The organism is Sessilibacter sp. MAH1 (assembly GCF_054658315.1).
Window position 1 is genome coordinate 288,357 of record NZ_BAAGIC010000004.1, and the last position, 56,585, is coordinate 344,941.

50 protein-coding genes (1 of these 50 only partly in view) are annotated in these 56,585 nt (G+C 40.9%); 18 read left to right on the forward strand and 32 right to left on the reverse strand.

From position 1 onward, the window contains the following. The 3 genes from aptA to ACYQ28_RS06255 form a co-directional block, all read right to left on the reverse strand. Positions 1-297: the 5' portion of an omega-aminotransferase AptA gene (gene aptA / locus ACYQ28_RS06245; protein WP_460048858.1), read on the reverse strand. It extends 1,032 nt beyond the left edge of the window; the window shows 297 of its 1,329 coding nt (coding positions 1-297); it begins with the start codon at positions 295-297; its stop codon lies beyond the left edge, outside the window. A 247-nt stretch (positions 298-544) separates the two neighbouring features. After that, positions 545-1,873 carry a hypothetical protein gene (locus ACYQ28_RS06250; RefSeq protein ID WP_460048860.1) on the reverse strand — a complete coding sequence of 443 codons (1,329 nt, stop codon included), beginning with the start codon at positions 1,871-1,873 and terminating at the stop codon, positions 545-547. 73 nt (positions 1,874-1,946) lie between these two features. Further along, on the reverse strand, positions 1,947-3,869 hold the full coding sequence (locus tag ACYQ28_RS06255; protein ID WP_460048861.1) for a hypothetical protein: 1,923 nt from the start codon (positions 3,867-3,869) through the stop codon (positions 1,947-1,949). An 822-nt stretch (positions 3,870-4,691) separates the two neighbouring features. Here ACYQ28_RS06255 and ACYQ28_RS06260 point away from each other — a divergent pair. Together ACYQ28_RS06260 and ACYQ28_RS06265 are read left to right on the forward strand one after the other, a co-directional pair. After that, the gene (locus ACYQ28_RS06260; protein WP_460048862.1) at positions 4,692-5,048 is read left to right on the forward strand and encodes a hypothetical protein; all 357 of its coding nucleotides are present in this window, start codon (positions 4,692-4,694) and stop codon (positions 5,046-5,048) included. Positions 5,049-5,185: 137 nt separating this feature from the next. Then, positions 5,186-7,261, forward strand: a complete 2,076-nt coding sequence (locus ACYQ28_RS06265; protein ID WP_460048863.1) for a S8 family peptidase — start codon at positions 5,186-5,188, stop codon at positions 7,259-7,261. 347 nt (positions 7,262-7,608) lie between these two features. Here the strand turns inward: ACYQ28_RS06265 and ACYQ28_RS06270 are convergent, their stop codons facing one another. The 3 genes from ACYQ28_RS06270 to ACYQ28_RS06280 all read right to left on the reverse strand — a co-directional run bounded on the left by ACYQ28_RS06270 (position 7,609) and on the right by ACYQ28_RS06280 (position 12,879). Continuing rightward, positions 7,609-7,665: a hypothetical protein gene (locus tag ACYQ28_RS06270; RefSeq protein ID WP_460048938.1), complete on the reverse strand. Its 57-nt coding sequence runs from the start codon at positions 7,663-7,665 to the stop codon at positions 7,609-7,611. A 37-nt stretch (positions 7,666-7,702) separates the two neighbouring features. Then, positions 7,703-7,993 (reverse strand): L,D-transpeptidase family protein, encoded by a 291-nt coding sequence (locus ACYQ28_RS06275; protein WP_460048865.1) that lies wholly within the window; start codon positions 7,991-7,993, stop codon positions 7,703-7,705. 536 nt (positions 7,994-8,529) lie between these two features. Further along, positions 8,530-12,879: an Ig-like domain-containing protein gene (locus tag ACYQ28_RS06280; RefSeq protein WP_460048867.1), complete on the reverse strand. Its 4,350-nt coding sequence runs from the start codon at positions 12,877-12,879 to the stop codon at positions 8,530-8,532. Positions 12,880-14,136: 1,257 nt separating this feature from the next. On the opposite strand from ACYQ28_RS06280, the gene ACYQ28_RS06285 reads away from it, so the two are divergent. Continuing rightward, on the forward strand, positions 14,137-14,583 hold the full coding sequence (locus tag ACYQ28_RS06285; protein ID WP_460048868.1) for a CBS domain-containing protein: 447 nt from the start codon (positions 14,137-14,139) through the stop codon (positions 14,581-14,583). Between the two features lie 565 nt (positions 14,584-15,148). Continuing rightward, positions 15,149-15,922: a DNA/RNA non-specific endonuclease gene (locus ACYQ28_RS06290; protein WP_460048869.1), complete on the forward strand. Its 774-nt coding sequence runs from the start codon at positions 15,149-15,151 to the stop codon at positions 15,920-15,922. A gap of 101 nt (positions 15,923-16,023) precedes the next feature. Here ACYQ28_RS06290 and ACYQ28_RS06295 read toward each other — a convergent pair whose 3' ends face one another. Continuing rightward, a complete protein-coding gene (locus ACYQ28_RS06295) occupies positions 16,024-18,396 on the reverse strand; it encodes a pentapeptide repeat-containing protein (protein ID WP_460048871.1) in 2,373 nt (790 codons plus the stop codon). A 952-nt stretch (positions 18,397-19,348) separates the two neighbouring features. Between ACYQ28_RS06295 and ACYQ28_RS06300 the strand changes: the two genes are divergently transcribed. Then, positions 19,349-19,855 carry a hypothetical protein gene (locus tag ACYQ28_RS06300; RefSeq protein ID WP_460048873.1) on the forward strand — a complete coding sequence of 169 codons (507 nt, stop codon included), beginning with the start codon at positions 19,349-19,351 and terminating at the stop codon, positions 19,853-19,855. Positions 19,856-20,593: 738 nt separating this feature from the next. On the opposite strand, the gene ACYQ28_RS06305 is transcribed toward ACYQ28_RS06300, so the two are convergent. From ACYQ28_RS06305 to ACYQ28_RS06340, 8 genes are all read right to left on the reverse strand, one after another. Further along, positions 20,594-20,845, reverse strand: a complete 252-nt coding sequence (locus ACYQ28_RS06305) for a hypothetical protein (RefSeq protein WP_460048874.1) — start codon at positions 20,843-20,845, stop codon at positions 20,594-20,596. A 60-nt stretch (positions 20,846-20,905) separates the two neighbouring features. Then, positions 20,906-21,532: an urease accessory protein UreG gene (gene ureG / locus ACYQ28_RS06310; protein WP_460048876.1), complete on the reverse strand. Its 627-nt coding sequence runs from the start codon at positions 21,530-21,532 to the stop codon at positions 20,906-20,908. A 95-nt stretch (positions 21,533-21,627) separates the two neighbouring features. After that, complete coding sequence (locus ACYQ28_RS06315) at positions 21,628-22,302, reverse strand: urease accessory protein UreF (protein WP_460048877.1); 675 nt, start codon at positions 22,300-22,302, stop codon at positions 21,628-21,630. Further along, positions 22,283-22,726 carry an urease accessory protein UreE gene (gene ureE / locus ACYQ28_RS06320; protein ID WP_460048878.1) on the reverse strand — a complete coding sequence of 148 codons (444 nt, stop codon included), beginning with the start codon at positions 22,724-22,726 and terminating at the stop codon, positions 22,283-22,285. The genes ACYQ28_RS06315 and ureE overlap by 20 nt, the downstream gene beginning before the upstream one ends. 24 nt (positions 22,727-22,750) lie before the next feature. Next, positions 22,751-24,454 (reverse strand): urease subunit alpha, encoded by a 1,704-nt coding sequence (ureC, locus tag ACYQ28_RS06325; RefSeq protein WP_460048879.1) that lies wholly within the window; start codon positions 24,452-24,454, stop codon positions 22,751-22,753. Between the two features lie 104 nt (positions 24,455-24,558). Continuing rightward, positions 24,559-24,870 carry an urease subunit beta gene (locus ACYQ28_RS06330; protein ID WP_460048881.1) on the reverse strand — a complete coding sequence of 104 codons (312 nt, stop codon included), beginning with the start codon at positions 24,868-24,870 and terminating at the stop codon, positions 24,559-24,561. A gap of 238 nt (positions 24,871-25,108) precedes the next feature. After that, positions 25,109-25,411, reverse strand: coding sequence for an urease subunit gamma (locus tag ACYQ28_RS06335; protein ID WP_460048882.1), 303 nt, complete (start codon positions 25,409-25,411; stop codon positions 25,109-25,111). A 306-nt stretch (positions 25,412-25,717) separates the two neighbouring features. Beyond that, positions 25,718-26,644 carry an urease accessory protein UreD gene (locus tag ACYQ28_RS06340; RefSeq protein WP_460048883.1) on the reverse strand — a complete coding sequence of 309 codons (927 nt, stop codon included), beginning with the start codon at positions 26,642-26,644 and terminating at the stop codon, positions 25,718-25,720. 375 nt (positions 26,645-27,019) lie between these two features. On the opposite strand from ACYQ28_RS06340, the gene ACYQ28_RS06345 reads away from it, so the two are divergent. From ACYQ28_RS06345 to ACYQ28_RS06365, 5 genes are all read left to right on the forward strand, one after another. After that, positions 27,020-27,838, forward strand: coding sequence for an HDOD domain-containing protein (locus ACYQ28_RS06345; protein ID WP_460048884.1), 819 nt, complete (start codon positions 27,020-27,022; stop codon positions 27,836-27,838). Positions 27,839-28,191: 353 nt separating this feature from the next. Next, positions 28,192-29,469, forward strand: a complete 1,278-nt coding sequence (locus ACYQ28_RS06350) for an aminotransferase class I/II-fold pyridoxal phosphate-dependent enzyme (RefSeq protein ID WP_460048885.1) — start codon at positions 28,192-28,194, stop codon at positions 29,467-29,469. A 217-nt stretch (positions 29,470-29,686) separates the two neighbouring features. Continuing rightward, a complete protein-coding gene (locus tag ACYQ28_RS06355; protein ID WP_460048890.1) occupies positions 29,687-30,202 on the forward strand; it encodes a TrmH family RNA methyltransferase in 516 nt (171 codons plus the stop codon). Between the two features lie 406 nt (positions 30,203-30,608). Beyond that, the gene (locus ACYQ28_RS06360; protein ID WP_460048891.1) at positions 30,609-30,962 is read left to right on the forward strand and encodes a hypothetical protein; all 354 of its coding nucleotides are present in this window, start codon (positions 30,609-30,611) and stop codon (positions 30,960-30,962) included. 421 nt (positions 30,963-31,383) lie between these two features. After that, positions 31,384-31,890, forward strand: coding sequence for a DUF2059 domain-containing protein (locus tag ACYQ28_RS06365; protein ID WP_460048892.1), 507 nt, complete (start codon positions 31,384-31,386; stop codon positions 31,888-31,890). 72 nt (positions 31,891-31,962) lie between these two features. On the opposite strand, the gene ACYQ28_RS06370 is transcribed toward ACYQ28_RS06365, so the two are convergent. The 3 genes from ACYQ28_RS06370 to ACYQ28_RS06380 are packed head-to-tail and all read right to left on the reverse strand — an operon-like array spanning position 31,963 to position 34,529. Then, on the reverse strand, positions 31,963-33,150 hold the full coding sequence (locus ACYQ28_RS06370; RefSeq protein WP_460048894.1) for an MFS transporter: 1,188 nt from the start codon (positions 33,148-33,150) through the stop codon (positions 31,963-31,965). Further along, positions 33,140-33,556 (reverse strand): carboxymuconolactone decarboxylase family protein, encoded by a 417-nt coding sequence (locus ACYQ28_RS06375; RefSeq protein WP_460048895.1) that lies wholly within the window; start codon positions 33,554-33,556, stop codon positions 33,140-33,142. Before ACYQ28_RS06375 ends, ACYQ28_RS06370 begins: the two co-directional genes overlap by 11 nt. After that, the gene (locus ACYQ28_RS06380; RefSeq protein ID WP_460048897.1) at positions 33,543-34,529 is read right to left on the reverse strand and encodes an aldo/keto reductase; all 987 of its coding nucleotides are present in this window, start codon (positions 34,527-34,529) and stop codon (positions 33,543-33,545) included. The genes ACYQ28_RS06375 and ACYQ28_RS06380 overlap by 14 nt, the downstream gene beginning before the upstream one ends. Before the next feature lie 61 nt (positions 34,530-34,590). Between ACYQ28_RS06380 and ACYQ28_RS06385 the strand changes: the two genes are divergently transcribed. Next, positions 34,591-35,523 (forward strand): LysR family transcriptional regulator, encoded by a 933-nt coding sequence (locus tag ACYQ28_RS06385; RefSeq protein ID WP_460048898.1) that lies wholly within the window; start codon positions 34,591-34,593, stop codon positions 35,521-35,523. A 9-nt stretch (positions 35,524-35,532) separates the two neighbouring features. Here the strand turns inward: ACYQ28_RS06385 and ACYQ28_RS06390 are convergent, their stop codons facing one another. The 10 genes from ACYQ28_RS06390 to ACYQ28_RS06435 all read right to left on the reverse strand — a co-directional run bounded on the left by ACYQ28_RS06390 (position 35,533) and on the right by ACYQ28_RS06435 (position 46,070). Next, on the reverse strand, positions 35,533-36,204 hold the full coding sequence (locus ACYQ28_RS06390) for an HAD family hydrolase (RefSeq protein WP_460048900.1): 672 nt from the start codon (positions 36,202-36,204) through the stop codon (positions 35,533-35,535). 15 nt (positions 36,205-36,219) lie between these two features. Continuing rightward, complete coding sequence (locus ACYQ28_RS06395) at positions 36,220-36,438, reverse strand: tautomerase family protein (protein WP_460048901.1); 219 nt, start codon at positions 36,436-36,438, stop codon at positions 36,220-36,222. Between the two features lie 15 nt (positions 36,439-36,453). Next, positions 36,454-37,293, reverse strand: coding sequence for a hypothetical protein (locus ACYQ28_RS06400; protein WP_460048903.1), 840 nt, complete (start codon positions 37,291-37,293; stop codon positions 36,454-36,456). A gap of 36 nt (positions 37,294-37,329) precedes the next feature. Further along, on the reverse strand, positions 37,330-38,112 hold the full coding sequence (locus ACYQ28_RS06405; protein WP_460048904.1) for an AfsA-related hotdog domain-containing protein: 783 nt from the start codon (positions 38,110-38,112) through the stop codon (positions 37,330-37,332). Between the two features lie 18 nt (positions 38,113-38,130). After that, the gene (locus ACYQ28_RS06410; protein ID WP_460048905.1) at positions 38,131-38,748 is read right to left on the reverse strand and encodes a hypothetical protein; all 618 of its coding nucleotides are present in this window, start codon (positions 38,746-38,748) and stop codon (positions 38,131-38,133) included. Between the two features lie 414 nt (positions 38,749-39,162). Next, complete coding sequence (locus ACYQ28_RS06415; protein WP_460048906.1) at positions 39,163-41,067, reverse strand: haloalkane dehalogenase; 1,905 nt, start codon at positions 41,065-41,067, stop codon at positions 39,163-39,165. 12 nt (positions 41,068-41,079) lie between these two features. Continuing rightward, entirely contained in the window at positions 41,080-42,117 is a 1,038-nt protein-coding gene (locus ACYQ28_RS06420; RefSeq protein ID WP_460048907.1) for an MBL fold metallo-hydrolase, read from the reverse strand. 15 nt (positions 42,118-42,132) lie between these two features. Continuing rightward, entirely contained in the window at positions 42,133-43,314 is a 1,182-nt protein-coding gene (locus ACYQ28_RS06425; protein WP_460048909.1) for a hypothetical protein, read from the reverse strand. A 1,463-nt stretch (positions 43,315-44,777) separates the two neighbouring features. Next, positions 44,778-45,548, reverse strand: a complete 771-nt coding sequence (locus ACYQ28_RS06430) for an alpha/beta fold hydrolase (RefSeq protein WP_460048910.1) — start codon at positions 45,546-45,548, stop codon at positions 44,778-44,780. A 189-nt stretch (positions 45,549-45,737) separates the two neighbouring features. Further along, the gene (locus ACYQ28_RS06435; RefSeq protein ID WP_460048912.1) at positions 45,738-46,070 is read right to left on the reverse strand and encodes a DUF1820 family protein; all 333 of its coding nucleotides are present in this window, start codon (positions 46,068-46,070) and stop codon (positions 45,738-45,740) included. Positions 46,071-46,302: 232 nt separating this feature from the next. Between ACYQ28_RS06435 and miaB the strand changes: the two genes are divergently transcribed. The 6 genes from miaB to ACYQ28_RS06465 all read left to right on the forward strand — a co-directional run bounded on the left by miaB (position 46,303) and on the right by ACYQ28_RS06465 (position 53,432). Further along, complete coding sequence (miaB, locus tag ACYQ28_RS06440; RefSeq protein ID WP_460048913.1) at positions 46,303-47,718, forward strand: tRNA (N6-isopentenyl adenosine(37)-C2)-methylthiotransferase MiaB; 1,416 nt, start codon at positions 46,303-46,305, stop codon at positions 47,716-47,718. 300 nt (positions 47,719-48,018) lie between these two features. Continuing rightward, positions 48,019-49,041: a PhoH family protein gene (locus tag ACYQ28_RS06445; RefSeq protein ID WP_460048939.1), complete on the forward strand. Its 1,023-nt coding sequence runs from the start codon at positions 48,019-48,021 to the stop codon at positions 49,039-49,041. Then, complete coding sequence (gene ybeY / locus ACYQ28_RS06450) at positions 49,038-49,496, forward strand: rRNA maturation RNase YbeY (protein WP_460048915.1); 459 nt, start codon at positions 49,038-49,040, stop codon at positions 49,494-49,496. The genes ACYQ28_RS06445 and ybeY overlap by 4 nt, the downstream gene beginning before the upstream one ends. Positions 49,497-49,558: 62 nt before the next feature. Continuing rightward, positions 49,559-50,413 (forward strand): HlyC/CorC family transporter, encoded by an 855-nt coding sequence (locus ACYQ28_RS06455; protein WP_460048917.1) that lies wholly within the window; start codon positions 49,559-49,561, stop codon positions 50,411-50,413. Positions 50,414-50,465: 52 nt separating this feature from the next. Then, positions 50,466-52,049, forward strand: coding sequence for an apolipoprotein N-acyltransferase (gene lnt, locus ACYQ28_RS06460; protein WP_460048919.1), 1,584 nt, complete (start codon positions 50,466-50,468; stop codon positions 52,047-52,049). A gap of 471 nt (positions 52,050-52,520) precedes the next feature. Further along, positions 52,521-53,432 carry a DUF6279 family lipoprotein gene (locus ACYQ28_RS06465; RefSeq protein ID WP_460048921.1) on the forward strand — a complete coding sequence of 304 codons (912 nt, stop codon included), beginning with the start codon at positions 52,521-52,523 and terminating at the stop codon, positions 53,430-53,432. On the opposite strand, the gene ACYQ28_RS06470 is transcribed toward ACYQ28_RS06465, so the two are convergent. From ACYQ28_RS06470 to ACYQ28_RS06485, 4 genes are all read right to left on the reverse strand, one after another. Further along, the gene (locus ACYQ28_RS06470) at positions 53,433-54,200 is read right to left on the reverse strand and encodes a hypothetical protein (protein ID WP_460048923.1); all 768 of its coding nucleotides are present in this window, start codon (positions 54,198-54,200) and stop codon (positions 53,433-53,435) included. A gap of 66 nt (positions 54,201-54,266) precedes the next feature. Beyond that, on the reverse strand, positions 54,267-54,656 hold the full coding sequence (locus ACYQ28_RS06475; protein WP_460048925.1) for a hypothetical protein: 390 nt from the start codon (positions 54,654-54,656) through the stop codon (positions 54,267-54,269). A gap of 229 nt (positions 54,657-54,885) precedes the next feature. Beyond that, positions 54,886-55,290, reverse strand: coding sequence for a GFA family protein (locus ACYQ28_RS06480; protein WP_460048927.1), 405 nt, complete (start codon positions 55,288-55,290; stop codon positions 54,886-54,888). A 10-nt stretch (positions 55,291-55,300) separates the two neighbouring features. Continuing rightward, complete coding sequence (locus tag ACYQ28_RS06485) at positions 55,301-55,723, reverse strand: MarR family winged helix-turn-helix transcriptional regulator (RefSeq protein WP_460048929.1); 423 nt, start codon at positions 55,721-55,723, stop codon at positions 55,301-55,303. 320 nt (positions 55,724-56,043) lie between these two features. On the opposite strand from ACYQ28_RS06485, the gene ACYQ28_RS06490 reads away from it, so the two are divergent. Further along, positions 56,044-56,448: a hypothetical protein gene (locus tag ACYQ28_RS06490; RefSeq protein WP_460048931.1), complete on the forward strand. Its 405-nt coding sequence runs from the start codon at positions 56,044-56,046 to the stop codon at positions 56,446-56,448. The last annotated feature ends 137 nt before the right edge of the window (positions 56,449-56,585 follow it).

Sequence of the window (56,585 nt, forward strand, 5' to 3'; positions counted from 1 at the left end):
AATTCGGTGTGCGTATTCAAACGCTTTAGGATGCCCAAATTGAAACGCTGGCGAATAATCCAGACGAGCAACTTGGTCGGCTACAGCTTGATTGATTTCTTTTCTGGAATGGCCCGCGCCGGTTGTCCATAAGCCAGAAAGTCCATCAAATACTTTGCGGCCATCAGCGCTGGTGTAGTAACACCCTTCTGCTGCAACAACGATACGTGGGTCTTTTTTGAAATGACGGTTGCCTGTAAAAGGCATCCAGTAAGAGTCTATTTGTTCTTGGGAAAGATTAACAACGTTGCCACTCATAAAATCCTCTAAATAGATGACAAATCATCTAAGGAGTCTACTGCAAGAATGGCGGTTTAAAAATACTTGAGCCGTTTTTTTTAAACGCAGCAAAAAACTGCCCCAATTCGGTTTGTTTTTTATCGCGAATAAAAAGCTGACGCTCTACTTTGACGCCTTTTAGATTCAAAATTATCCGATCGATTTTGCTCAATATTTCTCACACTTACCTTTAGTTTTAATACACAGTTATTTTGTTCGATTTGAGCTAATCGTGATTGGCTTCTTTCGGTGGTGCATTTTCTTTCGAAGGTACATTTTCTTTCGTTCGAAAAATATAACGCTCCATAAATTCATAGGTTTTACAGGCCGGTTCTAGTGTTCGCTGTAACCGATTTAATTCACTGTCGTGTACTGATAACGCATCTAGGAAAAACGCACCGCCTTGTGTATTAATATCAAGAGTGGCCTGTTGTTCTTTCGAACTGTATTTTTCCAGTTGTTCTGAAAGCTCGAAAGCTCTATTAATATGTACTGTCTCGAAGAATTCCGAAGCTCTTGCATTACATATTATTTCGCTGCCTAACACCAACAAATGATAAATGGACCTATGCCAAGATTCTGATAAATTCCCGCAAATATTTTCATCGCAATTGGTATTTAACGGCTCCACCGGTTGACTATTGGAGTATCGATTTACTTCTAAGCGCTGCCCACTTCTGGGTGGCACCCATGATTCCCCGCGACCTAAATGAATGGATGAAGGAACGTATCCCGAACTGTACATATACGTTGTACACGGAAAACACGAAGCCATTTTTGTGGTTTGTAAACCTGTAGCCATTTCATAGGGAGTACACCAAGGCCCTTGCTGTTCACAGTGGGTAATTGCGGTGCACATGCCATGCATATAACCAACTTTTACGTCACGAGGAGTATTTTGCGGCATGGGGCCCATTCCTTTGGCGGGATTGGGATCTAAGTTAATTTGCTCGTTGCCAGTTGGAGCAATCAATCCCCAATATTCGTCGTGTTTTCCCGGCCAAGGGCGTTCTGTTTTATTAACTTCAACGCGCATGGTTGGATACAAATTATTATCCGCTTTTTCTGGATTATCGACTAAACCGGTGTAGGCACCACGTCCACTATAAACAGAGTCTTTATTTCGCTCGGCATTATTTAACATTGCCGCTTTACTGTAGGTTAATGGGCTTTCACGTTCAGTGGGATTTTGTCGATGTCCACCACTTCTACCAGTAATTAATTCGCCTTCGGCACCCTTGGGTGATTGTCCATCTTTTAACCAATCGCCACTACCCTCGCAATACCGATCAAGCGCGGCAGACATGGCACTTAATACGGTTTCAAACTTGTGCCAATCTTGGATAATCTTATCTTCTTTTTCAGGTGAACCTACATCGCTTGCGTTGGGATGTTCTATATCGAACTGACAGTGTTGTTGTTGATAAAATCGAGTCATCGAAAAGCCGAGAATTACCGCAGAAACAATAACGTCCGATTCTATTTGTACTTCTTTATCGTATAAGTTGGGGGAATCGTCATTATACTGTTTACCGAAAATAGTTACCTTAGTCATAATTTATTCCGTGAAACTCATTAATACTTAAAATTACTTTTTAGAAACCAATTCTCCGGGCTATAGGTGCAAGCTAGGTTACATCTACAAGCTTTTTAATGGCCTCGTATTGCCGGCTGAGTGATGTACGAATGAGATAATCGTCGATAAGGGATGCAGCCACTTTACGTTGCCGACCAATATCTTCGAGGGCGGCAACTTGTTTTTTAAGATTATTGGGCGCCTGTGCAGCTGAAATTTGCACGTCATCGCCGGTTGTTAATGTAATAAAACTATCGGCCTTATCTTTATTAAACACAATAAATATGCATTCGTAAAAATAGCGGCCCAGTTTTTCTACTTGATAATTACGAAAACTAAGAGTCAAAGAGGTATTATCAAATTTTTGTTCGAACAGTGAGCGAAAATTTGCCGTTACCAGTTTTAAATCGATTAAATTTTTTACACGAAAAATCGCAGCTTTATCCACACCCGAAAAACCAACACTGCGAATTTGCAAAACATTATTTTCGGCAACAAAATCTAACAACGTTAAATCATCACTGGCAATGCCAATTGCACCACGAAGTATTTCTGAGTTAAGAAAAGCCTGATTTAAAAGCGCCAATACCGGTCCGTTCACAAATTCACGATAATTGTTTCTTGCCTGCTCAACTCGCTGTGCATTAATGGTATTAGCATCGTCAAAACCAGAGCTACTTTCAAAGGCTTGTTCTGCAACGTAAGCCATCATTTTTTTGACCAGTAAATACGGGCTGTCTGGATCACTATCGTCGTCAAGCTCTGCAATCATATTTTGCCAAGCATTGGTACCGAGAATGTAGTCGTTTATCAGTTTAGCTATAACGCCATCACCAACCTGATAATTTTGATCGATGATGTCATCTTTTGAATCAACACCTACGCGTTTTAACACTAATGAAATGATTTTCGGTCGCGACTGTGGAAAAGCATCCCAAATACCAACAAAGCGTTTAATTCTTTTTGGAAACTTATCTTTATGATTAGAAGAACCATCAGCAATTTCACACATCATTTCGACGACTTCTGAAAGATGATAAAAGAAATTCGGGAGAGGTAATGTTACGGAGGTTAATAGTTGTTGCTTGTCGGTAACTGAAACTTTAACGTGTTCTACTTGAATGTGTTGATTCTCTAACGCCGACCATACCTCAATGGCTTCAATGGTGTTTGACCGCGGAATAGTAACGTCGATAAGCTCCATTAATATAGGCTTTTTTAAAGCGTCGCTTTGATTTGGTACGGAAATACTCGTTTTAACTTCTGCATGCCACGTGTAACCTAGTCGCCACAAGACAAAGGGTTTGATTGCGTCATTAAATGTTATGCCCGATATCCACTGACGTTTAATATTGGCAGAGGCAGGTAAGCTTTGATTGTTGTTTATCCATAAACCTGTTTTATCGTGATCGAATATTTTTCTAAAGCTTTGTGGCGAATCTAAACTTAAAGAATAATTATTTTTTAAGCTATTTGTGCTGTTATTCCAATCATCCACTATTTGTTCGACAAAGTCGTGAGGAAACGAGTTGGCTTTATATTCTGGTAGTTGCTCTTGTTGGACAATATATATGGCTGTAGATTGAAAAATCTCCTGCACCAAATCTTCAACAGTTGCGTAGATTTTATTCTGAATATTTTCCGGCAACCAAGGATCAATCACTATCTGTGTGTCCCAGTCGGAGGTTCCTCCGCCATCTTGGGTTGCTTTATCGCCTGTTGGATCTAAAACACAATCAAAAGCGTTTCCGCCTTTTCCATAAAACAGCACATAGTTTCTGCCGGGAACTAAGCCTTCTTTTTCAATCAGTTCAGCATTGAGTTTTTTCATCTCAACGTTAATTTTTTGTAAAGCATTCAGAACACACATTCTAATATGGGCACCTAAACCATCGCGGAAATTCCTATCGTTAATTTCTGCGGTTAGCCATCCGGAAATTACACGTCGGTTATGCCTCTGGGTTTCGGTTTCCATTGCCAAGCCTATGATTAATAAATTCGACGAGATAAAACTGGTGATCTGAAGAATCACCCTACCTAGGAAGGATTGGTGTTAGTGTTTATGAAATGGTTGAAAAAAACTTGGTAATAACCACGGTGGTTTGGGTGAATTTTACGATTGCGGTCGCGCTATTTTGAAAACTAATAAAAAATCTATTTTATAGAGAACGAAGTTCTGTTCCAAAAAAAATAAGAATAAATAGCAATAATAGTCAAAAATTTGAGCGTTTAAGACGAATTACCAACAACGACGATTAGGTCTCAAATCGGTAATTAATTTCAGTAATTTGAAACTAAATTTAATCCTGAAATATTTAACAGGTAATGAAATTAGCTCGCTATTAATTTGGCTATTTCACGTTAAAAGTCGAAATTTATGAAGATACTTGACCATTACTTGCAAACACTGGTCAAAATTATTCTTTAAAAATCTGGGCTGTATACTAATTCTCTAAAATTTCAACTTCATACACCTCAATTTTTGTATTTAGCTGGCTTACTAACAGGACTGTTAAACTTAAGAATTAAGGCATAGGATGAGGAAGTTATTCGGTTCAACGTTTCACTAGATAATCAATTTAAGCGTTTACCGAAGCTGGATTTATTGTTTCTGAAAGACTCTTGGCCTATTTGAGAAGATGTTTTTTGATCACAGAACATCGCAGGTATTTAAGACTCAAACAAGTTGGGCCAATAAATTGTCGCACCGGTTGGCATACTGACTGTGAGCGAGGTTTATTTTTCAGAATTGTTTTGCTGATACTAATAATTAGCAAAAACTACACAGATTGACATTATGAAGATGACCGCACGAAACATTGCTTCTATTTTTTTGGGTTTATTAATTTTTGGGCTATCCGCGATATCTATGGCACAACCTGCTCAACGCGTGATTATTATGTTTGATACGCCGCTTAGCGATACAGAAAGTGAAACTATGCTTTCTGAAATTTCTGATTTAAAGCCGTGTGATACGAGTTTCGAAAAAGCCGAACACAGCTCGGCAAGTCGCTGGGTTTTAATTATGAAACCCACTTTAAGTGAAGCTGCGCTGAATAAATTTATAGAGTCTGTAAAAACGTTAGACAATATTCGCTGGGTTGAAGAAGACAAATTTATGCATCTTCAAAAACCCGGTAAATCATTAAATTAATTCTTTGATTTCTTCCGCTCATGCTTCTTTGAATGAGGCAGGATTTTCTCGTGCTTTGAATAGGGCGGAGTTAGCTGTTGGCCAACGGCAATCTTAATTTACATTCGACAATGTTAGACCATGTTATGAGGACAGTTATGTTACCCGTCATTAAAAAATCATGGCAAAAGTCATCTAAGCGCCTTGCATTTGCAATCAGCGCCGTGGCTTTGTCTGCTGCATCAAGCCTAAGCTTCGCAGCTATGCCTGAATTCGAACAAGCTTTTGCTACTCCTGCTCAATCACAATCTGTTACTAACCGCATTATTGTTAAGTACAAAGACTCGTCTGAGCTTGCCAGTGCAGAAACCATGAGCACTGTTCAAGTCAACCGTATGGGTCGCGCCACAGGCACTACCTTTGAGCATATGCGTCGTTTATCGACCGGTGGCCAATTGTTAAAAATGGACGGTTTCAAATCGCAAAAAGAAATCGATTCAATCATCAGCGAAATCATGACCGATCCAAATGTTGAATACGCTGAACCAGACTTACTAATGCATCCTTTGGCAACGCCAAATGATCCTCGTTACAACGAACAATGGCACTACTTTGAGTCTACCGGTGGTCTAAACCTACCAGCGGCTTGGGATGTAACTACCGGTACTGGCGCTGTGGTTGGTGTTATCGATACGGGTTACCGCCCTCACGCCGACCTTGCTCCTAACATTCTTCCAGGTTATGACATGATTTCTGACGCGACTACCGCCCAAGACGGTAATGGTCGTGACAGTGATGCTCGCGACCAAGGCGACTGGGAACCAGCGGGTGCTTGTGGTGCCGGTAGCCCAGCCAGCAACAGTTCTTGGCACGGTACTCACGTAGCAGGTACGGTTGCGGCAGTTGGTAACAACGGCGTTGGTGTTTCTGGTGTTGCTTATACCGCCAAGGTTGTGCCTATTCGTGTACTAGGCCGTTGTGGTGGTTTCACCTCCGATATCGCTGACGGTATCATCTGGGGTGCAGGTGGTACCGTTAGTGGTCTACCAGCCAACGCTAACCCGGCAAACGTACTTAACATGAGTCTAGGTGGCAGCGGTGCTTGTAGCGCAACCACTCAAGCTGCGATCAACACAGCTCGCTCTTTGGGTACTACTGTTGTTGTTGCTGCTGGTAACTCTAACGTTAACGTCTCTAACGCTAACCCTGCAAACTGTAACGGCGTTATTGCTGTAGCTGCAACTAACCGCAACGGTAGCAAAGCGTTCTACTCAAACTTCGGTAACCTAGTTGATGTGGCTGCTCCTGGTGGCGAGACCACTACAACCAGTAATGGTGTGCTTTCTACGCTAAACACTGGTACTACTACTCCTGGCTCTGATACCTATGCGTTTTACCAAGGTACCAGTATGGCAACGCCTCACGTTGCTGGTGCAGCAGCGTTACTTTACGCGGTTGATCCAGGTATCACTCCAGACGAAGTAGAATCTATCCTGAAAGCAACTGCACGTCCTTTCCCAGGCACTTGTAGCGGTTGTGGTGTTGGTATCGTAAACGCAGCGGCGGCAGTTGCTATGGCTTCCGGCGGCGGTAGCGGTGGCGGCACCGGCGGTTCTACTCTAACCAACGGCGTTGCAGTTACTGGTCTTTCTGGTGCAACTGGCACTGAAATTCGTTACACACTTGAAGTTCCTGCTGGCGCAACTGGCCTAAGCTTCAATATCGCTGGCGGTACAGGCGACGCTGACCTTTACGTTCGTTTCGGCTCTGCTCCAACGACTAGCACATTTGATTGTCGTCCGTTCCTAAACGGTAACAACGAGACTTGTAACATCACCAATGTTCAAGCCGGTACTTACCATGTTTTAGTTCGCGCATTCAGCACGTTCTCTGGTGTATCTCTGACCGGTAGCTTCACTGCTCCAGCTGGAGGCTCGGCGAGCATCAGTCAATCAAACCTTTCAGGTAACACCAACACTTGGCGCCACTACACCATTCAAGTTCCTGCTGGTACCTCAAGCCTGAACGCGTCTATGTTTGGCGGCACAGGCGATGCTGACTTGTACGTAAGATTTGGTAGCCAACCAACCACATCTACCTTTAATTGTCGCCCATTCCTAAATGGCAACAACGAAAGCTGTACAATCAATAGCCCAGCTGCTGGTACTTGGTATGTAAGTATCCATGCATTCTCCACGTACTCTGGAGTTAGCTTGGAAGCTGATCTTAACTAAGACAGTGTGATATTGCGTTGACTGAAAAACCGCTCGAAAGAGCGGTTTTTTTATGGATGACCATAAATTCAAAACTCATTATTTTTCTACGAGGCAGAAAAAACACATCCAATTTGTGGATTGGTAATAGTTAATAAAAGGAAATTAAAAAATATTTTGAAGCTCCTGATCGCCAGTCAATATTTTTAGGCGATTTGTACGCTTTAAATTGCACGCCAATGCGAGCAGATATTACGCAGATCTTTCTCAATGCATTACTTATTATGCTAGGGTTTAGCATAATTAACTTATCAATTGGCAAGATAGCTGTGCTCGGGTAATAGCCGAATGTGGATTTACAAGAAGCGTCACCAATCAATTTGAATATCTGTACCCTCTTCAACCAATTCCAAAAATTGATCCATCTCTGAATTTGTAAGAGCTATACAGCCGTTGGTCCAATCAAAAATTTTGACTTAAGAAACTTAGCCAACCAAAACCGTTTTTCTGCCCGTGAATCATAATAAATCCGCCCGGCGAAACACCGTTGGCTTTTGCGTTGCTCATATCGTTTTTATTGGGATAGCTAATGTGCATTGCTCTGTAAAAAGCAGAATCCTCTTTAATGTAATCTAAAACGTAATTACCTTCGGGAGTTCGCTCGTCACCTTCCTGCTGTTTGTGACCTTCTGGGCTTGCACCCAAGGCGATTTTAAATTCCTTAACTATATTGCCATTCGATAACAAATACATTTTACGCTCGGATTTATCGACCTTAACGAGATCAACTTCTCCGTAACAAGGTAACCCGAATAAACAAAGTATAAATAAGCAATATTTCATGGCGAGATAAATTAGGTAAATATTTAAAGTGGTAAACTGCTGATCAACAATTACTAAGGCTCTACAAAAACTAACTTCATAATCTAATTATTAGAACCACTGATTAACTCGTCCCTGATTTAATCAATGGTCAGAAATTGATAATACGATTTTCAATTTCTTCACAATTTCAATCTCTTACTGTTCTTGAGACTGGCGACACATTCTTGTGTCACTGGATACTCTGGGTTAGTCAGAGTTTCCTATTATTTCTCTAACCTAGAAACACCGCGATTAAATTCCAAAGTCTACTCAATGAGATTGATCGAAATACTTTTTAACGTTCAAATCTGATGAAAAATCAAATCTTTAAACAGTAAAGTGATGATGATTGATTTTAATGATATTTCTAACCGCCAATAAAAAACCCAGCTCTCGCTGGGTTTTTTATTAATCATTACCGCTGATTAGTGAACTTGTTGTCTTCTACGTCGCAACAACAGGGGAAGTAGTAACAAGGCGAATGCTCCGTAGGAACCAGAACCACTATCGCTACTTCCAGCAACGCCGGGTTCTTCGTTGGTAGGTGACACTGGGTTAGAACCACCGGTACTTTCAGTTTCGGTCTCGCCAGTAGAAGCATTGCCACCGTTCCCATTGCCTGGATTGGGGTTTTCAGTTGATTCAACAATAGTCGTAACAATACCTAGATCAACATCATCTTGGGCAGCATTTTGAGTATCTAACTGCATGACGAACGCTAGAAGCTCATCTTTTTCCGTAGAACTTAATGAGTTAAACGCTAAATGCGGTGCCGCGTTAGTCACAGCATCTCTGGTTGAAACGGTAATGGTATCAATCACTGCAGAAGCGGTACCGTCGGTAGACTCTATCGACAGAGTGGCATTTTGCTGATTACCGATAAATGCCGCTGAGAAGGTGGTTTCACGGAAGTTAACATCTTCACCGCCAACTGTTGGTAGTACTTCTAGGGCTCTAACCAACTCTTGACCATTAATTGTCAACTTCAAGTTAGCGGGCTGAGTTACCGAACCGTAACGAACACGCACAAATCCATTAAATGGTGCGCCTGGAGAAGCCGCTGAGATCGACAAGCTGCCATTACCACTAAGGCGAACACCTGCACCACCACGTAGGTATGAAAATGATTCAGGAACAACCTGTACTGCAGAACCGGAAGAGCTCAAGCTTTCAGCTTCGATAACTTGTCCACCTATGCTTGTAAATACAGATTCCAAATCAGGCGCACTGCCATCATGTAAGTAAGGTGCAGATTTAAATACACCGAGCAAAGAAGGGGTTTTAATGCCTGGTAATTCTTCGCCTAAACGTGAACCAGAGTAACTACGAGTAGTACCAATGTTGTGGATTTGGCCATCGGTAAACGCACCTACATCAAAGAATCCATCTCCGTTAGCGATTGGACTATGACATTGAACACAACCGGCTGACTCAAATACTTCACGACCACGCAGCGCCTGCTCGGTCATTTGACCAGTAACGGGATCACGGTAGGGACTGCGAGCCAATGAGGCTTTACCAAGACTTTCAACATAAGCTGCCAAAGCATCTAGATCTGAGCTGACACCGGCTTTACTGCTGATCATTGGATTATCCGCACCGGTTGCTTCGTATTGTTCGTCGGTCATCAAACCGCGTCCAACAAAACGCTCACGGATATCGATTTCAAAATCGTGCACTTCGTCAAAGTTACCCGACCAGTGCATAAATCCGAAACGAGCACCCATGCGACCATTTAAGGTAATGTTGTTTCTCACACCTTCGTTGCGGCCAGTAAAGTCCCAAGCACGGCCATCTTGGTCGCCATCTAAGTGACAGGTCGCACAACTCAAATAGCCTTCGGCGCTGGTTTTTGCACGGTTTTCGCTACCGGTATTTAGGTCTAAAACGGCACTGTAAAAAATTTGCTTACCAAGCAGAACTTCATCGGAAAGCACTTCGTTAGCTACAGTACTCACCGAATCGCTCGCAGGATTCACAATGCTACCACGCAAGAAATTGCTCAAATCGACAAATGTCACGGTGCGCTCAGTGAAGTTTTTCACCATTAATTGCTCGGTTAAACCATCGAACAATAAACCTTGAGGAGCAAGACCACTGGCAATTCGGCTGGCGGAAACACCCAGCGCACCGGTTGCGCCATCTCGGTTAACGACAAACACTTGATTGCCACCTTGCATTGCTACTAATAAATATTGATCGTCACCAACCAAGGTTAATGCAGAGGGAGAATCGGCGTTATCGAAATCGATACGACTTTCACGCAATTCAAGCCCAGAAGTAAGATCAATTTGCGCCGCAAAGGTACGAACAGTGTTGTCGTCATCCAAGTCTGGGTTGCCGTTAACTAGGCCACTGCCTGTGTTATCTTTCTTACCAGCAACGTAGGCAAAACGTGCTTCTGAGTCGATGACAACACTGCCAATGTAGTTGGGAACACCGCGACCGTTATCAATCTGGTCGGGTACAAGGTTCTGATCGAGTTTAACGGTACGTTGAATCGCCATAGTTGCGGTATCAACAATCCAAACCTCACCCCAGTTGTCATCAGAGATGAATCGCGTGGCAACTAAGCGAGTACCGTCTTCGGTTAGCGCTAACGCTTTAACAGTAGGAAGCTTTTGAGTGGTCTCAGCAACAATGGTCATGGTTGTTGTATCGACTTTGACGATTTTTCCTGAGTTGTACAGAGAAACGTAGGCAAAATCTCCCGCACGACTTACCACCACACCAAATGGCGCACTACCATAACCAGTCTCGATGGTTTCCAGCCTATTGCCCGCAGAGTCTAAAACGGCTATGGCATCGTCATCGTGAAGAGTAACCCATAGACGACCCTCAGTATCTGTAGCAAGGCTGCGTGGATCTTTACCAACAAAAACCTCACCGACACTGGATTTTTCGTGTGTATCAATCGCCAGCTGAGCAATTGTGTCGTTGTCGGGGTTTGCGACCCATACGTAAGCGCCGTCAAATGAAAGCGCTAAAGGAGAACTGGAAAGTGTTGTTTCTTGCGTCAACAAGGTCTCAACAACAGCTACGTTAGTAACAGACGTAGCGATATTATTCGACGGATCACGAACTTGAACGTTGATTGCAAAATTGCCCAGATCTGCGTAGGTAAAAGTCGCAGAACTCGCAGAAGACCAAGGTCCGTATGCTTCACCCGCAGAGCGACGGAAACGATACTCCAAGCTATCACCATCTGCGTCTACGGCATCAACGGTCACGGTTACGGGATCGTTCGGAAGAAGCGTCGCCGCAGACAAGCGTACATTACGGATCACCGGAACAGCTGATTGAACCTCACTACCGGTAGAGAAGCGGAAGGTAAATTCTTCCATCGGGTTATGAACGGCGTCTTCAATACCAACCAAAGTCATTTCGTAGGTTGTATCGGGTTTCAAAAGCTCAAGTGGATCAACCGTTAGCACACCAGTATGCGATAACAAATAATCGACAGGTACTTGGTCACCACCCACTTCGGTTAAACGAATATTTTCGCCCACAACAATGTTTTCGGTGCGCAAGGTCTCCGGAATCATGAACGATATTGGAGCCATTAGCGGATAGTTGGTCTGATCACGCTTAGGAATATGGTAGGCAACAAACGGTGGACGAGTGTCAGGTTCTGCTTGATGAGCCCAAATACCCAAACCGCCCGAAGCAATGCCACGACCTTCAATCAAATAGTTATGACCACCGCCTGACAACATCATATTACCAAGAGGACGAGAATATTGACTGGTTTCAAGTTCGTTTTCGATCTCTTTAAACAGCAACTGCGCTTCGCAGGTCTCTACATTAATTTTGAGCTGCTCAGAGAAGATAAACTCGTCCTGGAAGCCCATGTAGCTTGAGCCAATCGCCGTATCCATGACGAGATTACGTGCTGGATCTCGGTAGAAAACTTCGCAATGCACTCGTAGGTTAGTTGGATCAGAGAAATCAACAACCTGAACACCTGGGTTATCACCGCGACGGGCAAACACCATATAGTGGCCGTAGATTTCACTCCAGTAACCACCCAATCCGTAAGGAGCAGGAACGTTTACATTTTGACCATTAATAAAGCGCGGGATTGTAATTGTAGGATGAGTATCTGGAAGTTTAAGAACGTCCAACAATACTGGATTGGTTGGATCACTAACATCATAAGCAGCCATACCTGAAAAGGTTTGGTCTGAAGAATACAACATTAGGTTACCCATAAAAGATGGGAAACCAATGACACCAGTTAAACCGAGGTGATCCCACTCTGCGGTAACTTCACCGTCAAGCTGCAACCACGATAAACCGGAAACCTCACCGTAACTCCACCAATGTCTGGCCGCCCAAGGATGCATCATACCGCTCTTGTTGAAATGTGCATCTGGACCAGTCCATTTGGCGTGAACGACCGAACCGTCGGGTTCTAAACGAACCGCGTCATTGGGAAAACCACCTAAATAAACTTCGTTGCCTCTTTTGTAAGTACCATGGGCAAGGATCGGTGAGCGTGTCATACCGAAAGTATTTACGGTGACAGGGTTTTTGGGATCTGAAATATCAATTGCTCGAACAACAAAGTCGCCTTCTGGTGTTGACGAGGGGATTTCAGGAATGGCGATGATTAGATCGCCTAAGATTTCGATAGTGGTTAACCGACCCAACTCAGGATGCGACTTACTGATCAGCTCTCCAGGGGTTTGAGGTTGGTTAACGAATTGGGCCGACGCTCCATGCACCGCTAACAACAATAGACTTGCACAGCTTGCTAAATACTTCGCGTTCATTTGAGGGGGCTTCCAAAAAAATAAACTCTTCAAGTACTGTTTGGTATGAACAATACTCAGAAAACTGGAACAGTTGATAACATCATTATATCTAAGGGAATAGCGCATTCGTTGTTCATTTCGCGCCAAGTTATCAAACTGTTAACTCTGTCTAATCTACTGAATAAAAAAGACTTAATTTCAATTATTAAACCAAACACCAGCGTATAGATTTTCAAAGTTCGCTAACTAAAACGTATATGCGTCAAAGAAATTGGGCGGACTTCCTAGAAAAAACTTCAGAATATTTCTTCAAAAAATCTGAATCGATTCAAATCGCAAAATTACAAAACACCAATGTCTAAAAAACTAAGCATGCTGTCGCCGTATTCAACATCACTCCTTGCCTTCAACTCACTAAGATCAATCGCGTTCAGACAAGAAGTGGAATACCATTACTTTCTATATTAATTAATGGGTAATTTCAAACTGGCATAACAGCCGCTAGAGCATGACGTTACTACGGTGAATCGGCGTAAATATCACGCAAATTTAACATATAGGTCTCATTCAAAATATTCTACGCCGCAAATACTGCTACAAAGCCTCGAATATAACTATCAAAAGAACTAATAGTTCCGATTAGAATAAAAAATATCGCAACTCAACGACGTAAAAATCTCCCTTAATTGGGTCGTTTTAAAAATGCACGTCAAATTTGTGATCCAATTTCAAACAGAATCTTTGTAAATATCCGATTGGAATAATGGGTAAATTACATTATGCAATATTCGAATTCATTTAAATTATCGTTCAAGATACGTCATCCAAACGTCGGCTTATAGATCTATCACAAAAGATGAACAGAAATTATATTTTTATCCTTTTTACTTATTACCAGAACAGAAGAATATCCTTTAATCTATAAAAACTTTGTCTAGCTAGAGACAAGTTTTTACAAAAGCACTGCTTAAAAAAATCGTATTCACCTCACAGTCTTTAACAATCAATCAAAACTGTTTGAGACATTTGTATTCAGCAGGCCCTAGATCAAATAACACTGCTCTTAACTCGTTATGATCCTTTCACCTTATTAGATTTAGTTTAAAGAAAGTTGCGGTTGATTTTTGAATCCATTGAATTTGAGATAACTGGCACAAACTAAATTCATGAGCAAAACTGTAAGTACGCCGCACATAAAAAGATAAACAAACGGCGCTGAATCTCTATGGCAACTTCATTAATTTAACGCCACCGACCAGACAGAGGACACTGCAAATGGAATCACTTAAAGTTTCCGATTTTATGACCACAGATTTTGTAAAGTTCCACGAAGATGATTTAGTTGTAGAAGCGGTAAAGGAGTTGGTTAAACATGAAGTCATTGGCGGGCCAGTAGTTAACGATTCCGGAGACGTTATTGGCTGGATATCTGAACAAGACTGCCTGGGCGCAGCTATTCAAGTAATCTATTACAATCAACGTGTCGCACAAGTAAAAGACATCATGAAGACCGATGTATTATCGGTGAAAGAAGACAGTGATTTGCTCAGTTTGGCTCAACAAATGTTGGGGGCAAAACCCAAGGTTTACCCAGTAACAAACAGTGATAATCGACTTGTGGGAGTGATTAGTCGACGACTCATATTAAGAGCGGTCGAAAAAAGCCTAACGCAACTTAGTAAAAAACGAGTTAGCCAGCCCCATGAGGCACATTTGGCTTAACCCTTAACCGCGCACATTCTATAAGTTGTCGATGGCACCGCTTGCCATCGACAATTTTATTTGTTGTTTAAAAAATCTACGAGAACCAAACCGTAAAAAGCCAGAATTCCTGCAAACCGTTGCTGATGGTCCAATTATTTCAAAATACAAAACAATAAAGTAAAAATAGCTTTATATTTTTAAGTTGATACATATCGACAAAAAAGGTATCAACAATATTATCGACAACCAAAATCGGTTAATTCGGTAACTTTTTCAGCCCTGCTAACACGTTCTTATCGGAACAAACTCCTTACATTTACAGCCTAAAAACGCACGACTTTTCTCACTGCGACAAGCTATTTTAATCGGTTAAATCTCGAATATTAACGAAATTTATTTGCAGCTTTTGCAAAAATAAATATTCGGGGAATCTCTATAAATGTCGCCGGAATGCACCTTCAAAAAATGATAAGTTCGTCACAAATACACTTTTTTTAATATTTATTTCACAATAAATAAAAGCAAGCTTAACCAATTAATGCGAATGTTTACTCTCCTTTAACACCAAAGTAGGGTAATCAAAGTGAAAAAGTTGTTACTTGTCTTGTCTTTTTTCTTAGCTTCAACCGAAGTTTTTGCTGTTAACTCTCAACATTGCCCAGGCTCTTGCCCTTCTGGCACACCAAGTTCGAACTTTGTAGTATTTCGTGATCCTTACACTTTAAGCAACAATGCCACCACCAAATTTGCTGACTGGGTTGCTTACCGTATTACTCCAAGCACCATCCAAGGTGGCCGTTCACGTACTTTCCGTGCAGACCCAATATTATTCCCAAGCCGTACTCTTGAACCAAACGACTACGATGGCGCAGCTGCACAAATCGGTACCGATCGTGGTCACCAAGCTCCACTTGCGTCTCTGGGTGCTTTTTCAAACTTTGAAGTTCTTAACTACCTATCAAACGTAACGCCACAAGCCGCTGGTCTTAACCAAGGTCCATGGAACATTTTGGAAGATCGCGTACGTCGATTGGTACAAACCGGCGGGTTCAGCGAAGTATTCGTATTAACCGGTCCTTTGTATGAATTCTTCTTTGCAAGCCTACCAAATGCCGACGAAAGCCACCGTATCCCAAGCGGCTACTGGAAAGTTCTTTACACCAACGTTAACGGTAACATTCAAACCGCTGCATTCATCATGGAGCAAACTACTCCACGCAGTGCGAACTTCTGTTTCCAACAAGTTACCATCGATGAAGTTGAATTCCGCTCGCGCTTAAATCTATTCCCGAACTTAAGCGGCGCTTCAACCTTCGAAGCAAGAACTGGTTTATTACGCGACAATCTAGGTTGTTAATCGAATAGGTTAACAAAAAGGCTAAGAAAGTTATGCTTCACTTTCTTAGCCTCACCGGTATAACTGTATGATTCATCAAAATTGCCGTATAAATAAATCCTTTAAGATTTATTCAACTCTACCGTACAAATCCGACCGCTAGCCCATTTCAAATCCCATCTGGAATTTAGCTTTCTCTCGGCATTAGCAATAGCATTTTTGCATAAACCATCATGATTTTGAGTGTTCTCACCGCCGGAGGATAAACTATCAGTTTTAAGCAGACGTAGCTGATAACCACATAAATTGCTCCCATTTAGTAACTCATGTTGAGGATAAAAATTGTCTAATATATTCTGATAAGACAACTCTAATTCATTTACTAAATTGGTATTTTCCGTGGAAAAAAGTGGCGCTGAATTTTTATCTTTATATTCAGACAACCCATCCTTTTCAACAACAATTGAGCAATTAAACGTTTCTGTATCACTCCCCGCCCACTCAACGTGTCGAAAATCTCCCCGAATAATCACAGCGCCGTTAAATTGAGATTTAACCAAATTCGAATATCTAAAATCAACGTCCTCCAACAAGCTGAACCTAAAGTCCGCATTAGTTAATGTGGAAAACTTAAAATCCACAGCTTTCATGTTAGAACCGAGAAATCGTGCTGTATTTCCTATAGCAAGGGAAAAATTAACATTTGTAAATTTTGAATACGGAATCAATGCTTTTGTTAATTGCACCCCTTCAAAATTCAGGTTAACTAATACCGAGTCAAATAGTCTGGAAGTGTATAAATTAGCATTAATAATACGCCCGTCATAAATAGTAAAACCATTTAATTCTGTAAATTTAAGATTACTATGTGGGAATTGATTATAGTATTCTCGACGTTTAAGCATCCAATATTGCCGGTACTCCTCTTCATTAATTGTCATTAAGAATTCCTGATCAAAATCTATTGACTGTGGATCAAAATATTTAGCTACAGTATGGTTCAAAAATTTTCCACATTTAGATTCGTTTTCCTCATCTATATCAGCCTCGTTTCGTATGAATTTACTATATACAAACGAGGCTTTCGTGGAACATAAGCGCTCATTTAAATCGTGTAAAAAATCATCCAAATGATCAAATTTTAAACTAAAGCCAGGAATCTGATCTTTTTCAATAAAAACTCTAGAAAAATTCGGTGGAAACTTATAATCAAATACACTGAGTTTTTCATAATACGCTTCGAACACACAGTCGTAGGATTTATTCGAAAAACCAAATCTATTAACAAGAAACGAAAACAGAGACATCGGAACTTCATAACGAAAAAAATTATCCGCTCCACCTTTAGAAACATCAACGAATATCGAAGACAGAGAAATAAAAACAAGCAATACTGAAAAATATCGCTTAAAAAACTTTCGTCCCAAGAATAACCTAATTCCAAAATACGAAACAATTACAAATATCATTAATGTTACGCGTAAAAATCTGGGCCAATGAACACTTATATCTCCACAAAAACTATCAGAGGGAATATCCCCGAAAAATGAATCAATATAACCCCAGGCACTACCCAAAGAGTGGTGCTCAACACCAAACTTAAAATCTAACCCCTTATAAAAACCAAGTCCAACACCATACAAATATGTGGCACAAACTCCGACTAATAAGACAAAAATAAAAATTATAAACTTATCAAGCACATTACTTTTTTTCAAATTAGAAAAATGCGAAATCAAAGGCAATAAAAATAACAGACTAAAAAAAAGCGCGTCGGGAAGTCCGTACACAAAAATCAGAACAAAAATAAAAAAAACGCCGCTCAAAGTATAAGAAATTGGATCAAACCAAATAGGAAATTTATGTGTACTACGAACCTCAAAATAGGAATAACACACAGAACAACTAAGAAGAAAAATTAAAGACAAAGACAAAATCAAAGACGAAGATGAAAAGGACTTATAAATAGCAACAAAAATCAATAACGGGGGTAATAAAAAAATAACAAACCCTACATACAAAAAAATCTCGGCCTCATAAGTAGTTTTTCTATCATAATTAGTCAAGCAGCTTCGGTAACGATTATAAATATAATAAAGCGGAGCAGAAAAGCCAATTTCATCTAACCTATCCTTATAATTATCACAAAATTGATAGAAATAACTTCTTAACAATGAAAAATGAGTCAATACACGCGCCTGCATAATAACAATCAGAAACGCTCCAACAAAGAAAAAATGCACAGTTTTAACTTCTATGCCAGCTATCGGCATACTTATTTTTCGACTCTGAAAATAAAAGTCTGAATCAGCAACACCAACAATAGTGATTAGAAAAAAAAACATATAACCTAAAAATAGGTATATATTAGATCTAAGACTCGTGGATTCGAAATCTATTTTGTCTTTAAGTGAAGAGTAAACCTGATCTCCTTCAGAGACGGAAGGAGAAGAATCACCAGTTAAAAACTCAACTATCCTATTAATTATCTTCACAATGCCTCCAAAACAAAAAGTCCATGAACATTCAAAATACAACAAAAAATCTTACAAATCAGTAACTACATATATGCAAAATATATTTACAACTTTATATAAACATCAGAACAAAATAGATAGAGTTAACGAGCATTCTTGTTATGCAAGTGACTTAAATAGTTAGCGCTCTCTTTCACAGAAACGCTTTTCATGCTCTTTAAAAAATTATTTAAATTTTTTAATTCCGCCATGTTTCCTTATGAAAATTTTAACCTGACTCTAAAAGCTCTCAATTTTTTGAGCATGGATTTTATTATTAACAATTAAAACTTCTAAAGATTAATCCACTAATGACGAAAATTACTGATATCTATAGTGTTGTAAAATATAAATGAGTCTGTATAGATGATGTTTTCAAGCCTGACTTTCTAATTTATAGTGGACAGTAGTGTTTTAGTTTTGGCATCGAGAATATCAATAGAAAAAATTTTTAACCTACCGAAATCTATTATTTTTACATACGACATAAAAATAACTTTTATCCGTTTCAACTTAGCGGTTAAATCGTATCTCGCAACATCACTGACTATCAATTGGCTAAACGTATAAAAAGATTGGTTGTATTCAGTTCTAGCTCGAGTATTTTCTCTGTCGCCAATCAGATTGCTCCAGCGCCAGAATATTAATTAGACCAACTTTGTCGACTGGGTGTTAACCGACCTTTTCTCGTGTAAGTGGGCTCTAGATTAATCACTGTAATTGCGCTTGCTTATTCCAACTTCTGAATATATTCCACCAACTATCGCACAAAAATCAAACAAGCATTCATTAATATTATTTAATATACATATAGCTAATAAATATTACCTTTCTAGCCACTTGATTCATTATCTAATTAATTGTCAACCATCAAGAACATGTAACGTTACTTACACTGAAATATCAAATTATCACACCATATGAGGCTATCATGAAAAACTTAATTTTATTATCACTCGTTACCGCACTTGCGTTTTCTTCATCTCAAAGCTTTGCACTTGGTAAAGGCAAAAATTTCAATGTAAATCAGTCGCGTACAACGGTGAACGGCACCTTTAACCGAAATATTCAACGTCAGACTAATGAAAACGGTTTCACTAAATCTCGTTCGGCAACCTTACCAAATGGCCAGAGCAAATCTCGTGTTAAAGAGGTAAGTGTTGATCAAGATACTCAAACGGCAACAAAGACCGTGAATGGAACCCGCCTAAATGGTGAAAGTTATTCCAAGACCAGCCAAGCGACACGCACCGAAAATGGTTATGCAACCAGTAGCAGCCGAACCGGTATTCAGGGCAACACAGTAAGTAAAAATACTAATGCCAGTTATGATAAAGACTCTGGTACCGTCACTAAAAATAAAGAATTTATCGACGCCCAAGGTCAGAGTCATACATCTACCACGACTCGAACCGTAACCACAAACCAGTCTGAATAAATTCAATATTTTAACGGCACCTGTATTTGTAACATCGTTAATATTTTTACAAGGTGTCGTTAAATTTGAAAAATACGCGTTTTAAATCTGGGAAACTTTAACAACATTTAATTTTTCCAGAGGCACGAGAATATTCTATTAAGTTAAAACTGCCGATTTAAACGTGAATGATTTAACTAGAATTTTTTGCATTGTTTTGCAAGTACACAGTTTGAAATGTCTAACCTTTAATTAATCTATGGATGGTTTAATTAAAGGTTATAGACTTTCGAAAAAATCAGGGATGAATAAAAATTAAATCAAGGATGCGCCTGTCAGTAGTGTTAGAGAAAATCAGCACTAACAAATAGGAAGCTCTGATTATGTCAACGTCTCTACTCTTAATAAAACAAGTCGCTAATACCCAATACAATCCGTTTATTGAAATTAAAAAGAGATTAATCAGAGGTTCTTAAAAACGTTAGTTCAGAAGTAAAAATAGAAATTCTATAGGAGTTTTAAAGGCACGGACGCCAGTATTGACTCTATTAAAAGAGGAATGGATTTTAAGAAAAATTACGGAATGGAATAAGTCTGAATTACAAATCAGGAAGAATGGGCAGTAATCCCATGAAAAACATTAAGCTACAGTAATCAACTTTTCGTAAGCTACATTCTGGAATAAAAATTCCATTAAATTCCTACGAAAAGCTGATCAAAGAGTAAGCGTCTGCGAGAAATAAACCAATAGGAGTACAATTAGTTTTTGTTGGACGCTAAAGATTTTGCAAACAACGCAACCGCGTAAAAAATACCAACCAACGCTAACACGGCAATGGCCCAAACTCCGTGTTCGAAAGAATGCATCAAACTACCTTCGGCACTGTGACCTGGGTGAGCAAAAACCAACGCTGGAAAGCTTGTTACCACTAATGTCAAAATTGGATTAAAAGCTTTCTTAATTTTTTTAAAAACTGCCTTTTTCAAAAATTTTAGTGTCGAAAACGCCATCGTCTTATTACCTTAATTTTATAAATCTAGCCCACCGATTTGATTGTAACACGCCTTTTCTTAAAAAATGGCTTTTTCTTCTAACATGCCCGCGTTAACAATAAACTGAAGTATTGTCGATAGTCCTTCACCCGATTTTAAATTAGAAAATACGAACGGCCTATCACCACGCTGGGCTTTGGCATCATGATCCATCACATCCAACGAGGCTCCAACCAAGGGAGCCAAGTCGGTTTTATTAATAATTAATAAATCTGATTTTGTGATTCCTGGGCCACCTTTGCGCGGAATTTTATCGCCAGCAGAAACATCGATAACATAAAGAGTTAAATCTGAAAGCTCTGGGCTAAAGGTTGCGCTGAGATTATCGCCACCACTTTCGACAAACACTACGTCTAAATTTCCATGACGCGCGATTAACTCATCGATTGCCGCTAAATTCATTGATGCATCTTCACGAATTGCGGTATGCGGGCAACCGCCGGTCTCAACACCAATAATACGATCAGCGGATAATGCTTCATGTTTTGTTAAAAAATTAGCATCTTCTTTGGTATAAATGTCATTGGTTACAACGGCTATATCATAATGATCACGCATAGCAGAACACAATGATCTTAATAACGCAGTTTTACCGGAACCGACCGGGCCGCCCACACCTACCCGCAAAGTTTGTTTCGTTGTCATATGGTTAACTCTGATTCTTTTTCATTAATTTTTTGAAATGTTTCGCAGCTTTAAAAATTCCAAAATCGATTCTTTTTTAAAGTTTTTTGTAAACATTAGCTTCTAAACAATCTTGAATATTGTGTTTCGTGCATAGAGCTGGCTATAGATAAACCAATTAAACTTGAACCTATTTCTTCGTTCGATAAGGTTAGAGCGAACTCCATTGTTTTGGTCAGTTTCGGTTGCAATAAACCAATTAATTGTTGAGCAGAATTTTGCCCTAAAGGAACCAATTTCATTGCCGCTGAGATTTGATTTTCTAACCATGTCCACGAATATCCCAAACAGGCTGCCTTTTTATCGATCTGCCAATAGTGCGCTAAAAATGCGAATGCGCAGACAAAACTAATATCGCCATCAACGGCACAATCGATGTTTAAATTAGCCATTAGGCGTTTTAGCGCAGCCCCCATGGCGATATCTGCCGATAGGAACTCTTGGGTTTCGCGACTCGCTAAAATATAGCGATTCCAGCGCTTAAACTCTGTCAAATCACTGCTTAAATCAGCACCGTCATAGGCTCGTAGAAAAATGGGTAAATCTAAGTGGCCCAAAGATTCTTGAATTTGAACACCAATCCAATCTCGAGCATCATCCAACGATTTAACCCAGCCCAATTCACACGCGGTTTCTAAACCCTGCGAAAATGCAAACCCGCCGACCGGCAAATTTACGCTGGTTAGCTGCATTAATTTTAATAAACCGAAATTAGTGGTGATGATGTCCATGACTGTAGGCGCCGCTCTCTGGAATAAACACCGCTGATTCTGATTCGACGGCGAGCCCTAATTGAAGCAACATATCTTCAAGTACATGATCGGGCGTAATACGTAGCCACAACTCCCCCACTTGAATTTTTACGTGGCGATTTCCCAAGTGATAACACGCCTTTGAAAACATTAACCAATCATCGCAAAAAGCAATAGTAGTAGCTTCTTCGGCGCCAACCACTTGAATTATTTTTCCGCATTGTGTTTTTAAATATTCACCCACCAATAAGGGCTTGCCGCGTTCAAGGAAAATTCTAACTTCGGTGCCATCGTCTAAAAAGGTTCGCAAGCGCCCTTTATCGCGCTGATCATGATTTAACGCTAGGGTCGCAAACTTCTCTTCGTGACAATGCAAGCCCAAACGATCGTAAATTTCTAACATAAAATTCCTAAAATATTTGAGCCATTAAAATAGATTGTACAAGCGCGCAAGAGGTAAACTTTCTGCCGGTTCACACGTTAATAATTGACCGTCGGCTCTTACTTCGTAAGTTTGCGGATCAACCTCAATTTTCGGCTGCCAATTATTAAGAATCATGTCGGCTTTAGAAATATTACGGGTGTTTTTACAGGCAACGAGCTGTCTTTGTAACCCGAGTGGCTCGCCAATATTATTATTAACGGCAGCCTGCGAAACAAAGGTTACCGACAACTTTGCCGCAGCCAAGGGCTGGGCGCCAAACATAGGGCGGTAATGCACCGGTTGCGGCGTTGGAATGGATGCATTGGGATCACCCATTGGCGCAGCTGCAATAAATCCACCTTTTAAAATCATGGCGGGTTTTACACCAAAAAATGCCGGTTTCCACAGCACTAAATCAGCGAGTTTACCCACTTCGATAGAACCAATTAATTCAGAAACGCCATGAGTAATTGCTGGATTAATGGTGTATTTAGCGATGTAACGGCGCGCACGCATATTATCGTTATACTCGCTATCGCCTTCTAAACTGCCGCGTTGCACTTTCATTTTATGAGCAGTTTGCCAGGTTCGACAAATAACCTCCCCCACGCGCCCCATTGCCTGAGAATCTGACGAGATCATGCTGAAGGCGCCTAAATCATGAAAAATATCTTCGGCGGCGATGGTTTCTTTACGAATTCGAGAATCGGCAAACGCGACATCTTCAGGAATATTAGAATCGAGATGGTGACAAACCATAAGCATGTCTAAATGCTCGTCAACCGTATTCACCGTGTAAGGACGCGTTGGGTTAGTGGATGACGGTAAAACATTGGCTAACGAAGCTGCTTTAATAATATCTGGTGCGTGACCACCACCGGCGCCTTCGGTATGGTAGGTATGAATTACGCGATTTTTAAACGCGCCTAACGTGTCGTCAACAAAACCGGATTCGTTCAGTGTATCGGTATGAATTGCCACTTGCACATCGTATTCATCGGCGACACTTAAACAACAATCGATAGCCGCCGGAGTTGTTCCCCAGTCTTCGTGCAATTTCAAACCGCAAGCGCCCGCCTCTAGTTGCTCGCGCAACGCCTCTGGTTTGCTGGCGTTACCTTTACCGAGAAAACCAAAATTCATGGGCATGGCATCGGTGGCTTGTAACATTTTGCCAATATTCCAAGGCCCTGGCGTACAGGTGGTTGCGTTTGTTCCGGTTGCAGGGCCGGTGCCGCCGCCAATCATGGTGGTAACACCAGACATCAAAGCTTCTTCTACTTGCTGTGGGCAAATAAAATGAATGTGTGCGTCAATCGCACCAGCAGTCAAAATGGAGCCTTCTCCGGCAATAACTTCGGTTCCGGGGCCAATGATGATATCAACCGACTCTTGTACGTCGGGATTTCCGGCTTTACCGATGGCTGCAATTTTTCCGTCTTTAATGCCAACATCGGCTTTTACCACACCCCAGTGATCTAAAATGGTGGCGTTGGTAATAACTAGATCCATTGCCACAGAATTGTCTTGTTGACTTTGTCCCATGCCATCGCGGATAACCTTACCACCACCAAACTTAACTTCATCGCCGTATACGGTAAAATCTTTTTCTACTTGAATCCAAAGTTCGGTATCGCCCAACCTCACCGAATCGCCGGTTGTTGGGCCAAACATTTGTGCGTAACTGGTACGATCCATGGTTGCCATGATTGACCTCGATATGTAAAGGTGCAAAAGCACCTCTGTTTTTCTATTCGAAATGTTAGGTTTTATTGAAGACTAGATTTAGTGATGAATTTTTATTATTTAAATTACGGATCTAACGCACCCATTACTTCACCACGAAATCCATACACTTCTCGTTTACCACGATATTCAACCAATTCAACTTCTCGGGATTGTCCCGGTTCAAATCGCACCGCGGTTCCCGAAGCAATATTTAAGTGATAACCGCGCGTTTTCTCGCGCTCAAATACTAATGCGGGATTCACTTCGTAAAAATGATAATGAGAGCCAATTTGCACAGGACGGTCGCCGGAATTTTCTACCGCAACAAGAATTGTTTTGCGGCCAGAATTTAACGTAATCGATCCTTCAGCAACACGAATTTCACCGGGTTTCATAGCAGACTCTTTTTTTGTTTGGCAGAATTATATTTTTTAGGAACCTCTGATCAACTCATCCATGATTTAATCAGAGGACAGAAATTGAAAATGCGATTTCCAACTTCTTCACAATTTCAATCACCTACCATTCAATTACTTACCGTTCTTGAAATTGGCGACACATCCTTGTGCCGCAGGAAACTCAGGGTTAATCCGAATTTCCTTTAAAATATCGAATTAAATCAAAAACATTTTATCAATTGATCGGATCGTGAACAGTCACAAGCTTGGTACCATCTTCAAAGGTAGCTTCTACCTGCACTTCATGAATAAGCTCCGCAACACCGTCCATAACTTGATCGGCGGTTAATATTTGTTTTCCGTAAGACATTAATTCAGCCACGGTTTTGCCGTCACGAGCACCTTCGATAATCTCCATGGTGATATAGGCAACGGCTTCGGGATAATTTAATTTTAATCCGCGATTTAAACGTCTTTCTGCTAATAGTGCTGCGGTAAAAATTAAAAGCTTATCTTTTTCTTTTGGTAATAATTCCATAATCTATCAAACCATTAATACCACTTAGTACTCGGAACAATCTAGATACCAGCAGTTTTTTGTTTTTAAAATAATTTAGAAAACTCTGATTAACCCAAATCTGATTAACCCAGAGTCTCACGCGACACTCTCTTGTGTCGCAAAAATGTGTCGCCAATTTCAAAAACTGTAAGTAATTGAAATTGTGAAGAAATTGAAAATCGTATTTTCAATTTCTAGCCTCCAATTAAATCATGGATGAGTTAATCAGAGACTCCTTTAAATTAACGATCCTTTTCAATGAGCGTGTAACTGATTTTATCAAACTTAACACGCCCAAATTCGCGGCTCAACTACTTCGCGACCTAATAAATTTGGGCGAATAATCCGCCAAACCTGCGTAAATAATTTTCGCGCTTGTTCAGCATTGCCGCCTAAATACCGTGTTACCAACCATCGACCGCGCTGTGTGCTGGCAAATAAAACAGAGTCTGGTGATTGAATATCACGAATTTGCTCTAAACAAAGGTTATGCACAGCAAATCCAATTGGAAAAGGACCTGCAACCATTAATCCAGAAACCGTCTTTTGTTGGAAACCTGCACGGCCAAATTTGACCAGCAAATTGTCGCCATTAAATTTTTGTCGCTCAATAAATTCAGGAATATCACCCCGCCAAATTTCAAACCCTTGATCTATGTGGCCTCGTAAGAACGGTGCCGTGGATTGAGATAGGCCAAAGCACGAAATTTCCCAGCCGATAAAACCAGAGATTTCGGCATTTTCTGGTAAAAAAACCTGAGTTTTGAGTTTTCCAAAACTATCAGGATAAAAAATACATTCCTGCGGTAACCATTCAAGACTTGAACCATGACTTAAATGCAATTGCGTCGTTTGTTGTTGCAACGCACGATCAGGCCGAGCTCGATAAATTCTACCCGCACCCGGAGCAGTAAATAATCCGCGTGTATTTTCACCCAACTCTATATTGATACTTAAATCGTCGCCCGAAACCAAACCACCGGGAGGGTGCAGTAGATAAATATGAGGTAAATCGTCACCTTCGACATAAAAAGGCTTTTGAACATAGAGTGGGCCGACGTGATTGTTCTTGACCAATCGAGAACCGCGCACTGTTTTGGCGAGACCTAACTGTAACTGTGCCGACCATCTAGATGGAGTCATTTTACTTTGGGCTGGGAGCGGCGCCGATGCTGATTGCGCCGTTGTATTTATCCGATGACCATCCATCATCCTCGACCACCCGTCCATCGCTCGTTCAAAACTTACTCACCTTAGAGTTACGCGTTAAAAGCCACTCATGTTTATTTGATGAATTTTCCAACAAAAAAATAAATACGCATCTGCATTTCAAAAGACAGTTACTTCCAACTCTTAAAACGATACAGGAGATCGCAACCACAACAGCCCCATTGAAATTCCGCCAATATCGAAGTTTTTCAAAGATCCCCATATCTTTCGGCGAAATTTTTACAGCAACTCGCAAAATTCCTAATAAAGACATCATTATTATTACTAAAAATTACAGCACTTCAATTTAGCGGCTGATCCAAGCCTGATCTATTCTTACTAACATCCTTCCCAATAGTCAGAAAATTAGGAGCAGCCGTGAACCTACAGGCACTCATAGACAGTGCGGCAAATCTGCCCAGCATACCAAAGGTTGTACAAGAACTGATCGAATCCTTTGGCAGCGATGATTTTGATATTGACTACATCGCCAAAAAAGTCAGCGCCGACCAAGCACTTACCGCAAAAGTTTTGCGCCTAGCCAATTCCGCAAAATTTGGCGGCAACAGAACCATAGGCTCGGTAAACGATGCCATTGTTAGAATGGGTTTTGATGCCTTAAGAACTCTGGTGTTAGCGTCCTGCTTTACCAGTTCGTTTAAGGCACCACCAGGATTCGATCTAACTCGATTTTGGCGCCACAGTTTTATGGTTGCCAATCGCTCAAAATGGGTAGCTCACTACACCAAAGAAAATGCCGAGGTCGCTTATACCTGTGGCATGACCCACGCCATTGGCGAACTGTTGATTCATATCATTATGGAGGATCAAGCGGCAGGCATAGATCTTCTGGTTCAGCAAGGTGCCGATCGAGAAGAACTGGAGAAAAGTCAGTTAGGTTTTGACTTCACAGAAGCCGGAGAAGCATTAGCCACGCGCTGGAAATTTCCGAAAGAAATATGCGATGCCATTCGCTGGCACACCCACTGTTTAGAAGCACCGGAAGATTCAGCACTGGCAGACATAGTTGCCATCGCGTCTTATCTAACCAAGCATGCTGAAAGCGACAAAAAAGAGCTGCTTGAGAACTTTCCAAACGATATCGCAAAACGTTTAAAAATTAATCTCGTAGAAATGCTTAGTTGTTTAAACCAATTAGAGACCGTGGATCAAGGCATAGAGGAGCTTATTGGCTAGTTCAAAATTTGGAATCAAGTACCTGCAAAACAGAGTTTCATTTGTTAATACTCCCAAACTTAGGGGCTCGTATGGGCCCATTTTTTTACTGCTCAAACACGCCCGCCTTCTCGTAATTTCCCACCTAAGATGCCGGTTTAAACAAGCTAGTACTAATCGGTGATGAAAAATGCCCCAATATGGGACCAAAGTTGCACAGTGTTTTTCTATTTTTAGCCTTTAAAGCGCTCGAATTCCCTTTGTATAATGAACAGCATTTTTGCATTAAACCCTACTTTTAACAGTGCAATTGTTCAGTGCGGCTCATCAAATGCAGCTTGCGCAAAATTTACTCTTATTTCGAGGCGCTGATTTTGGACATACAAAACCTATCGACCGAAGAACTACAGGTCCTTGAGCAGGAATTGGCTCAAGAGTACCAATCATTCCAAGAGCAAGATTTAAAACTAGACCTAACTCGTGGAAAACCATCTTCAGAACAACTGTCTTTATCTGACGAATTAGACGGCATCTTAAACGGTAATTATAAAAACGAAGAAGGCACCGACACCCGTAACTATGGCGGTATCGACGGAATTGCTGAGATGAAACGCCTAGGCGCCAGTATTTTAGGTGTGGCAGAGTCCGAAATCCTTGTAGGTGGCAACTCAAGCTTAACGCTTATGTATCAAAGCGTTTTGCATGCCTATCTATTTGGCTTCAATGGCCCAAACTCAGCGTGGAATAAAGAAGACAAGGTAAAATTCGCGTGTCCAGTTCCGGGTTATGATCGCCACTTTAGCATTTGTGAAGCTTTCGGCATTGAAATGGTCACCGTTCCCATGACCGAAAACGGCCCAGACATAGAAGCGCTCACCGAATTGGTAACTAATGACCCAAGCGTAAAAGGCATTTGGTGCGTACCTAAATTTTCTAACCCAACCGGCATCATCTACAGCGACGAAACCGTCAATGCCATTGCTGGGCTTGCAAAAATTGCCGGACCTAACTTCAAAGTCTTTTGGGATAACGCCTACGCGGTGCACGAATTGGTGCCAAACACCAAAGCATTGGCAAACATATTAGCCTGCGCTAAAGAGCAAGGTACCGAAGACAGTATTTTGCAGTTCACCTCTACCTCTAAAATCACTCACGCCGGATCAGGTGTAGCATTTTTAGGTGCATCCGAAAAAACCCTAGCGTCGTTCAGAAGCTCTCTTGGTGTTGCGACCATCGGACCGGACAAAGTTAACCAACTTCGTCACGCCTTATTGCTACCGAATATGGATGCCTTGGCAACGCACATGCGCAAACACGCCGATATTCTTAAACCTCGCTTTGATATTGTACTCAGCACCTTAAAAGAAGCGTTTGAAGGCAGCACGTTAGGAAGTTGGGAGTCTCCGTTGGGCGGTTACTTTGTGTCTTTTGACACTCTACCTGGCCTAGCAAAAACCGTTGTAGGTATGGCTGCCCAAGCCGGTGTGAAGCTAACACCCGCGGGAGCGACCTTCCCCTACGGTAAAGACCCTGAAGACAAAAATATTCGCATTGCGCCCAGCGTTCCAAACCTAGAGGAAATTGAGCAAGCAATGAAGATATTTGTGAACTGTGTAAAACTTGCCTCGGTTCGACAAGCATTAGCTGGATAATGGCTTAACAAAATCCAACGCTATTGTTTTATCAACCCTGTAATAATTCGCGCCAACATAAATGTGCGCAGAATTGTTGCAGGGTTTTTTATTGCCATAACATTACGGCAACATCTATTAAAAATGTACAATCAAACCGCTATTTAGAAAGACTGAGCTTTTTTCAAATCTGCCGATTCGGCAATCGCCTTAACCGTTCTATAAAATCTCATCGACCATGCAAAATCAACAACTCGAACACCGCCATCATCAACCTAGCGAAAAACGATTTTCTTTATGCTTATTGGTGCATGACCTGGAATCACCACAAAACGTCGGGAGCTTATTTAGACTTGCAGATGCCCTAGGATTGGAAAAAATATATCTTTCCGGTAGCAGCCCAAAACCACCGAATAAAAAAATCACTCGCACTTCGCGATCCACCGAGAAATACGTCGAATTTGAATATATCGCGTCTGCGCTGGATGTAATTACTCGATTAAGAGCAGACGATTACCTAATCATTGCCTTAGAAATTGCCGAAAACAGTATTAATCTGCACGATTTAGATATTCAGGCCGATGCAAAAATTTGCTTAATGTTAGGCACCGAAAATTTTGGTATCAGTGCCGAATTAATGAAACAAGCGAACATTGTGGTGCATATTCCCATGCAAGGGAACAACTCTTCGATGAATGTCAGCCATGCTTGTGCAATTGCGAGCTACGTTTTGACGCAAAAACTAACACGTTAAAAAATTCCATCTCGTCATTACGGATTCAATTCGACGGCAAAATCATCGATATGTTTTATTAATAACCACAATTTTAAATATAAATAAGTATTCCCAAAAAATATTTATTTTTAGCTCTTTATTGATTCAAACAAAAGTTATCTTTAATTTCATCGCACCGAAATTGCACAACGCCGATAAATTCGCACAAGAAATTATCAAGTTTTTGCAATCGCGCACATTTTAATTTCCACATTTGCAGACTGATTCTTGGTATTTTTGGATTCATTTTTCCCCAAACATTTATAAATTGATAATTTAAGAACAATTTCCCCAATGGGGTCTAAAACTTGCTGTCGTAAATTGAACTAATAATAACCACTCTAAATTCACCGATCGATCACCACACAGAAAGGGGCAAAACATCATGCAATACACAAAAGCAATTGTAGACCTCATTCAAGAAGCACGCAGAAGAGCACCCAGTGAATTCAAACCCAGCATAAAGCTCGCAAACCCTGAAGTACTTAGTATTTTGCTCGACCTCTATAAAAAATCGACGGACTCCGTGTTTAAAGCATTGGTTAAAGAAGTTTTTTCTCTGGCAGGAGGTGTATGGAGCACCCGCATTGGTGAATTAGAGCAAACCGGAAAAGTTGATGTCGAAGAGTCTTATTCGGTAAAGGTGTATCGCGGTCAAACCCGACTTGAACCTAAAACTGCCAGTGAAGATATCAAGAAGCCTAAAATGGTTTATCGCGGACGCGTAGTAATGGCATAGCGCGTAGTAATGGCATAGATCGGTACAGAAACTTGTTATTGCAGCACGGTAAAATTGGGTAATCTACAGATTTGAATCTCTGATTAACTCGTACCTGAATTAATCAGAGAGGATTATCTTCGAATTTAAGCCGTCTTCATTATTTTTTAACGACAACAACTCGTCTTAAAATAACTTAGCTAAGCCAATAAAGGCTCAATTCCGCCAACCAAGTGCTGAGCTAATCAAACAACCTTTACTCTTCGGCAAGAGACCCCTAGTTAGAACTTCCTTCCATATATCGTTAAATCTCTTCATATATCACTAATGTCTTGCCAAAACGAATGTAAAGCAGGTAACACTAGATCCGTTAATCAGCAGGGCTGAACTTAGACATTCACTAAGATCTAATCATAGCCAGCACGTTATTACGGGAATTCTCATGAAAAAAATTATTTTCACGATTTGCATTGCGCTATCTGCACCCAGTTTTGCAGAAACACCCAGTGAAAAATCGTTAACAAAATTGCTAGAAGTTACCAAAACCCAGCAATTTCTAGAGCAGTCAATTCAAGATATTGATACCACCTTGCAATCGTCTATGCGAAGAGCGTTATTAGGTAAAGCACCTACCCAAGACCAAGTTGCCATTGCCCAAGACACTCGTGATCAGATATTTGCCGTGTTAAAAGAAGAGCTCAGTTGGGAACGCATGAAAAAAGATCTTATGAGTGTTTATGCCGAGACTTTTACTCAAGAAGAGGTCGATGGTATTTTGGCATTTTATGAGACAAAAGCTGGTAAGGCTCTGCTGAATAAAATCCCAACGGTAATCGATAAAAATAAAGTATTAGTTCAAGAGCGCTTAGTTGCAGTAAGACCGCTAATTGATGACATTCGAGAAGAAATGGTCGTAAGACTTCAAGCGTTAGAAGCACAAAAAAGATAATTTTTTTTGTTAGCAGTGTTAGTCGTATTTAAAGTCGGAAAAATCACCGACTTTAAATACTTACAGAAAGAATTAACTGTACGCATATTTAGGATCGCGCAAGGTTACAACACTGATCAGTGCCACAACAAAGAATACACTTGCCAATACATAAATTTGCTGAATACCAATAAGCGGAAGAACAACCGAGCCCAGCATTGCACCCAAACCAATGGAAGCATTAAACAAGGCGACATAAACCGAAGAAACCGGTAAGGCATCTTCACCGGCGGATTTTAAGATCCACGTTTGTAAACTTACAAATATCGCCGATACCGAAGCACCCCAAGCAATTAATAACGCCAATACCACTGCGGTACCAAAAGCTTTACCCACATAAGAAATTAAAAATACCGATAAACAACCAACTACCAGTGACGTTACCAACACACCTTTTAGATAACGATCAATAATTGTTGCTGTCACAAAGTTCGCAGCCAAACCTGCAAGACCAAAGCACAATAACAATACAGCAATTAAATTAACCGAAATGTCCAATTCATCTTTTAAATACGGCTCAATGTATGTATATGCCATAAAATGTGCGGTAATTGCTAAGAAAGTTGAAATAAAAATTCGTACGTAGGTTTTATCTTGAGCAAGGCTAATTAATTTGGAAAATTTAATGCCACCGGCGCCTTGAATTTTAGGAACGCTGAAGCGAATCGTAAGTCCGACCAAAATCGCCGCAATGGCTATGCACCAGAAGGTTGTACGCCAACCGGCATTTACACCAATAAAATTCGACAGCGGAACACCAATAACACTGGCGGCAGATACACCACCAAAAATAATGGAAGTCGCCATACCGATTTTTTCAGGACGAACAATTTGCGCACCTAAGGTACCAATCATTGCCCAAAAAGCACCGTGAGCTATAGAGCCGATGACACGGGCGATCATTAATTCGGAATAATTACTCGAAATCGCCGTAACTGCTGCCGAGGCGGCTAAAATAATCATCAATACCATTAATAATCCGCGTCGCGGTAAATGACTTAATGCAGTAACCGAAACTAACGCTGCAATGGCCGCTATCCACGCATAAAGTGTAACTGCCAACCCAATTTGCGAAGGTGGTTTATTTAAATCATCGCCTATTTGCGATAATAAACCAATGGGTGCAAGTTCGGTTGTAACAATAATAAAGCTGGCGATGCTCAAACAAATAATCGCAAGCCAATCGCGAAAACTAACACTCGTATCGGATTTAGGACTCATGTTCATCTCCTGAGGTTGAGAAGTGCAAAAAAGCTTTTTTTGCTGCTGTGATGGCATTCATGGCAGCAGGCACGCCTGCATACACAGAGACCTGTAAAACAATTTCAATAATCTCCTCGCGACTAACACCACAATTCATGGCGGCGCGCATATGAAACTCTAACTGACCAGCGGCCGTACCCATTGCAGACAACATTGCAACGGTCATCATTTCTCGGGTTTTTAAATCAATACCATCGCGGGCAACAATATCGGCAAAAGAAAAACCCAGAATCAAATCGGCAGCGTCTTCATGAAAATCGTTTAAATTTTTTAAGACTCGCTCTGGAGCACCGGATTCCAATTGTTCCAATATTGCTAAGGCTCTATTTAATCTTGGAGAAATTTCTGAATTAAACGTTGACACCTTTCATCCCCTCTTTTGAATAACGCTCACCAATAGCCGGTAAATCATCAGCCACATGCTCAAGCTCTAATATTTCAACTTCCGTTAATTTTATATCCGCAGCTTTAACGTTATCGGTTAAATATTTGGGGCTACGTGTTCCTGGAATTGGAACAATGTGTTCACCTTTTGCCAACAACCATGCAAGACACAATTGCGCAGGCGTGCAACCTTTTATTTCAGCAAGATCCTCTAAAGCATCCACTAACCGTAAATTGGCTTGCAGAGCACCTTGCGAAAATCTGGGTAAATTTGCCCGAAAATCACCGGATGAAAATTCGGTCGAAGAACGAAAGCGACCTGTTAAAAATCCCCGGCCCAAAGGAGAATAAGCAACAAAACCGATGCCTAATTCTTTGCACGTTGGAATAACTTCGTCTTCGGCGGAGCGCTCCCATAGAGAATATTCTGATTGCACAGCATCTATTGGATATACCGAATGCGCTCGACGCAGTGTGTTAGCATTTACCTCAGACAAACCGATACGCGCAATTTTACCTTCACGTACAAGCTCTGCTAATATATCGACGGTTTCTTCAATTGGTTGCGAAGTGTCGACGCGATGCACATAATAAAGATCAATTTGCTCGACACCTAAACGACGTAATGACGCATTGCAGGCTTCACGTGTATACTCGCGACTATTGTTGATACTTCGCTTATATTCGTTTTGATTACGTACGATGCCAAATTTGGTGGCTACTTTAATTTGCTTGTCTCTATTGGTTGCTAAAAATTTTCCTATTAATTCTTCGTTATGATGAGGTCCGTACATGTCGGCGGTATCTAAAAAATTAACGCCAAGATCACAGGCTAGAGATAATAATTCTAATGAGGCAGAGTCATCACTTGGTCCATAAAATTCGCTCATACCCATGCAACCAAGACCAACTTCAGCAACCTGTAAGTTTTTTCCAATAATTCGTGTTTTCATGTGACTTACCTAATTGAATGTTTGACTAAAATTATGACATAGTCAAAGTTCGAAATATTCAATGATATTTGGCAATATGATTTCCGATAATCGAAAACCAACCGACGATTTTAGATGGGATGACATACGAGCTTTCTTAGCTGTGGCTCGTTATGGCACCCTGAGCCTAGCCGCAAACGCCCTAAATATAGGCATTGCTACGCTGTCTAGACGTATTGAACGCCTAGAACAAAAGCTCGATATTCCACTTTTTATTCGCCATCAAACCGGGTACAAACTTACCCAAGATGGCTTAATGATGCTGGACAAAGCAGAATCCATGGAGGCTTCGGCATTAGCCCTAATTGCGGGAGCTAACGAAAATACCGAGGTCTCGGGTAAGGTATCTTTAGCAACCGCCGAGAACCTTGCCACCAAAATAATTCTGCCAAATCTACAAGCGTTCAGTGATCAATACCCTAACCTTATTATTGATTTAATTACCAATATCAATACGGTTAATCTACACAGTCGCGAAGCAGATTTAGCCATACGCATGGTTCGCCCGGAGAAAGGCAATTTAACCTTTCGAAAGCTTGGCGAATTGGGCTATGGCTTATACGCTAGCGAAAGTTACCTAAAGCAAGACTCTCTTATTAATGACAGTCATAGCGGGCTTGAGAAATACAAATTAATTTCTTGGCACGAATCGCTATCGCACCTAGCACCCTCAAAAGCCATCGAAGAAGTCTTTAGCCGAAAAGCACCGACTTTAAAAACCACTTCATTACACTGTCAACTTGAAGCCGCCAAAAGTGGCTTAGGTGTTGCTTTCGTACCCCATTTTTTAGCTAAACCCGAAAACCTAATTCACATAGAAACCAATATTACGCTTGTTCAGCCTATTTATTTGGTCATTCAAACGGATATCGCAAAATCCGCACGGGTTAGAATTCTGGCTGATTTTTTAAGTGAATTAATTACAAAGCACGCTGAGATTTTAAGAGGCCAGTAACCTGGCCTCTTAGCTTGCGGATAAAATACGCCAGCCCATATACTCACCACGTTCTGCTAATAACGTGTTCATACCAACTACAACTGGGTTGCCCACCAATTCCAGCATTGGCAAATCAGACATATCATCACCAAACGCCAAACACTGTTTTAAATCAACATCTTTATCTTTTAGAAATTCCTTAATAGCCAGCGCTTTACCTTCGGCGATGGTTTGAATACCTGTAAATTCTCCCGTGTAATTACCCGCACGATCAATTTCCAGATGAATGCAGAGTGTGTGTTTTACGTTTAGGTAATCCGCCAAAGGTTTTAAAATTTCGTAGAAAGAACCTGAAACAAAAACCGCCTCATACCCTATTTCTTGATACTGACGTAAAACCTCAAGTGTGTCTGCAATGAAAAAGGAATCGGGATCTTTAAGCTGTGCCAACATCCATTGTTGGCCACACTTAGTCAATTCACTGGGATCTTCGCCTTTAAAGAATTGATAATACACTCGATTTAATACAGAACGGGATGTACCAGACTGTCTTAATTCCGCAAAATGCGCTTCAAAATAAGCAAGTCGTTCAGGATCTTTTTTAATGTTCAAAGCCCAATGGCGAAAAAAAGCGAACATACTTTTCATGTGAATTAACGTCTCATCAACGTCGAAAAACATAAATCGAATGGTATTCATGACATTGCTTCCGGGTTAATAGTTTTTTCGACGACTGAGAATCTGAAATTCCGGATCGCTTCCTACCACGCCTGCATCGGCCCAACGACTCGGCTCAATCTCATTTAAATAAACACTGATCTTATCCAAAGGCACACCGGTTACTCGGTGGAGAGTAGCAGTCATTTCCTTTAACAGAGTTTCAGCTTTTTCTTGATCATTAATTTTAAAGGTTGAAATTTCAACGACTGGCATATAAAGCTCCTACAATTAATTAGTTTCTAATTCGTCAAAAACACGTTGTTTAAATTTAAGTTGTGCATGAATATCACCACCAAGCCCAAACCGACCGATAGCACCACCGTGTGACATTTGATAACTCATCCACAAAACAACTACATTAATAATACGATTAGATTTTTCTTGATCATGACGCGGAAATGGATTTTCCATAGTCACCGAATAATAGGCACCACCTTCGTTATTGGTAACAAAAACATTGGGTATGCCCAGAGGCCATGGCCGTGTCGGATTTTCGGGATCGAGATCGCGCTGACGCAAACTCATAATGGTGTACAACGAATTGGGTAAAAGATTTTCAAATAAGAATTCAAACCGAGCACTACGCCCGTTTGGTAAAATAGAAACCTTTAATTCCCCCTTTGCGCGCATCCATTGAGTTAAGGTTACCGGTTCAAGTAATTGTCGGGACTGACCAATTTCGTAATCTGGAATCGGAGTTTTATGAAACGGATAACTGGGTCTGTGTTCGGAATTTGCATCTGGATATTGCTCCGGTGCAAACACCATTGGATAATTTGCACATGGCAGTGGCAGCGGAAGTGTGTGAAGTATTTTATTGCCGATATTTTCCGGTAAAGAATCATCAAACCGCTCGATAATATTATATTGGTCAATATCACCAAATCGCGGCGCAGGCGTATTTGCTGAAACGATTGCTCGGCCCCAGCGGGTAACGAGCTCACCATTCTCAATATAATTAAGCATGCCAATGACGATGAAGTTTCCATTCTCATCCATTACTTCGCTAGGCGGATACAAAGGTCCCTGTGTCGTTAAATCAAGTTCTTTGGAAATAGTTTTAATCATAAGACATTTCTCAGTGAGCCCATTACCCTACGTGCGTTATTTATCGGTACCGGTTTGCAGTCTCATTATTTCTTGCTCGCGCTCTAAAAGCTCAAAATTAGCAGCATCAGACGCAAGCTTAGCTTCTTTCTCTAACAACTGTGACTCAGGATAAACCGCGATCGAGTATTCCGCGGTCATACGAACTTGGTCAGACTGAATAACTTCCATGTACAGCTGGAATTTTTTACGATATTCATTTAAATCTTTCGATACAATTTTGTAATTAATATGAGCACCAACAGGAAACACAAAACCTTTGAAATCTGTCTTCATGGAATTAATCACAAAATAGGTTCTACCCCATGAGTCATCCAAGAAGTACTTCTCGGTAACGGCTAAAAATGCTTGGCGAGTTGCCTCGATCAAAATCATTCCTTGAATGTGTTGCCCGGTTTGGTGATCGCACATTAATTCAGAATTCTCATCGATGCTGATTACCAGTGTGTAAGTATCTTGATCAACTTTCTGAGGTTCGCAAATAAGCGTATTGGCGCTGATGCGTTTGTGGCTCAAATTAGATGTTGCCTGATCGGGAACTGATTTTAATTGTGAATCGTCCCAACGTTTTTTGGCTTTATCCAATTTATTAATTTTTTCAACAAGTTCATAAACGGTTTGATCTGAAATGCCTTGCCCTCGGAATAATTTTAACGGGCCAGGAACAATATGTTCAGGCAATTCAAGCATCGCCATCAATTGATTGACGGTCACAGAGTTTTTATTTCTTGTGAAGTTTTCAAACTTATTAGAAACTACAATTAGGCCATTACTGTACATGTTAAGCTCCTGTAGTTATCACGCAGCTGATAGATTTAAATAGGTTTTGGTATAAAGACCATCGGCGCCGCCACAAATAAATTTCTGGCCAGCTTGCTTTACGATGTCTTGATAACGAGGACTGGTGAATACAGCTTGATATTTTTCAGGATCTTCAGAAAAGCCAGATACAAACATAACACCTGGAGTAGTACTTACTAATGAGTGGTATGCGGTAAACTCTTCAACTTCCGGCGACTCTTTGACTACTTGGAAAATAGTATCTTGACGCCAATTTAAATACTCTTGCATTAAACTTGGTTTTACTTCGATATGACGTAACTGTACGTATTTTGTTTTTGGCGTAAAATTCTCTGAAGCTTTAGCAGCTTCAACATACTCTAGAATTTCACGATTAACATCACCACTTAGATCCCCAGAAACTTTCGCAATAACACGAGAATCTATTTTACTGATTTTTTCAAAATCTAAACCAGCCGCAATCTTTTCAATAACAACAACGCTACCGGCTTCAACAGATTGCAAAACACAATAATCAGAGGACTTACCCAAAGCAGCAATTAATTGTTTAGCAACGCTAGCTTCTTTACCAGATTCAACATTTAACTCAGTCACAAGCAGAAAGTATTTAGACATTTTTTATTCCTATTTATTGAAGATCTATTAGAAAAAACCAAACCACACAAAAATAATACACAGCGTATAAAATTAAATCTCTAAAAAATTTAACTAAAGTATTTTTCAAAAATGAAAACTTATGTATTTTTTCTACCACAAAGATTAAGCTTTTTTATCTACAGCAAAACATCTACGCAGCTATTACTCAATCAAATAAAGAAGAATTAAAAATTACAGAAACATACCCAAACTACCATCACAAAAAATATTAAACCTATTTATAGCTTTAATATTTTTTATTTTCATCAACAGAGAACAACCATTAAGTGAATTGGTAAGTTATTATTAGAAACTCTTATCAATCTAGGGCTTCTGGCGACACAAAGATGTATCGCCCACCGATAAAATGATGGACGAGTTAATTAGAGCTTCTTATTGAAGCTTTTGCTCAATCCATCGATTGAGTTGCTCGCCAATTTCATCAGGATAACTTTCTTGCAAATAATGCAAACCTGGCCCGAGGAACACAGACTCTAAATTAGGGAGAGTATTTATAATCATTGAACTGTCTTGAAAATTTCCTTCGGCATTAACAACGCCGGGTTCTGCGTAAAAATATAATTTAGGCACAGAGCTGTTCCTCAAAAAAGACGCATAACCATCTATGAGATCAATACTCTGATTACTGGTCTCACGGGCAGGAACCTCTCTAACCCACGTGTAACTTTGACGAACGTTTTCTACGTTATGTAAAAACGGCTCTCTGTATATCAATTTATCAGTCTCGGATAAACTGGGCTCTGTAACAAATAGGAATTCTTCAATAAAAAAATTAGTTTCAAGAACAAAACTTTCTTGTTCTGGCCTTCGCAGATCAACCAAGATCTCTGGCAAGTCTGATTCTTTTTCGTAAGGCCTTACGGGTGCTTCAAAAAAAGAAATACCTTTAATTTTGTCTTGATGCTGCGAAGCGTAGGTAAAGCCTAAAAGCCCACCCCAATCTTGAATCAAGAAAATAATATTATCGAGGTCTAAGACCTCAATAAACTCATCCAGCGCGGCATAGTGTTCTGCATAGGTTTGGCCATAACCAAAATCCGACAAACCGTGGTTAAGTAAATCGGGTACAATGACCCGATTATTATTGGAAAGATGTGGAATAATGTTTCTGTATAAATACGATGACGTAGGATTACCATGCAACATGACGACGGTATTTTCGCCCTTACCTTCGTCTAAATAGTGCATAAAACGTCCCTGTACAGGGACGTAATTAGACTTATAGGGATAGCCCGCAAAGGCAATTTGATCTGCCATTAGATTGTAGACCGACAAATCATTAGCCACTCGCAAGCGACCAGAATAACCTCCCGCACGAACAAGCGCTCGGGTTTGTTTCAGATTTTCTCGACCATCAACAAACAAAGAAATGTTCGATAAAACCAGATCGTTAATCTGTGCGGCTTGTGCAATTTCGGCAATACGCTGCGGCGTAGTATGAAAACCACTGGGCGTATTATCCACTACCGACGCGTCGTAAATTAATAAGTCAGAATTAATCGCCAAATCAATAATGTTGTTAGTTCGGCCAGTTAAATCACCACTATAGGTAAATTTATGACCTTTGTATTCGATACTGTAAGCAAGTGAGGGCGCAGTAAAGTGATTTACACCAACGGCTTTTATCAGTAAACCACCTTGGTTATACACAATCTGCGGCGCTAAATCTAAACTCGCATTAATATCAGTTACATCAAAGACAAAATCGCCAGACGCTACAATGTCTTCGAATAATTCGGCTGCGTAACGCTCCGCACCAACAAAACGATCGAAATTTCCTTCGATATATTCACTGGTTGTTGGAAATAGCGGAATATCAGTACCGGCAACTACGGCATTGTTGCTACCTGGGCCAAATATCTTTAAAGGAATACTACGAGGAGCAACGCCCGGATTAACGCCCGGCGAGTGTTCAAAATAGATAGTTCTAATCATGGCTGCAAGATTAGCCGTATGATCGATATGCAAATGACTTAATAGCACAATATCCAAGTCACGAATATCGACGCCACTCTCAGCTAATCGCTGATAGCTACCGCCACCGGCGTCCAACATTATTTTAGGCTTACCGTCAATAAACACTAAAATACTCGCTTGAGCACGCCCGCCCGATGTTGCTCTTGCGACGCCGCCACCAGAACCCAACACCATTATCGAAAACTCACCTTCAACCTTATCAACGGCGAGCTTTCCTTTTGCAGAACTTACTACTGAAAACGCCGAAAAAACCGTAAACGCAATTATCGCTATAAAATTATTTTTCATTTTATGTAACATAATGTCTCTCCCTTAAAGCCCTGAATTATTAGGCTTAGAAAGCGCTTGTAAGTTAACGAGTAGTAAATCTCTCGCAATACGAATTGGTCCAACATAACCCGCGTCTCTGATCAGCCGCTTCATCTGTGTTTGCTGCTGTACGCCTTCAGAACCAATGGTGAAATGGGTTAGCAATAAATTGTTAGCGTTTGCCATTGCTGAAATCTCACCAATTCGTCCGGGCGTGGTATGAAAAGGATTGGCTTGATTATTAGGAACAGAGGCGTCGTAAATTAATAAATCGGAATCTTGGGCAAGAGTAGCTAAGTTGTTGGTAATACTCTGTAAATCACCGCTGTAGGTGAGTTTTTTGCCGTTATATTCCACACTGTAAGCCAATGACGGCGCAGAAGTATGAATAACACCGATTGCAGAGATTTTTAATCCGTCTTGATCGTAGATAACACGCTCTGGCAGGGAAATATCTGCATCGACTTCAATTGCGTTATAAGAAAAATCCCCGGAATTTAGCACGGCATTAATTTCATGCACATGTCTATCTAAACCCGTTTCACGATCCCATTGCGAATCTAGGTATTCACCAATAGTTGGAAATAAAGGTACATTCGTATCACCAACTACTTCGTCATTACTTGAAGGCCCATAAACGGTTATAGGAATTTCACGCGGAATTCCCGGTGTCACCGGTTCTGAATTTTCAAAATACAAACTCTGTACGATCGGCGTTAAATCACCAGTATGGTCAGCGTGTAAATGCGTCAACAATACCAGTTCCAAATCTTTTAAATTAATTCCAGCTTCAGCAATTCTTTGATACGAACCAGCACCAGCATCCATAAGAATTTTGGGTTCACCGTCTATAAAAATAATATATGAAGCCTGCGCTCTTCCGCTTGCATCAGGTCTGGCCACAGCTGCACCAGAGCCCAATACCAAAACAGAAAAGTCCCCATAATTATTTCTATTGTTAGAAAAGTCGTTTACTTGAGCATTAACAATAGAACTCAGAAACGCGGCAGTGACGCCTAGGACTAACTTTGGCATTTTCATAAATCGTGCTCCTAATTAGTTGGTTTTTGATTTGGTGATAAAATTAGGGGCAAAATCAAATGTGCCATCAGATAGAGTATTAAATAAAACGTGAATATCTACACCCGGTCCGAATCGAGTAAAACACGCACCCCAGTTTTGTAAATCTGAGTGATAAACAACCGACAAGCCGACGATTCGTTTGCCAAATACATCGGTAGCAGGATCTGGAAATGGGTTTTCGACTTTAAAAGTGACGTCAGCATTACCACGCGAATCGGCCATAATAACGTTAGGCGTTGCAACCGGATCGATTGGACGGCGAGTCTCGGCTAACAAGCGAGGACGAACTGCCCAGGTTGTGTAAATGCTATTTGGAAGAAGGTTGCGTAATTTATAATTAAAATTTGCCGCGGTATAAGCGCCCTGCTCTTTATCCCAATCGGTAAGAGAAACGGTTAAACGGCCACGCGCTTTAATCCATTCACCCAATGTAATTGGCGTTGATCGACGATCACTATCGAGTGCATCTTCGCCGGGGCAAGCAACGCTAATATCGTCGCTACAGCCAGTTGCCGTTTGCGGATCTTCCGGCGCCCAAGTGTCGGCGTTATAACGGACGTTATCACCCTGAAAACCGTGTACCGGAGTTTCATGCAAAGGGTATTGAGGACGATAAAAATTACTAGCAAGTTGTGATAGTGTCGGAGCAATTTCTGGACAGGCAACACCATCGGTATTTAAGTTATGAGCGCTATCGCCTAAACCGGGAATTCTCGGCGCGCCAGATGGCGTGTCCCAGGGCCCAAAAGATTGCGTGAATAACACCATATCTAAATCACTGCTACCTTCCGATAAATCCAACTCTCTTACAACGGTATATTCTGCGCTGAAAGGATCATTAAGAACCAACACGCCATTTTCGTCTTGTGGTGGAATACTGTTTTTGGAAATTAGTTGATTTTGGCTCGGGATTACTTCAACAACACCTTCTGCATTTTTTCTAAGTGATTGACCTAGCAAAATAAAATCACCATTTTCATCGGCAACTTCTGCCGGTGGCCATATGGCGCCTTGGGTTGATAATGGCAAATCGATGCTGATGGTATTTCCGTTATTTGGTCTGTTTAAATCCACACTCTCTTGAGCCAATGCTACAGCGCTTAAGGCCAATGATAATAATGAAACTTTAAACGCAGCAAGTCGAACTGTGTTCATTTTCTTCTCCTTTATTTATTTTTCAGCAAGAAAAAATCAGAATATTTCCTAAACGCAAACAATCCATTCACGACATCGGAACTAAGAAACTAATTTAATGGGCAACCTAAAAAATATCGCAAAGATTTTTAAGGCAAAAAAATCCTACTACGCTAAACCATCAAAATATTCACCAAATTAAATGAATTAATTTTCCGACACTGAAAAATACAAGAATAAATGAGAAAAGAAAAAACCGACTCCAATCGAATTAGCTTTAATTAAAGACAGTCATAGAATAATTTAAAAAAACGCAGACATTTGAAGAAGTTTTTATAAATCAACTGTCATGATGCCCAACTCCAGTGATAAAAGTCACAAAAACAGTTCTTAAATATACAAATCACATGGATATATCGATACTTTTGAATAATCACGTTAAATAAGGTGACTAATTTTGAGCAAAAACAGTCAAAAAAATCAGCGATCGTTAATTAAAATTATCAGCGCGATTTAAAAACAAAAAATACGGTTTGATTTCAAGCATCAATTCAATTCCAAAAATATTGGCAAACCCAGAAGAATCAAACTTGCGGAAATAACTCCCCACAATTATAATTGCGCTCAAGATCACAAAAGATATAAACCACCTAAAAAAATTAATCTTCGTCATAAAAAGTGGAGTTTTTCTTTGGGTCATTTTTACAAACACCCTGTTATCAAATTTATAACACCACTATAGAAACAAAAAATATCTATAAATAACCTTCAAAAAATAAAAATCTATTTTTCAAAAATAATTCCAACAACAACACAGCAAACAGCTACAAACCCAGCATCAACATTATTGAAATAAAAAAAATCCCACTTAGAACTTTAAAGCCTCACCTTAAAACACTGCTTTATTTTTTAAATAAACCATTCAAGTAAATTCAATATTGCAAAAACAAAAATGAACTTGCTCAGCAAGAAAAATCATTCAACAAAACCGCCTGCGAAAAACCTTCAAAAAAATTCGAAGAATAGTTCTCACAATATAGAAGCGAAAATTAATGCTTTTATTTTGTAAAAATCAAAACAAAAGAAATTAGAAATTCTGGTTAGATCAAAGTCGCTTACAACACAAAAATGTACCGACAACGAGAAAGATTGAGAACAAACAAAATTAAAGAGAAATTAGAAGTCGCACTTATCGGTTTCTGCCCTTTGATTAAATCACAGAGGAATTAATCAGAGGTTACGGCTATACAGATTCAAAAAATCCGTAGCATCAAATATTTTTTTTGTTTAATGTTGATGAATCATGAATAGGAAACGCCAATTAACCTAGAGTTTCCAGTGGCACAAGGACGTACTGCTAAATTCAAGAGCGGTAAAAGATTGAAATTGTGAAAAATTGGAAATTGCCCTGTTAACTTCTTTCCTCTGATTAAATCAACAATGAGTTAATCAGAGGCTCCCACAGAATGGCGCAATTTACCTATTTAATCGTTTAGAAAGGTTGCGGTTAAACGAGCAACCATATTGGGTTTTTCGGCGTGCAACCAATGCCCAGTTCCTGTAACAACTTTTAAATCTGCATTAGGGAATCGTTTTGCTACTTCAGGTCGATGCTCGGGCAGCAAATAATCTGAGTGCTCACCTTTTAAAAATAAAATGGGATTTAGATATTGCGTGTCCGAGCGATTTGCACCAATGATGTGTGAATAATTAACTTGTAATGCTTTAACATTTGCTCGCCAAGCAAAATGGCCCGATTCTGTTTTGTATAAATTCTTTAATATAAAACTGCGTACCGGAGGCTCTTTAATAAAGTTAGCGAGTACATCGTCAACATCCTTTCGAGCAATCACAGAATCTAAATCGACAGAATTTAAGCCGGCAAAAATGTGTTCATGGCGCGGCACTACGTAATCTACTGGCGCAATATCACCAACAACCACTTTTTTGGCTCGCTCCGGTGCGCTAAGCGCTAACTCCATCATGGCTTTACCACCAAGTGAGTGCCCAAACAAATAAGCGCTGTCTATATTCTGGCTATCAAGAAATTCAACAATATCACCGGCCATATCGGCAAGTGTCATTTGGTCACTGTGTGGTGAGCGACCATGGTTGCGCAAATCGATGCTGTAAACGCTAAAAGAGTCGCTCAGTAACTTAGCAATGCCCGCAAGGTTTTCCAATGAGCCAAACAAACCATGAACCATCACAAGTGGTTCGCCAACATCACTAAACTGTTTAAAATTTAATTCCATGATTATTTTCGATTCTGTGCCGATGAGTGTACAAACAATGGATTGAGACTAACCATTGTTGTTGATGTTAATCGCTGAGATAACGATAGACATTAACCGTTTGGGCGAATGATACCAAACAGACGTTGCCTTGTGGTTTTAGATGTTCACAAGGCAGTACGGCAAACGTAAGAAAGGAGCTTAGGGTGACTAGAGGTCGGTTTTAGGATTTTGATTAGGGAACTGCAAAGTAGCGATTTTATCGTTGGATTTAACTTCGCTGATTTTACTGGTACCGGTCTTTTCAACTTCATCAATGCGAATAATCGCCTGCATAGGAATGTATGAGCGTTTTACGTCATTGAATTCTGACTTTAGCTTCTCTTCCGATGGATCTACAACCAATTGCGAGCGTTCGCCAAAAACGAACTCTTCAACTTCGATAAACCCGTACATTTCACTTTGGTAGATAGCTTTAGCAAAAATCTCATAAACCTGAGAGCGGTTGTAAAATATAACTTTGTAAACAGGTGTATTACTCATTGATCAATCCGAAAAAGTACATGCCAAGACTGCGGCGGACGAGAATAGCACATATGGGTTGGGATTCGCTCAAAATCAAGGCACCAGCCTTAAAATCTCTAAAGAAGGTCATCTTAGGTCTCATTCGATACCCACTCCCAAAGAAAAGCTTACCTGCACTGGTGGATGAATGGCGGTACGTTTATAATCCCGCCTCTTTTGTCACATGGTCACAAATTAACCGGAATTAATCATGTCTGAGCAGGAAACTTCATCAACCACGGCAACCGCTGTCGTTATCGAACCCAGCGCAACACCAGCGGCCAAAAAGCTGTTTATTCAAACTCATGGCTGCCAGATGAATGAGTACGACTCAAACCGTATTCGAGACCTGCTTGGCGAGTCTCACCAGTTAATTGCCACCGACAACCCCGAAGATGCCGATGTTTTGCTGGTCAACACCTGCTCGATTCGTGAAAAGGCGCAAGAAAAGCTGTTTCACCAACTTGGCCGTTGGAAACACCTCAAAGCCAACAAGCCGGATTTGGTGATTGGCGTTGGTGGTTGCGTTGCCAGCCAAGAAGGTGAAGCCATCGCCCAGCGCGCACCGTTTGTTGACCTTATTTTTGGTCCACAAACCTTACATCGCTTGCCAGAAATGCTTGAAACTCCGCGCGATAACGGCGCTGTGGTTGTGGATATTAGCTTTCCCGAGATTGAAAAATTCGATCGTCTGCCGCAACCAGAAGCCGATGGCGTTTCTGCGTTTGTATCTATCATGGAAGGCTGTTCAAAATACTGTACGTTCTGCGTAGTGCCTTATACCCGTGGTGAAGAAGTCAGTCGCCCGGCAGCGGATGTTATGAAAGAGGTGGAACATTTGGCAAACCAAGGTGTTCGCGAAGTGAATCTACTTGGCCAAAACGTTAACGCCTACCGAGGCGCCGATATCGACGGTGATGTTGTTGATTTAGCAGAACTTATCCACAGAGTTGCCGCTGTGCCCGGTATCGATCGCATTCGCTACACCACATCGCACCCGGTTGAGTTTTCTGAAGCCTTGATCGATGCTTACAATACAGTTCCAGAACTGGTCAGCCATATTCACTTGCCGGTTCAAAGTGGTTCAGACCGTATTCTTATGGCTATGAAACGCGGCCATACCTGTTTGGAGTACAAATCCAAACTGCGCAAGCTCAAGAAAATTCGCCCAGAAATCAGCTTTTCGTCGGACTTTATCGTTGGGTTCCCCGGTGAGACCGAAGACGATTTTGAGCAAACTATGAAGCTGATCAAAGACATGCATTTTGATACGTCTTTTAGCTTTATCTACAGCCAGCGTCCGGGAACGCCCGCCGCCGATCTCGCCGACGATACGCCGGAAGAAATCAAAAAAGCACGTTTACAACGCTTACAGCAACAGTTACTTAGCCAAGCGCAAATTATTAGCCGCCAAATGGTCGGCAATACCGAGCGCGTACTAGTGACTGGATACAGTAAAAAAGATCCTGGACAACTTTCTGGACGCACCGAGAATAACCGAGTTGTAAACTTCCGCTGCGATAATCCTGCGCTAATCGGCAAATTTGCAGACATATTAATAGAAGAAGCACTGCCGAACTCATTACGTGGCACACTGCTAACCAGCGAATTAGAAGACGACTTCTAGAGTTAAACCGCTCAGTGACTGATTTTTTTTCTCGGTCATTTAGGCTTGCCAGATGATAAAAGACTATCTAAAGCTCTGATTAACCCATTGTTGGTTTAACCAGAGGACCGAAATCGAAAATGCGATTTTGCTATCAAAAAGACCGGAGTGATTAACAGGCTTCTCTCCTCAGTCTTTTTGGTTTAGTCTTTGCCAAGATTTTTCAACCGTAAAGGACGGTTTCAAGAAACATTGAATAACAATACAACAACTACAGAAAGCGCTAACGACAAGACTCCAAATGAAGCAACCGCACCCGAGGTGCAATCTCATTCGGAACCTGTTCAAACTCTACAATTGGTTTTAGAGCCTGCCGACGCGAAACGCTTGGCAAGTCTTTGCGGTCAGCTCAACCAGCACATTCAACAAATCGAGCAACGTCTCGACGTCAGTATTAACAATCGCGGCAACGAGTTTTCAATTACCGGCACGTCCGTTATGGCCGAGAGCGCTTGCGCTTTGATTGCCTCTTTGTACGAAAGCACCGCCGACACTGGCGAACTGACCCCTGAAGAAGTGCACCTAGCGCTTCAACAGTCGAGCATAGAAGCCCTTGCCAGAAAGGCAGATCCGCAAACCGAAGGCGCCGCCGACGGTCAGGTGATTATCAAAACCAAAAAAGGTACGGTAAAACCGCGCGGAAAAAACCAACAACGCTATGTTCGCTCGGTACAAACCAACGACATCAATTTTGGTATTGGCCCTGCCGGTACGGGTAAAACCTATTTGGCCGTCGCCTGTGCCGTTGAAGCACTGTTGCAAGACTCCATTGAACGCATTTTACTGGTGCGCCCTGCTGTAGAAGCGGGCGAAAAATTGGGCTTTTTGCCCGGTGACCTGTCGCAAAAAGTCGATCCGTACTTACGTCCTTTGTACGACGCTCTCTACGAAATGTTGGGTTTTGAAACCGTTGGCAAACTCATTGAGCGCAATGTTATTGAGGTTGCACCACTGGCTTACATGCGCGGCAGAACACTGAACAGTGCCTTCGTAATTTTGGACGAAAGCCAAAACACCACGCGCGAACAAATGAAAATGTTCCTAACGCGCATTGGATTTGGCACTACCGCGGTCATCAACGGCGACCCCAGTCAAATCGACTTACCACGCGGCCAAGCGTCTGGCTTAAAGCACGCCATCGAAGTACTCGACGGTGTTGACGGTATAAGTTTTACCTATTTTGGTTCCAAAGACGTGGTTCGCCATCCGTTGGTACAGCGCATTGTCGAAGCCTACGACAAAGCCGAGCAGAAAAAAGCCGAGTCGAACAACGAGTCAGAATGAGCATCCTCTTAGACTTACAAAATGCCAGTACATCGAATCAGCTTCCCAGCGAAGCTGATTTTGTTTTATGGTCTGAAAAAGCCCTACAACACGCCGATGCAGAATGGGAAGTTACCATTCGTCTCGTTGATGAAGACGAAAGCCAAACCTTAAACCGCGATTACCGTGGCAAAGACAAACCAACAAACGTCTTGTCGTTCCCTGCCGATATCCCTGAAGAATTGGGCTTAAATTTGCTGGGGGACTTGGTGATCTGTGTTCCTGTTGTCATCCAAGAAGCGCAAGAACAAGATAAGCTTGTGACCGCACATTGGGCGCACATGGTTATCCACGGCATCTTGCATTTACAAGGTTTCGATCATATAGAGCTTGATGAGGCCGACGCGATGGAAGCCTTGGAAATTAAAATACTAGCGGATTTGGGTTATCCAGATCCTTATGTTGAAAGTGAGTAACCACAAACCATGCAGCTTATGCTGAATGCGAAAAGATTCTTAAACAGGAGAGTTTATCCCCCATGAGCGAAGACTCATCGAGTAGTCGACCGTCCTCACGAGTCCAAGAAAAGTCTTGGTTGGACAAGCTGATTTCTGGCTTTTCAGCTGAACCCAAATCCCGTGAGGACCTACTCAACATCATAAAAGATGCCGCTGCCAACCAATTGTTGGACGATCAAGCCGTAAGCATGATCGAAGGAGCCATCGAAGTTCAGGAACGCCAAGTTCGTGAAGTCATGATTCCAAGATCACAAATGGTTGTTATTAAAGTAGGTGATTCTTTACAGCAATTCTTACCGGTCATTATTGAATCTGCACATTCACGATTCCCCGTAGTTGGCGACTCTATTGATGATGTAAAAGGTATTTTGCTAGCCAAAGATTTGTTGCCTTCGTTACTAAACGGCATCGAGAGTTTTTCTCTTGAAAGCATCATTCGCCCGGCGAGCATCATTCCAGAAAGCAAACGCTTAAACGTGTTACTGCGCGAATTTCGTGAAAATCGCTACCATATGGCGCTTGTGATCGATGAATACGGCGCAATCGCGGGTTTGGTGACCATAGAAGATGTACTTGAAAAAATTGTCGGTGAAATTGAAGACGAAACCGATGAAGACGAAGATGGCTTTGTACGCAAGGTGTCTGACTCGGAGTACGTCATCAAAGCGCTTATGCCAGTCGAAGACTTTAACGAAGAATTTGATGCCGGTTTTGATGAGCACGAATTCGACACCATCGGCGGCATATTGATTCGTACCTTTGGCCACCTACCTCAGCGCAATGAAGCGACCGAAATCGACGGCTACAAATTCCGCGTTCTCCACGCAGACAGTCGTCAAATTCACTTGATACGCGTAACCCTGCCCGAAAACTGAAAGCAACTTTCTCGGTCTCACTAGAGACCGAGAGCCATCGTGGTGAACCCCAGTGCTAGAACCAACCGCAAGCGGCCAAACGCTCGTTGACTCAAACTCCGCAACTACCGTGAATACAAATAATCTCAGCATTAAGGCCGCTTTAGCATGGCTGTGCCTTTCGGGCTTGTCTGGGGCATCAATGACGCTCGGGCTGGCACCTTGGGATTATTGGCTAGTACCTATCGCCAGCTTTGCGATATTTGCGTGGATTCTCACACTAAGACTCTCGCCCTTTTTAACGGCGTTTTTCTTTGGCAGCGGCTTCTTTGCGACCGGTGCATCTTGGGTTTATGTCAGTATTCATCAATACGGCGGCACATCAGCACCTTTAGCGGTGGTGTTCACATCACTGTTCGTGCTTATGCTGGGATTTGTTTTTGCACTGCCATTTTTCATGTTCAGAAAAATAGTCGGCTATAACCGCAGTGCTATTTTGCTGTTTGCAGCACCCGCATTTTGGATTTTTTCCGAATGGTTGCGCGGCTGGCTTTTAACCGGTTTTCCTTGGCTGTATTTGGGTTACGGGCATATCCACAGCCCGCTGGCTGGTTGGGCACCTATCGGCGGCGTCCTTCTGATTTCGCTCATCACCGTTTGTACTGGAAGTTGGTTGCTCGAAGCAGCCCGGCAACTGTACCGTCGTCAAGACCTTCTCAAACCTATTTTGATATCGCTAAAGGTAAGCAGCTGGTGGGTGATCGGTTTATGGCTGTCATCTATTCAATGGGTACAGCCAACCGGTGACGATATTAAGGTTGGTCTAGTGCAACCGAATATTCCCCAAGAACTAAAATGGGTACCTGAATTTCGTAAACCTACGCTTGATCGCCTAACGTTTATGACCGAGCAACTCGCAGACAACGACTGGGTAATTTGGCCAGAAGCCGCCATACCAACTTTGTACCGTGGTGCAAAACCGTTCCTCGATAAGATGGCACTCAAGGCCGATCAAGAAAACACGGTCATCATCACCGGTGTACTCTATCAAAATCCGGATAACGGTCGCGTCCATAACAGCATTGTGGCTTTGGGCGAGCACGGCGAAGGGTTTTATCATAAAACACGTTTAGTGCCTTTTGGCGAATATGTGCCCTTGGAAGACTGGATTCGCGGCCTCATCGAGCTGTTCGATTTACCCCAGTCGATCATCATTCCTGGGCCTAGCGGCCAATCGGGCTTAGTTGCCAATGGCCATAAAATTGCCCCCTCGGTGTGTTACGAAGTGGTCTACCCAACATTGGTTGCTCATTACGCGAAAGACAGCGAAGTATTATTAACCATATCTAACGACGCTTGGTTTGGTGACTCAATCGGCCCGTTGCAGCACATGGAAATGGCTCAAATGCGAGCCTTAGAAAATCAACGCTTTATGATACGCGCCACGAACAACGGCGTTAGCGCTCTGGTTAATGCTAAAGGTGAAATCACCAAAAGCACCACCCAATTCACCCAAGAAGTACTCTCAGGCACCATTACCCCGCTGCAAGGTTCAACACCGTTTATGCTACTGGGCCACTATCCCATTTTAATTCTCTGCGCGTTATTGCTAGCAGCGAGCCTGTTTGTGAAACGAAAAGAAGATAGCGTTAACTAAAGCATTAAGCACAAAACCATAAATCATGAAGAAACAAAAACAACGTTAAAAATTTATTAAATTAACACGCTATAATTCAGAAACCACTGAGACAACGTTAAAAAGCTGACACTACTTTATCAAAGTAATACCTAGTCTTTACAAAGTTAACAATCAGTCACAAAGACCGAGTAGAAATTAGACTCAAGGAACCTCTGATTAACTCATCCACGACGTAATCGGCAGACATATCCTTGTGTCACTGGAAACTTTAGGTTAATCAGAGTTTCCTATATTTTCAGTTAATAGTTAAAAAAAGACGCCACACTACTTCGCAATGTCATCTTTTTTGCAGTAATTACTTAAAACCAAGTAAGAATATCGCTCTCTTAAATCCAAGTTTGCAACGTATCAAACACTAAACGTGTCAAACACTAAAAGAGTAGCGCATAACCTTCAACCACGTCAGTATAGCTCAGAGTTATTGGAATAATGATTTTTAACAATCTAATAAAAAAACTAACCTCATTAACAAAAGCCTGTTTGATTATTGGCTGTTTGCTTACGCTTACTAGCTGCTCGCAAACCAAACTGGCGTATGGTTTTTTAGATAATTGGATTCGTTGGCAAGTAAATGATTACGTCGATTTAAACTCACAGCAAAGCAAAATACTCAAATCAGAAAGTAAAAAATTCCATCAATGGCATCGTAATAACGAACTGGTGCGTTACTCGTTATTTTTAAATGAAACCATCGCCAATTTAGAAAACCCGCAACTAAAAAAAGAAACCGTTTCAGAAACCTTTACCCGCCTCAATCAATTTATTAAATCCAGCACTCAACAACTGCACGAACCAACTATCGCAATTGTTGCCAGCTTGAGTGACGAACAAGTTGAAGAAATTTTAAAGAACATAAAAAAAGAAGATGAAAAACTTAAAAAAAGCCTTAGTGAAGAAACACTTGAAGAGCGTACAGCTGATCAATTTAAACAGACACGCAAAACCTTTAAAAGCTACCTTGGCTCACTAACCGAAGAGCAAGATCAATTACTGGAAAACTTCTTTAAAGAAGGCCAAAGCGGCCTGCAATACAACGTAGAACGCAACGAAAACTGGCTTAATGACTTTGCTGAATTAATGAAAAAAGATCTGTCGCAACCCGAAAACCAACAACAAATTATTGATATTTTTTACAACTACCCAGAATACCTTAACGAAGAGCACAGACTTGCAACGGAACACAATACACAGCTTTTTCATAATCTTATCGTAGACCTACACGCAACCTTATCAAAAGAGCAAAAAGATAAGCTCATCAAAAAAATGGCTAACTATCGCGATGATTTTTTAGAGTTGGCAGGAGTAAGTTCTGACATACTGGTTTTAAAAGCCGAGCTTTAATCAACACGGCAATACCGATGTGACCGATCCAAGCAAGCTGCCAATGGCGTTAATAATCAGCGAAGAAACTCGTGCTTTATTCAATGCAATATCGACTAAAGCACCGAATATAATCGCCACATAACCGAGGTAAGCAAAGCCCATATAATCGTTATACAAAATCGTGTAGAACCAGTTCTGGCCAAAAATATAAATTGCCGACGACAACACCGTTGCTATAGCCAAAAATATGCCGGGTAAAAACAAATGAACCATTGCTTGGGGCTTAACAAACGATAGTAACAGTAAGATAGCGAATAATATAAAGTTCACACCTAAAAATATTCGTAAATCCGTTTTTAAATTACCAATAATTTCAACGTACTTTCCTTTTACAATATCCTCAAGGCTTTCTTGAGCGATATTAATATTTTTAAGACGCTCTAAATAACTTGCTGTTATGGATTGCGCGATAATTTTTTGTTTCTCGCAGTCGTAACCGCACATAGAAGCAACAATACGGGCGATTTTTTCGGGTAGATCTTGCTTTAAATCCTCAATGATTTGCTCAGATTCAAAACCGAGATTCCTTGCAAGCGCCTGAGCATTTGCTGCCACATTAGAATCTTTTAAACGTTGATAGCGCTGATTAACTTCCTTCTCGATTTGATACTTTGCAAAGCCTTTCGCAGACTTCTCAATCACTTCTGGCGAAGAAAACGTGACTAAAAATAAAACGCCAAACAGAACAACACCAAACAAGCCTAAAGATCTTAACGTGATACTCATTATCTAAAAATCCATTCCTTTAAAAACTCGAGCATTTAAAACATCAACAACACACAGAAAAAACCTTTAGTTAACACGCAAAACATAATACGTCTTAGGTGCACCCTCTATAGGTATCCATCTCTCAAAGGTACCTTTTAGGGTAATAATTGTTTTAGCACTTCTCAATAGCTCTCTTATTTCAGCTTGTTCATCCTCAAAAGGTATCAAATCACAAAAAAAGGCGCGATCTTCAAAGGGCGCGTCTTCAAAGACTAGGTTTTGTTTCGGTAAATTAGGCTCTGCGATAGTGGTTTGAATATTAAGGTTGGATACGATCATATCGAACGAATCCAAAGGAATATTCACAGGTAGCAAATCGGCATTCGCAGAATTTAGAGTTTGCGGAGTCTGGGTTGCACAACCTGAAAACAAACCGATAACACACACTAAAAACCAAAGCCTTAACATAAGCATTTATTCAACCTTCAAAATTTATAAATAACTTTTAGGAACCTCTGATTAACTCATCCATGATTTAATCAGAGCACAGAAATTGAAAATGCGATTTCCAATTTCTTCACAATTTCAATCACTTACGGTTCTTGAAATTGGCGACACATCCTTGTGTCGCTGGCAACTCTAGGTTAATCAGAGTTTCCTTTAATTTATCACGATAAAGTCGAAGTAAAGAGAAAAATCTACATTATCTAGGCGGGAACTCACTAAACTGTGGCAAATTATCTAAGATTTGATACCAGTCAGCTTTAGAGGCAACATGCATGTGTGCTTGCGGCAATAATGTTGGGCACGAATTTAAGGCACCGTATCGAATATGAATTAGCCCAACATCGGGTTTTTCACCGTAAAGTGTAGACCCACAATGGCTACAAAAGCAGGTGATTGTTTCTGTACTACGGCTAAACTGTTGTAGATAGTTCTCGCCTTTTAAAATCGTAAATTTTTGTTTCGCAATACCACCAATTGCAACACCAGAGGCACCAGAAGATTTTCTGCATAACGAACAATGACAGTAACCCGCATACAGAAACTCATCCAAAACCTCAAACTCAACCTTTGCGCAAGTACAATTACCGTTGATAACAGTCATAATAAAACCTTTAAATTTTTTCTAACAACATCAACAGCGTATCTGCGTTATTAGAATCGATATTTTTCAATAACGACTCAGACTTACTGTTTAAAGTCGCAGAGGCATTTTTAAAAAGCTCCTCACCCGCGGGCGTAATTTTTACCAAACTAACGCGCGCATCTCTGCCATTGGTATCTTTCGTTACCAAACCGATTTTCTCCATCGGCATAAGCATTCTAGTCACACCCGACGCCGTTCTCGCCAACGCATCGGCAATATCAATACGACGCAACGCCTGATTAGGCGCCTGCATTAAATTCAGCAACACCATGTATTCCGTTAAACCAATACCGTGAATAGCACCCAGGCTGTTGTCTAAATGCCTAGAAATAACCGCCGCGTTTAACCAAAGGCTCTTGGTAATTGCCCCATACTTAGAATCTGATTTCATATCATCCACACTTAACATATACTTGATTGGTCAAGTATATGTTAACAACCTCAATTGTCAACGATCTTTTTAATGCCTAAATCTAGGCAGCAATAACTGTTAACACCTGAGATGTTTTCTTCAAGATTAAATTGAAAGGTATTTCGTTACAGAAAAGAACTCATCTTTTTCTTGAAATTGCTGAGGTTATCTTTGAATTTAAGAAAATATTAAAAGGCCATTGTTTTTAGATTAGTCACAATTTACGATGCGTTTTCATAATATATGAGACAAATTAAAACTATGAATGTGTTTACATATCGCGCAGAATGGGTTGAAAAATGGCAACAACTCTAACAAAACACCTGGCAAAAGTAAGTTCCGCCATTGTTTTCTTAATTGCGCTAGCATCATGTGCTCAAGACGATCCAGAATTACAAGAATGCCCTATCACTATTGATTCAGTAACAGTCTTACTAATGCAAACACATAATGGAAGAGACTATTATTTATTAAAACGTATATCGGGTTGGCATGAAAAAACCGAAATCATTCAGTTATATGATCAAAAACCCGAACTTGATCGGTGTAACAAAGATACAATAAAACCTATATTTGAAGACTCTATAGAAATTGATAAAAATCTTATAGTTCTTAAGGCAGATCTAGCAACTGAAGAATTTGAATTAATTTATGACAACATAAAAGATGACTCAGAAAACATTTTATTAGAGTTAAAAAATTAGATGTCGCATAATAATAAAACTTGGTTTCGGATAATAAGTGCAATTTTCTTGAAAAGAGGCCAGCTGGTATAGTCGGCCATTTTTCTCGCCAAAGGAAAATGCACAATGAGCTATACCCAGCTGACCGATTACGAACG

Bases quoted from the DNA above. Each gene is read 5' to 3' on its own strand.
- ACYQ28_RS06250 (WP_460048860.1), bottom strand. From the start codon at position 1,873: ATGACTAAGGTAACTATTTTCGGTAAACAGTATAATGACGATTCCCCC.
- ACYQ28_RS06255 (WP_460048861.1), bottom strand. From the start codon at position 3,869: ATGGAAACCGAAACCCAGAGGCATAACCGACGTGTAATTTCCGGATGG.
- ACYQ28_RS06260 (WP_460048862.1), top strand. From the start codon at position 4,692: ATGAAGATGACCGCACGAAACATTGCTTCTATTTTTTTGGGTTTATTA.
- ACYQ28_RS06265 (WP_460048863.1), top strand. From the start codon at position 5,186: ATGTTACCCGTCATTAAAAAATCATGGCAAAAGTCATCTAAGCGCCTT.
- ACYQ28_RS06275 (WP_460048865.1), bottom strand. From the start codon at position 7,993: ATGTATTTGTTATCGAATGGCAATATAGTTAAGGAATTTAAAATCGCC.
- ACYQ28_RS06280 (WP_460048867.1), bottom strand. From the start codon at position 12,879: ATGAACGCGAAGTATTTAGCAAGCTGTGCAAGTCTATTGTTGTTAGCG.
- ACYQ28_RS06285 (WP_460048868.1), top strand. From the start codon at position 14,137: ATGGAATCACTTAAAGTTTCCGATTTTATGACCACAGATTTTGTAAAG.
- ACYQ28_RS06300 (WP_460048873.1), top strand. From the start codon at position 19,349: ATGAAAAACTTAATTTTATTATCACTCGTTACCGCACTTGCGTTTTCT.
- ACYQ28_RS06305 (WP_460048874.1), bottom strand. From the start codon at position 20,845: ATGGCGTTTTCGACACTAAAATTTTTGAAAAAGGCAGTTTTTAAAAAA.
- ureG (WP_460048876.1), bottom strand. From the start codon at position 21,532: ATGACAACGAAACAAACTTTGCGGGTAGGTGTGGGCGGCCCGGTCGGT.
- ACYQ28_RS06315 (WP_460048877.1), bottom strand. From the start codon at position 22,302: ATGGACATCATCACCACTAATTTCGGTTTATTAAAATTAATGCAGCTA.
- ureE (WP_460048878.1), bottom strand. From the start codon at position 22,726: ATGTTAGAAATTTACGATCGTTTGGGCTTGCATTGTCACGAAGAGAAG.
- ureC (WP_460048879.1), bottom strand. From the start codon at position 24,454: ATGGCAACCATGGATCGTACCAGTTACGCACAAATGTTTGGCCCAACA.
- ACYQ28_RS06330 (WP_460048881.1), bottom strand. From the start codon at position 24,870: ATGAAACCCGGTGAAATTCGTGTTGCTGAAGGATCGATTACGTTAAAT.
- ACYQ28_RS06335 (WP_460048882.1), bottom strand. From the start codon at position 25,411: ATGGAATTATTACCAAAAGAAAAAGATAAGCTTTTAATTTTTACCGCA.
- ACYQ28_RS06340 (WP_460048883.1), bottom strand. From the start codon at position 26,644: ATGATGGATGGTCATCGGATAAATACAACGGCGCAATCAGCATCGGCG.
- ACYQ28_RS06355 (WP_460048890.1), top strand. From the start codon at position 29,687: ATGCAAAATCAACAACTCGAACACCGCCATCATCAACCTAGCGAAAAA.
- ACYQ28_RS06360 (WP_460048891.1), top strand. From the start codon at position 30,609: ATGCAATACACAAAAGCAATTGTAGACCTCATTCAAGAAGCACGCAGA.
- ACYQ28_RS06365 (WP_460048892.1), top strand. From the start codon at position 31,384: ATGAAAAAAATTATTTTCACGATTTGCATTGCGCTATCTGCACCCAGT.
- ACYQ28_RS06370 (WP_460048894.1), bottom strand. From the start codon at position 33,150: ATGAGTCCTAAATCCGATACGAGTGTTAGTTTTCGCGATTGGCTTGCG.
- ACYQ28_RS06380 (WP_460048897.1), bottom strand. From the start codon at position 34,529: ATGAAAACACGAATTATTGGAAAAAACTTACAGGTTGCTGAAGTTGGT.
- ACYQ28_RS06385 (WP_460048898.1), top strand. From the start codon at position 34,591: ATGATATTTGGCAATATGATTTCCGATAATCGAAAACCAACCGACGAT.
- ACYQ28_RS06390 (WP_460048900.1), bottom strand. From the start codon at position 36,204: ATGAATACCATTCGATTTATGTTTTTCGACGTTGATGAGACGTTAATT.
- ACYQ28_RS06395 (WP_460048901.1), bottom strand. From the start codon at position 36,438: ATGCCAGTCGTTGAAATTTCAACCTTTAAAATTAATGATCAAGAAAAA.
- ACYQ28_RS06400 (WP_460048903.1), bottom strand. From the start codon at position 37,293: ATGATTAAAACTATTTCCAAAGAACTTGATTTAACGACACAGGGACCT.
- ACYQ28_RS06405 (WP_460048904.1), bottom strand. From the start codon at position 38,112: ATGTACAGTAATGGCCTAATTGTAGTTTCTAATAAGTTTGAAAACTTC.
- ACYQ28_RS06410 (WP_460048905.1), bottom strand. From the start codon at position 38,748: ATGTCTAAATACTTTCTGCTTGTGACTGAGTTAAATGTTGAATCTGGT.
- ACYQ28_RS06415 (WP_460048906.1), bottom strand. From the start codon at position 41,067: ATGTTACATAAAATGAAAAATAATTTTATAGCGATAATTGCGTTTACG.
- ACYQ28_RS06420 (WP_460048907.1), bottom strand. From the start codon at position 42,117: ATGAAAATGCCAAAGTTAGTCCTAGGCGTCACTGCCGCGTTTCTGAGT.
- ACYQ28_RS06425 (WP_460048909.1), bottom strand. From the start codon at position 43,314: ATGAACACAGTTCGACTTGCTGCGTTTAAAGTTTCATTATTATCATTG.
- ACYQ28_RS06430 (WP_460048910.1), bottom strand. From the start codon at position 45,548: ATGGAATTAAATTTTAAACAGTTTAGTGATGTTGGCGAACCACTTGTG.
- ACYQ28_RS06435 (WP_460048912.1), bottom strand. From the start codon at position 46,070: ATGAGTAATACACCTGTTTACAAAGTTATATTTTACAACCGCTCTCAG.
- miaB (WP_460048913.1), top strand. From the start codon at position 46,303: ATGTCTGAGCAGGAAACTTCATCAACCACGGCAACCGCTGTCGTTATC.
- ybeY (WP_460048915.1), top strand. From the start codon at position 49,038: ATGAGCATCCTCTTAGACTTACAAAATGCCAGTACATCGAATCAGCTT.
- ACYQ28_RS06455 (WP_460048917.1), top strand. From the start codon at position 49,559: ATGAGCGAAGACTCATCGAGTAGTCGACCGTCCTCACGAGTCCAAGAA.
- ACYQ28_RS06465 (WP_460048921.1), top strand. From the start codon at position 52,521: ATGATTTTTAACAATCTAATAAAAAAACTAACCTCATTAACAAAAGCC.
- ACYQ28_RS06470 (WP_460048923.1), bottom strand. From the start codon at position 54,200: ATGAGTATCACGTTAAGATCTTTAGGCTTGTTTGGTGTTGTTCTGTTT.
- ACYQ28_RS06475 (WP_460048925.1), bottom strand. From the start codon at position 54,656: ATGCTTATGTTAAGGCTTTGGTTTTTAGTGTGTGTTATCGGTTTGTTT.
- ACYQ28_RS06480 (WP_460048927.1), bottom strand. From the start codon at position 55,290: ATGACTGTTATCAACGGTAATTGTACTTGCGCAAAGGTTGAGTTTGAG.
- ACYQ28_RS06485 (WP_460048929.1), bottom strand. From the start codon at position 55,723: ATGAAATCAGATTCTAAGTATGGGGCAATTACCAAGAGCCTTTGGTTA.
- ACYQ28_RS06490 (WP_460048931.1), top strand. From the start codon at position 56,044: ATGGCAACAACTCTAACAAAACACCTGGCAAAAGTAAGTTCCGCCATT.